We start from the raw sequence: 55,635 nt of genomic DNA on the forward strand, positions 1-55,635 counted from the left end.
TTATCCGACAGGATCAACTCGGCCTTCGGCCGCCCCGTACGTGCCATAGGGCAAGCCTATACATCTGAACAGAATTCCTGACTCAGAAGACTAGCGGGCAGGTCTGGCCATGGAGCATGGATCAGTCGCCGGTGAAGCCCCAGAAACACAGCTCTGTCGGGCGGCCCTCGGCGCCGTAGACGATCGTGCAGCAGCCGGAGCCACGATCGAACGGCGGGAACCATCCATCCCCGGCCCGATTCAGGGCCTGCTCGACGACCTCTCGCACGGGCTGCGCCGTCCCGAACAGTTCGACGGCTTCCGCCGCTTCGACCACTCTTACGTCGCCGGGCTCCTCCATGTCCTCCTCGCAGCGGACCACGCGTTCGACGTCAAGCACCGAATGCGCTGGTTCCTCCTCCAGCCAACCGCTCGCCGTCAGCGCTGCCAGCGTCTCAACGCCCGCTTCCCGGTAGTACTCGGCATCGCGGGCGAAGACCGCCTCGCGAAGATCGTTCAGAGCGACTTGTTCACTCGGCCGGAAAGGCGTGAAGTACGACCATCTACTCGCTCCCATGCGGGCGAACTCTACCGAGGACGTATGACAGGAGTACTCGGCATGCCACATCGCGATGTGATCGCCCGGACAGCTTCCAGGCCGCAGCCGCCGTCTGCCTCCATGAGGTAGCCGTCGTACCCGTCCTGGGCGACTGGGCCGACGACCACAAGAACAACTGCTCCAACGGCAACGTCATCGACCACACGGGCCTGTAGACGTCACACCCGTGACGTGTCGCTCGCGGCACACCAGCCCCCGCACCACAAGAGCGTGCCGCAGCCGTCCACGCCTTCGCTCACCGGCCCGGGCCGGGCCTCGACCACGCCACGTGCGCGTGTCCGCTCGCCGAGACCGCCGCCCAGCAGCTCTCGACGGTGGGCACGCCAGAGACGCAGTTCAGCGGCCTGGACTCAGCCTCCGTTCAGCGGCGACGGACACTTCCGCGACGTTGCGTGCGCTCAGCTGTCGACGCGGACCGTTCCGCTCATGCGCTGGGAGCGTGGCGCAGCATGTCGAGCAGGCGGAATTCGCGGATGAGCACGGCGGTGGCGCGGTGGGGCTTGCTCTGCGCTTCGCGGGTGAAGGCGTCGCGGAGGAAGGGGGTGAGTCCTTCCGCCGGGTGGGTTTCGAGGATCAGGTCGAGGGTGTGTGCCGGGATCTCGTCCAGGCGGAGGCCGAGGACGTCGGCGGCGGAGCCGAGGTGGATGCCGGCGACTTCGGGACGGTGGTCGTCGCCTGTGGCGAGGTCGAGGTGGAGGCGGATCCCGTCGTGGACCAGGTCGGCGAGTCCGGGGGGGCGCGCCGTGCCGGACGAGCGCCTCGTGGGCCACGGCCGCGCCGTGTTCCTCGAAGGGCGTCGAGGGGTGCTCCCAGGCCGGGGTGAGGGCCAGGTCGTGGAGTGCGGCGCCGAGGTAGAGGGCCTCGCGGTCCGGGGGCAGGCCTCGGCGGTGGAGGATCGCCTCGGCGTAGGCGTACGTGCGGTGGCAGTGGGCCACCAGTGCCGACGGCGCGGCGGCGCGCAGCATCCGCTCGGCGAGGTCCGCGAGCGGGGTGTCGGGGCGCCGGGCGAGTGCGGGGGCGGAGCTCATGGGTTCTCGGTCTCCTGAGGGGTGACGGCCGGATCGGGCGCGGCCGTGCTGGTGAAGTGCCGGCGGTACGTCTGCGGCGTGACGGAGGTGTGGCGTTTGAACGCGCGGTGGAAGCTGTGAACGGAGCCGAAGCCGCGGCGTGTGCCGACGGCCGCGAGGGTGAGGTCGGTGTCCTGGAGCATTCGGCGTGCGGCGTGGACGCGCTGGGCGTCGAGATAGGCGGCGGGTGTGCTGCCGGTCTCGCGGACGAAGACCCGGGCGAACTGGCGTTCGCCCAGTCTCATCCGGGCGGCGAGGGCGGGAACCGTCAGCCGTTCGGCGAGATGCGCGTCGATCCAGGCGAGGAGCTCCGCGATGTCGGCACGGGCCGTGCTCTGCCGCTTCAGGGGCGCGCTGAACTGGCTCTGGTCCCCGGGCCGTTGCAGGTACATCACCATCCACTTGGCGGTCGACAGCGCATGCCTGCGACCGTGGTCGTCGGCCACGAGCGCCAGGCTCATGTCGATGCCCGCGCTCACCCCGGCCCCCGTCCACACCGGGTCGGCCCGCACGTAGACGGCGTCGGCGTCCACGGTGACGTCCGCGTGCCGCTCGGCCAGGGCCTCGGCCGTGGCCCAGTGCGTCGTGGCCCGCCTGCCGGCCAGCAGCCCCGCAGCGGCGAGCGTGTGCGCACCGGCGCAGACCGACACCACCCGTCGTACGCGCGGTGCGACGCGTGCGACCCAGGTCAGGACCTCGGGGTCGACGACGGCTTCGACGCCATCGGGACGGATCCGGAGCCCGCCGGGCACGACGAGAGTGTCCACTCCCTCGCCGTCCGAGTCGGCGAAGGCACTGTCGGCCAGCAGACGAACCCCGCCCGCACAGTGCACCGGCGCAGGTCCGGCACCGACGAGCTCGACGGTGTAACCCCGTCCGGACCGGCCCAGCAGACGGCTCGCCGCGGAGAAGACCTGCGCGGGGCCCGTGACGTCCAACGACTCCACTCCGTCGAAGACGGCAAGCACGATCCTGCGCGGCTGACTTATGCGGCCCATCCTCAGCCGGGCCGCAGATGACTGCAATGACACGGATATCGCAGATCCAGACACCCGCCGGGAGAACCGGCCGTCGAAGGCGATCTCGAAGGCGTTCAGGGCGGTCCTCCATCGCGGGGTCCAGCGGGTCGTCCCTCTGGCCGGGGGCCTCACTCGTCTGGCCCTGTTCGATGGCCGGTGCGGCAGCGAGCGGGAAGCGTGGTCCGTACTTCAGGGGCCGGAGGGAGACCTCCAGCCCGGGAACCGGCTGGAAGAGGCTTGTCGTGGCGAATGGCCTGGTGGACTTCGAGGATGGTTTTCCGGTGGCGCAGAGTGCGGCTGCCGCGCGGGGCCGGCGGGATCTGCGGCGGGCGGTCGAGGCGTACCGCTTCTTCTATCCGACGGTCTCGCTGGAGGGGATCTTCAAGGGGACCCGGGACGCGGGCGCGGTCGACAACGAGACGGCGCTGCTGTTCATCGCCCGGCCGCACCACACCGGCTTCACGCTGAACTCCGACACCCCTTACTCCGGTGGCGTCCTCGACCTGCGCAAGAGCGGGCCGATGGTGATCGAGCTGCCGCCGGGACCGCTGATCGGGCTCGTGGACGACCACCACCACAGGTGGATCGTGGACGTGGGGCTGCCCGGCGCGTACGGGGCGAAGGGCGGCAAGCACCTGCTGCTGCCGCCCGGCTACGACGGGGACGTGCCCGAGAGCGGGTACGTCGTGGCGCGCAGCGACACCTGGACGGCGTTCTGCGCGCTGCGGGTGCTGCCGCTGGGCGGGGACGTGGCGACGGCGAACGGACTGCTGTCCTCGGTGCGGTTCTATCCGCTGGACCGGAGCGACGACCCGCCGGCGTACACCTTCACCGACTACAGCGATCGTGCCATCGACTGCACCTGCCTGGCCTGGGAGGACAACCTGGAGTTCTGGCGGGTTCTGCACTCGGTGATCGACTCCGAGCCCGCCGTCGAGGAGATGCGGCCGATGCTCGGGCTCCTCGCCGAGCTGGGCGTCGAGGCGGGCCGCCCGTTCGATCCCGACGAGCGGACGGCGGCCCTGCTGACCGAAGCCGCGCGGATCGGGCGCGACGAGATGCTGGTCTCCGCCTTCGCCTCCGACCGGCCCGACCGGACGGTCTGGCCGGACCGGTCCTGGGAGTGGGCGGGGCTGCGGCCGGAGAACGGCACCTTCGAGAGGGAGGGGTCCCTGGACGTCGAGGCCAAGGACCGGTGGTTCGCCCAGGCGATCGTGGCTTCCCCGGCCATGTTCCGCCGGGCCGTGGGGCAGGGCTCGCTGTACTGGCTCGGCCTGCGGGACGCCACCGGGAACTACCTCGACGGCAGCCGTACGTACCGGCTGACCGTCCCGCTGCCGGTACCGGCCGGCCTGTTCTGGTCCGTGACCGCCTACGACGCGCGGACCCGGTCCGAGGTCGTGGCCGAACAGGGCCAGGCGGCGCTGCGGTCACTCTTCGAGAAGCTTGAGCCGGCGGACGGCGCCGACAGCGTGGACCTGTACTTCGGACCGAGCGAACCTCCGGGTGCGGAGGGACGGTGGATCCAGACCGTCCCCGGCCGTGGCTGGTTCACGTACTTCCGCATCTACGGACCGGAGCAGCCTGCGTTCGACGGGTCGTGGAAGCCGGGTGACTTCGAGCCGCTCGAAACCTGACGGCCGAGCCCTTCCGGAGTGGGGCGTCCGCCTGCGGACGCCGACGCCCCTCTCCGGAACCTGACCAGCCAAAACAGTCGGGGCTCCCTCGGGCTCGCCGTGCTGCTTCTCCATGCCGTCGGTGACGGCGACCACGTCCGCGTCCACACGGGGATCGAGGGTGTGTGGGAAGCGGCGGTCCTGGCTCACGAGCGGGATGCCTTCACCCGGCACGTACTGGACGGCCACGGGCTGCTCGAGGATCGGCTCGTGGCCTGGCGCGACGACGCGATGGAGGGTGAGGCCCGATGACCGACACCGGATTCGCTCAGCGGTCGACGCGGACGACGGCCGGGGGTGCGTAGCGGCCGGTGAGGATGTCGGGGGTGGGCAGGTACTGGCGCAGGATGAGGCGGAACAGGACGCCGGGTTCGGTGGTGGGTAGCCAGTTGGACTCCTTGTCCGGGCCGGGGTTCTCGCGCTGGAGGTAGAGGGTGAGGGAGCCGTCGGGGCCGAAGGCGAGGTCCTTGGTGAGGCTGCCGAGGTGGTAGCGGCCGATGGGGTTCTCGACGAGGAAGCCCTGCGGGTTGAGGTACATGGTCAGCGACCAGAAGGCGTCCACGGGCGGGAAGTCGTCCGGGCCGAAGCGGAGTTCGTAGCGGTGCTCGCCGGAGAGCGGGTCGCCGTCGCCGTCGAGGACGGCGCCGATGTAGTACGCCTCCTTCGCACGGTTGGCGAGCAGGCCGATCTGGGCGATCTCCAGGCGGGAGAAGTAGTCGGTGCCCCAGTCGCCGATGGTGTCGACGTCGACCATGACCCAGCCGTTGTGGGACGGGCCGGCGAACGGCATGTCCGCGTACAGGTCGCGCAGTCCGTCCGCGACGGCCCGCCGCAGGCCGTCGACGGCCGTGGGGTGGAGCCGGGAGGGGTCGAAGGGGCGGTGCGGGGTGATGCCGATGCGGGCGAGCAGGCCGAGGACGCCGGCCTCGGCGGCCGGGGGCGGGCTCGCGCTCAGGCAGTCGGCGAGCATCCGGTGGAAGTCCAGCGGATCGCCGCCCTCGCCCCGCCAGTCACGGGCGGGCGGGTTGGCCGAGGGGTCGGGCTTGGGGGTGGCCGGGTCGGCGGGGCGCAGGGCGATCCGCTTCTGCAGGGCGACGGCGGCGGGGACGTCGTCGTCGAGGATCGTGACGCGGGCCAGGAGGCAGACGAGGGGGGGGGTGGGGGCGGTGATGACCCGGGTGATGCCGTCGGGGACGGTGCCGCGCCAGCCGGGCCTGGCCAGCAGGAAGTCGCCGCCGGTGGTGTCGCCCATGCGGGTGCCGACGTAGGCGAAGCTGTTGGTGTACACGTCCAGGAGCTGCACGGTGAAGTACCGGTCGGTGACGGGCGGGACGGCGAGGACCACCGCGCCGCCGGACAGGTCGACGAAGGCGCGCGAGTACGGGGCGTCGACGATCGGCGTGACGAAGTACGTGTCCCCCGGCTCCGCGCGGCGCGGGGTGTGGTGGATCTCGTTGATCGCGCCGAGGTGCGTCGGGGCAGACGTGTCGACGTGCCACTCCCACAGGCTGCGGTGCATCTCCAGGAGCGGGAAGCCGTAGCGGAAGGCCGCCATGCCGAGCCAGTACCCCTCGTCGGCCCGCGCCTTCTCGTGGGCCGTGGCGATCTGCTGCTTCAACGTCTGCGCGTCCATGCGGACTCCGATCCGTACGCCGAGAGGCGGACGTAAGCCCTCTGACGGTCATCGCATTCCGGGGTGTCCGCAACCGCGCCTCGCGACCGCGGGGTGGCCGGGGAGGCGTCACCCGTTCGGCCCTGCCTCCGTTGCGGCCCCCCGAGCGGACGGAAAGGCTCGTGCACACCGCCTGCCGTGGCGGGGGCGGAGCGGGGCCGGTACGGAGGAGGCAGCGATGGGTGACGCCGTCGGGCAGATGCTGGCGTCGGCGGTGGGCATCGCGATCAGCCCCCTTCCGCTGATCGCAGTGGTGCTGATGCTGGCCACCCCGCGCGGCAAGGTCAACGGCACGGCGTTCACGCTGGGCTGGATGGTCACGCTCGGAGTGATCACCACCGTGGTCGTCCTCGCCGGCTCGGGCGCCGGTGCCGACGACGGAGGCACACCCGCCGACTGGACGTACTGGCTCAAGCTCGCGCTCGGCGTGCTCTTCCTGCTCATGGGCGCCAAGCAGTGGAAGGACCGCCCGAGGGAGGGACAGGAGCACACGCTGCCCGGCTGGATGCGGGCGATCGACCACTTCACCCCGGGCAAGGCGGCCGGACTCGCAGCCCTGCTGTCCGGCGCCAACCCGAAGAACCTGGTCCTCGCGGTCGGCGGCGCGGCCTCCATCGCGAGCAGCCCGGCGAGCGGCGGCGGCAAGGCCGTCGCCGGCGTCCTGTTCGTCCTGATCGGCTCGGCCTGCGTCCTGCTGCCCCTGCTCGTGTACGTCTTCGGCGGCAGCAGGTCGGCCGCGGTGCTCGGCGGCTGGAAGACGTGGATGGGCGAGCACAACAGCGCGATCATGACGGTGGTCCTCGTCGTGCTCGGCGCCAAGTACGTGGGAGACGCGATCAGCGGACTCGCCTCGTGACGTTCGCGCCGGCCCGGGCCCGGCTGCGGGCACTCGGCACGCCGAAGCCCTCCGACGTGTCCGCCGGCCTCGCCACCGGCCTCTTCTCCATCCCGGAAGGCATGGCGTACTCGGCGATCGGCGGCTTCAACCCGGTCGCCGGCATCTACGCCGGCGTCGTCCCCACCCTCCTGGGCTCCCTCTTCGCCCGCACCGTCCTGATGGTCACCACCCTCACCTCCGCCCTCGCCCTGACATCGCAAAGCGTCGTCAAGGAGGCCGGACTCGACACCCTGGACACGGGCAACGTCGCCACCCTGGCCGTCATGGCCGGAGCAATCATGCTGCTCCTCGGCGTGCTGAGGCTCGGGGCGATCATGTCGTTCGTCTCCAACGCCGTCATGACAGGCTTCTCCACCGGCATCGCCCTGCAGATCATCACCGGCTCCCTCAAGGACGCCACCGGCTACAAGCCGGCCGGCCACAACAAGCTCCTCCAACTCGGCGACTGGATCATCCACATCGGCGACTGGAAGCCCGCGGCCGTGTTCACCGCCCTCGCCGCGGTCGCCGTCTGGGCCCTGGTGCGCCTGGTGGAACGGCTGAAGCCGGTGGCCGTCCTGGTCGCCCTGCTCGTGGTCAGCGTGGCCGTCGGCATCCTCGGCACACACGTGGAACTGGCCGGCGACATCGGCCCGATCCCCGGTGCCCTGCCCGCCTTCACCGCCCCCGACCTGACGGCTGCCGGCGCGCTCCTGCCCGGTGCCTTCGCCGTCGCCCTCGTCGGACTCGCCCAGGCCGCCTCCATCGGGCCCAGCGTGCCCAACCCCGACGGCACCAAGTCCTCCGTCAACGGCGATTTCGTCGCCCAGGGCCTCGGCAACATCGGCGGCGGCCTGTTCGGGGCGCTGCCCACCGGCGGCTCGATGTCCCGCACCGGCGTCGCCGTCAGCGCGGGCGCCCGCACCCGATGGACCGGCATCTTCGCCGCGGTGTGGCTCGCGCTGCTCGTCCTCACCCTCGGTTCGCTCGCCGAACGCATCCCGATGCCCGTGATCGGCGGCCTGATCATCGTGATCGGCTGCGAACTGATCGTGGGCCGCCTCCCGGACATCGCCCTCGTCCTGCGCACCTCCCCGCTGTCGTCCACCGCGATGACCGTCACCTTCCTGGCCACCACCCAGCTCCCGCTCCAGCAGGCCATCGTCATCGGAGCGGTCCTCTCGCTCCTCCTCTACTGCGTGCAGGCAGCCCGCCAAAGCCGACTCCACGCGCTGGAGGAGGACGGCGACGGCCGGTGGCGGGTCTCCGACGTCCCGGACCGGATCGAACCCGGCACCCTCACCGTCCTTCACTACGACGGCATCTCGCTGTTCGCCGAGACGCCCCGGATCGACGAACAGTGGCCCAACACCACCAACGCGCGCGGCGCGGCTGTGATCCTAGGTCTGCGCGGCGTCCCCGACGTCCCCTCCTCCGCTGTACTGAAACTGCTGCAACGCTACGCACGCGATCTGCACACCCACGGCGGCCGCCTCTACCTAGCGGGTGTCGAACCCCGTCTCCAAACCGTCCTCCGTCGCACCGGCGTCACAGCGGAACTCGGCGAGGACGCCGTCCTGCCCCCCACAAGCGACATCTTCGGCGCTCAGCAGGAAGCCATTGCCCGCGCCAGGCAGTGGATCGAAGAAACCACACGCAAGACACAGAACAGTTGACGCTCCGGCGCACCCACGCACACGAATGTCCATGTTGGGATCGCCGACAGTCCTCCGCGGTCTAGCTTGATCTTTTAACCTGTACGGCGGGGTCGTGGGGTGGGTGACTTCTTGGTCAGGGACGTGGTGGTGCTCGTCTTGCGGGGTGTGTGGACGTCGTGTCGCGGGGTGGGCCGGGTGTTCTTTCGGCCGGGAGGTCGTCCGGGTCCTGGGCGGGTGGGTTTCGGCGCTCTGGCCGGGCATCCGGCCTTCAAGCGGATGTGCCGGAAGTCGCGGCGAACACGTGCCGGGGTGAGCCTGTCCGCGCGAACGGGCCTCTCACCTCAGCCGTCATCAAGAACGGCTGCGCGACGATGCCCCGTACGGACGGGTCGAAGTCGGCGAAGAAGAGCCTCGCCAGCTCCAGGCGACTCTCGTGGATCACGTGATCGCGCAGTGTGGCCGACCGCGAAATCCTGGACCCTACAGCGCAGATGTGGGCGCCCCTGGGGTTCTGGGATGGACGTCAACGAGATGGTTTGGCTCATGGACGTGCCGGACAAGTGGCCAGTCAAAGCCTGGCTTCGGCAGCACTCGTGGGGCGAGTTACCGTGGGCACCGTGCGACTGGTCCATCGGGCCGGAGCCGAGTCTCTCCCCGGCATCAATGCGAACTCGGGTGGTTTGCCCTGAACCAACTGGCCCGCCCTCACGTATGAGGGCGGGCCGTTGCCGCTGGCCGTGCGTGGGCACGGGGTGCGGGTTTTCTCAGTGATGCCTACTGCCTGGTGGGGCCGAAGGTCAGTGGACGCCGAAGTAGGTGAACTCCTCGCCCTTTTCCCAACCGCTGTCCGAGCAGGAACCGGTGAAGATGGTGCCGTAGACGGACGGAACGCCGGTCGCCGAACAGTGCGAGGTGAAGCCGGCGCCGCCGCCGTCGAAGCCGCCGATTCCGACACCGTCGTGCGCGAGCGCGCCGCCCGCGCCGACCAACACGATGCCCACGGCCAGGACAGACGCGACCAGAGAACGCATAACCACTCCTCAGAATCTTCGAATGACGTGCCGGAATGTGCCCGTCGCGCGGTCAAACGCGACAGCGGGCAACGAGATACGGCATCTCACTCCAATGCCGGACAAGGGATTAGGGGGCCGCTGACGTGCAGAAACGATGCTTTCCAAACGTGCGTTGATAATTTCCCCCGCCTCGGCAAGTCGGCCATTGTCACCCTCGCGCCGCTACGGCCTTCCGCCTGCGCCTCCTTGCACGCGGTGCTCGCGCGTTCCGCGGATTACGCCATTGGCGTGAGCAGCTTGTGCGCATTCGAAGCGCCGTCCTCTACTCCGACCCTCCTGAACGATCGCATCCTCGGACTCTGTCGAACGATGGGCTCCGCTGGCAGGTCATGAGGACGAGGGGGCCGATGGCGCGTCGGTCGTCACGACCGACCAGAGTCGTCGAAGTCGTCATCGCGCTGACCGATGCGGCATGGCCTTCCGGTAGAGGAACCTCCGAGCATCCATTCATCCCTGTGCCCAGGTGGCGACCGTTCTCCTTTGACTGGCCTGGAGCCACGGGCACGCTGAGACGGAGGACCGGCAGTAGTACCGGCGTCATGCGAGCCGGGACTGTTCCAGGAGCGAGGGCCCGGCGGCTAGATGGGCTGCGATGCGGGTGATGGTCCGGGGGTTGTCCTCGAAGAGGTGGGCGTGCATGCCTGTGGATTGGGCGGCGGTGATGTTGACGGCGACGTCGTCGATGAAGAGGCAGTGTTCCGGCTGTACGTCCAGGGTGGCGCAGACGGTTTCGAAGGCCCGGGGGTCGGGCTTTTCGATGCCGATCTCGTGGGAGTAGACGATCTCGTCGACGAGTTCGTCGAAGTGGTACAGCGTTGTTTCCCGTTCTCGGGCGCCGACGAAGCTGTTGCTCAGGATGCCCAGTCGGCAATGGCCGCGGAGTCCGCGCACGTAGTCGATGAGCTCGTCGTTGGGCGTGCCCAGGTACTCCGTCCAGAGGTCGGCCATGAAGGCGTCGGTATCCGCGGTGGAGAGGTCCAGACGAGTTGCCAGCTGTTCGTGTACGTCGCGCTCGCTGATGGTTCCGAGACTGCCGGCGTGCCACACGTCGTGCATTCGCGCGTTCACGGTGCCGGGTGGGAGGTGCAGGCGTTGTTCCCACCGTTGCACCCATCCCGTGTCCGGTGTGAACTCCAGTACGCCCCCGATGTCGAGAATGACGCAGGTCGTCGTCACGTGAACTCCCCCTCTTCGTCCTGGCTGACCCGCGAGCGTGGGCCGCGCGCTGGTGTGGACGTCGGGGGACCCTCTCCTGCCACTCCTCCTCGGCAGCGAGCTCACGGCTGGGCTGAATCGGCGGGAGGTGGCGGTAGTGCCTTGGCAGGGGTGACAGGAGTCGAACCTGCGACATCCGGTTTTGGAGACCGGCGCTCTGGCCATCTGAGCTACACCCCTTCGGTGTGCGGATAGCTTCGCACTCCGGTGGCCTCGCGTGCCAGCCAATATTTCGGTCGGCCGGACGAGGGGCAGGCAGGGGCGTCCTTGTGAGGTGCCTGCCCGCCCGGAACGGGAATGTGCGGGTGGCGTCGAGTGGTGATACTGGTCCGATGATCGACGTACCACTCGCTGTATGGGATTCGCTGAACGGGCTGGCCTTCGGGGACGCGTTCGGTGACCGCTGGTTCGGGATTCTGCGTCGGGAGGGCGTGGAGCGGCTGGAGGCGCGTACGTTGCCGGCGGAGGCGTTGTGGAGGTGGAGCGACGACACGGCGCAGGCTGTCGTTCTCGTGCGGGAGCTCGCCGAGGGCGACGGGATCGTGGACCTGGATCGCCTCGCCGCGGGGCTTGCTGGGGCCTATGCCGAGGACACGCACCGTGGGTACGGGGCGTCGATGCACGACGTGCTGCGGCGGATCGGTGCGGGCGAGCCTTGGCAGGGAGTGGTCGCAGGGCAGTTCGGTGGCCAGGGTTCCTGGGGGAACGGGGCAGCCATGCGTGTGGCGCCGCTGGGTGCGTGGCATGCCGACGACCTCGGCACGGTCGTGGAACAGGCCGCGCGTCAGAGTGCGGTCTCGCATCACCATCCGGAGGCCGTCGCCGGGGCGGTGGCGGTCGCCGTGGGTGCGGCGCTGGCGGCTCGTAGTCGGGGAGGTCCCGCTCCGGCGCGACAGGACTTCCTCCACGCCGTCGCCGAGCAGCTCCCGGTGAGTGATGTCCGGTCGGGAGTGCGGATCGCGGCGCGGATGCCGGACCGCACTTCGGTCCGGCACGCCGCGGAGGTGCTCGGTTCCGGGTACCGCATGTCCGGTCCCGACACCGTCCCGTACGCCCTGTGGTGTGCCGCGGGGCACCTCGACGACCTGCACGAGGGCCTGTGGTTCACCGTCGCCGGACTTGGCGACATCGACACCACGTGCGCCATCGCGGGCGGCGTGATCGCGGCTCGTACGGGTGTGGCCGACCTTCCTCAGGCGTGGCACGCGGCCCGCGAGCCGCTACCGCCGATCGTGTCCGGGCGAGGGCACCTGTCGGGGTGACCCAAGGCCGTACCCGCCGAGGCTCGTCACGTGCCGGGGGCAAGTGCCGGCGGGTGGCCCCGGGCCCTGGGTTCATCGGCGTACGGGAGCTTCCATGGGCGCCGTCCATCCATCGTCCAGGTCGGCGGCCCGTGTCCGCTGCCAGGGTTACGCCTGGCAGGTCAGGTCGCGTGTGGGGAGCTGACCCGTGCGCAGGTAGGCGTTGACGTGGTCGTCGACGCAGGTGTTGCCGTATTCGCCGTACAGGCCGTGCTGACGGGCGCCCTGGACGGTGAGCAGTCGGGAGCTCGGCCATTGGCGGCGCATGGCGGTGGCGCCGGAGTAGAGGGTGCGGGGGTCGCCGGTGGCGTTGACGAGGAGGGCCGGAATGTCGTTGTCGAGCTGGGTCGGTGGCTCGGTGGGGCGGTCCCAGAATTCGCACGGGGTGATGTTGTTGGCCAGGGGCCCGGTGAGGGAGGAGACCTTGCGGGACTTCTCGACGGCGCGCCAGTAGGTGCCGACGCCTCGTCGCTCGGCGACGTCGCCGCAGAGGATCGCGGTCATCTGGCTGGAGGGGGCCGATCCCGCTCCGGTGAGGAGGAACTCCAGTTGGCCGGCGAGTGCTTCGGACGGTTCGACGGGCTTTCGGTCCGCCGCGCGCGCCAGGATGCGGGCGGTGTCGGCGAGGGCGGTGCGGCGCTCGTCGAGGTCGCTGCCGAGGCCGCCTACGAAGAGGGACGGAAGGACGTGCTCGTCGAGCTGGTACGTCGTGCCGATCCTGAGCGGTTCCTGCGCGGCGGCGGCGAGTATGCGGTTCACCGTCGCCAGGACCTCGCCTCGCGTGGCGCCCAGGCCGAAGGTGTCGTGCCGTGCGGCCGCCCATGAAGCCCACGCGCGTAGGGCGGCCTCGTTGGCCGTCTCGGCGCCGCGCAGGAGGGTCTGGTTGTACTGCTCCGGGGTGTTGACGCCGTCGAGCACCATGCGGTCGGTGCGGCCGGGGAAGAGCTGTGTGTAGACCTCGCCGAGATAGCTGCCGTAGGAGTAGCCGAGGTACGAGAGGGCGCCTTCGCCGAGGGCCGCGCGGATGACGTCCATGTCGCGGGCCGTGTTGCGGGTGGTGACGTGCGGCAGGACGTCGCCGTGCGCGCGCTTGCACTGCTTGGCGAGTTCGCGTGCGACGGTGACCTCGTCGCGGTACGCCGCCAGGTTGGACCCCGCAGAGCGGAAGAAGGCGGATCCAAGGTCCCAGCCGCAGTCCAGCGGGGTGCTGCGGCCGACGAAGCGCGGGTCCATGCCGATCAGGTCGTACCGGCCTGCGACATCTCCCATCACCTTCGGCTTGGTGAGGGGCATGTGGAGGCTGGGGCCGGCCGGTCCGCCGTCGTTGAGCAGCAGCGCGCCGACGCGGTGCGCTGCGTCCGTGGCCTTCAGGCGGGATACGGCGACGGTGATGGTGCGGCCGGCAGGGTCGGTGTAGTCGAGCGGGACGGTGACGTCGGCGCATGCGGCGCCGGCGTCGTCCAGTGCCCGGCCGAGTGCGTCGGAGGCGTCGAGGGAGCACGTGTGCCAGTGGAGTCGCTGGCTGTGGAAGCGGGCCAGCGGGTCCTGGTCCGTGCCGGTGGTGCCGTTCGCAGAGGCAGGGGTCAGGGTCGCTGCGGAACTGGTGCCGGTGGAGTCGGTGGCGGTGGTGGTCGTCGTCGCGGACGTGGTGTCGGTGGACGTGGTGGCGCCTGCGGCCGTGGTCGTCGCGGTGGCGGTGAGCACCACCGCGCATGCCGCGAGCAACCGGATGCGTCGGGAAGTTGACATGCCATCACGCTAGGACGGTGGTCACCACTGTTCACTCCGGGAAGTCCCCGAAACGGCTCGGGGCCTCCCCTGAGAAAACCCCGGCCTGGCCGTGCGTCGAACGTGCTTCTTGTGCTGTGGTTGATCACGCTTCATGGGCCGGAGAGATCTCGGCCATCAATGGGTGGCCGCGATCAGCACACCTGCCTACAGCTCGTAGTCCTGGGCCAACTCCTCCCAACGAATGCTGCGAAGCGCAAGATCAGCGTCCTCTCCTGCCGGCACCTCCGGGCCGGGCTGGAACCAGGCGACCACGAGGGTGGAACCGTCCATTGCCCGGTCAAGCGGCGCGGAGTCGAAGACCCCGACGCAGAACACGGAGGGCAGCACCTCGACGGGACCGAAGGCACCGGCGGCCTCGTCCGGGTAGTGGCGGGAGGGCGGAACGAAATGGACCGGCGTGGAGGAGAATGCGCCTTCGGCATGGCGCTGGAGCCAACTGACCTTGAGGTCGTTGATGCGCTTGCACGGGTAGCCCTCCAGCATCCCCGCGTAGGTCGAAGACATGCGTAGCTCGGTGAGCCGGATCGAACGACCGGACGAGAGGACTATGTGACCCAGTGACATGCCGCCACCCTATGCACAAGATTCACTTCCGACACACCGCCCGGGTGGGACCGAAGTTGACCACCAGGGGGCAGGCGGCGGAGGAAGGGTGAGGTGGTCCGCACATCTGCGGACGCGGCATCAACACAGCGTCGACCGAGCGCCGCTGACTCGTGTGTGCGTCGGGGATTGCCCCGGCCGGCGGGGCGTTCTTGTTGATCATGTTCTGGCTGATGGGCAAAGTCAGAGGTGCTGCCCTGAGTCGGGGTGGGGGCAGGGGTCGAACTCATCGATCAGGAGGGGTCGGAGTGCCGGGGCAGCCTGAACGGCACGCTGGGGGTGGCGATCGGAGTGAAGGGGCGGATCACCTGGACAAGCGAGACGGACTTCGACACTCCGCTCGGTCTGTCGATGGGCCGCGGGACCGTGCTGTGCGCTGAGGTGGACGGCTGGGAGCAGCACTTGTGCACGACCCATGTCGCCAATTTCGGCGAGGACGTCAAGGCGGGGAGGCTGGCGGCCGCGACAGCCGACCAGTACTACAAGGAGCAGATCGACACGGTCGCCGCGGTGGCAGGGAGCTTTCCGTCGGTGGTTCTCGGTGGGGACTTCAACACGAGTGTCCAGGACCGGCTCCAGAAGCTCTACAGCATGATGTCGGAGTGCGATCAGCGGTCGTATCTCCCGGGTGACGCGGCCAACGAGATCACCAAGGTCACGCGCGCGATGGAGGTGAACGACGGCAATCCGGCGGGTGAGCCTGTGGATTACGCGATCACTTCGCAGGGCGAGTTCCTGACGTCGAAGATCGACTATCTGTTCTCCACGGACGGGTTCACCGGCTGTGACTCGTGGACGAGTCTGGGCGACTGGACGGACTACTCGGACTCGGTGCAGCCCGACTGCAGGCTCAAGCCGGGTGACAAGTCGTGGCTGCCGAAGTGCACGCCCGGTGCTGAGGCGTACTCCGATCACACCCCTGTCTACGGCCGGACCCAGGGTGGGCCGAAGCTGTCGTGGGGGCTGGACTCCGCCGGTGGGCTCATGGGTGGTTCTGGTGGGTACACCGGTCGCTGACCGGAGGCGGTTCCTGGAGCGCGGAGCACGGTGGTTCGCTCGCGCTGAACGGCTCGGACGGTGCTGTCACCGCGGGCGGGCCCGTGATCGATACCCGGCGGAGTTTCACCGTTTCAGCGTGGGCGAAGGTCGACGTGGACGCCGGGACTTCGGTGGTGCTCGCGCAGGACGGGCAGATCATCAGCGGAATGATGCTGTGGTTCGACAAGCCCGACAGTACGTGGCGGTTCGGCATGCCGAAGACGGACAGTCCGACCTGGAACGTCGACCAGGCGCGCGCCCCCGCGACGGTGGGCGTGTGGACGAGGCTCACGGGAACGTACGACGCGGCCGCCGAGACGGTCACTCTCTACGTCGACGGTGAGAAGAAGGGCACGGCCACGCACACCGCTCCTTGGGCTGCGGCCGGGCCGTTCGTCGTCGGCCGGGACAAGGTCAACGGTGTGAACAACGCCTACTTCAAGGGGTCGGTACAGCGTGTCGAGGCCTTCGACTACGCCATGCGGGACGCACAGGCCTCCTCTCATGCCCGCACGATGACCGCCCCCACCGGCAAGGGCACCGCGATGAAGGACGCTCCCTACGTCTCGCTGTCACAGGGCTGCCACGGTCCGGTCGAGCAGTTCCAACTTGACTTCGGCACCGCGACCAGCCTCACCCCGACGCTGAAGAGCTACGTCGTGCACCCCGATCCGTCCCGGCAGATCTGGGCCGAGTTCTCGATCTGGGACACGACCGACCCGAGCCGGCCGCAGCCCATCGTGTTGGGCGGGTCCGGGTCGGCGAGCGGCAAGGTGACGGGGCGCGGCGCCGTCTCCGTCACGGCCCCGCAGCTCGTCCCCGGGCACAGCTACGGGTGGCGGGTGCGTGCCAACGACGGCACCACCACGTCGCCTGTCTCCGCGGACTGCCACTTCACGGCCCCCGCGAGCTGACCTGCGGAGGATCTCCGATCCGGCGTCGCCCCGGGGCACACGGTGTGCTCCGGGGCGACCCCGGTGGGGGTGCCCGAGTGTCCGGGGTGCCCCGGTTCCCCGGGTGCCACGGCGGGATGACGGAACGCCGCATGGTGACCGCCCGTTCGGGGTGTGCGGCGAGGGGGGTGGGCTGCGCGATGTGGTGGGTGCTGCGGCGGTGGGTAGTGAAGGACTCGGTGCTGTCCGACGGGCGAGGGCGCCGTGAGCGGGTGATCGAGGGGTGGGGGTTCGTGCCGGATCAGGGGGCGGGGGTCGGTTACACCGAGGTTCCGGATCAGGAGGTGCGCAGTCTGCGGGTGCGGCACTGTCGGCTGCACACCGCGGCGGGCGAGCCGGTCGCCGAGTTGGAGGCGGTGTCGTTCCGGATGCGGTTCGGGGCCGTGGACGTGGCTGCGGAGGGGATCGGCGGGGTGGAGACGCGGCCCGCGTTCCGGCGTCGTGGGCACATGGGGCGGTTGATGCGTCGGGCGTTGGCCGGCATGGCGCAGAGGGTGGACGTCGCTTTCGTGTCCGACGGTATCGAGGGGGTGTATGAGCGGTTCGGTTTCGTCGGGGCCGTCGCCGAAGGGCATTTGGTCGTCCCCGTGCGCAATGTGGAGGGGGCGGTGGGCGACGGTTCGGGGGCTGCCGCTCCCGGCGTGCATGGTTCGTCCGCGGAGGACCTTCCGGCGATGGTCCGTCTGTTCAACGCCGCGCACGCCCAGCGGCCCTGGACGCACGTACGGCACGAGGGGTGGAAGCGGCTCGTGCCCCAGACGACGTGGAAACCGGGGTCGCGGACCCTGGTCGTGCGGTCCGGCGGTGCCACCGTCGGCTACGCCGTCTTGGAGGGACGGGCGTTCGGCGACCCCCTGGGCACGCTGACCGTGGAGGAACTGGTGGCCGCGGACGCCGACGCGACACGCCGCCTGCTTCTGGCCGTCGCCCGGCTGTGCTGGGAACGACGACTGGGCCAGTTCACGGTCAGGGAGCCGGCGGACGGTCTCACGGGACGGGTCGCGCGCCACATGGGCTGCACGTATCAGCAGGGGTTCGCGGCGAGCGGCGGGATGATGGCCGCCGTTCTGAATCGCTCTTCCCTGGTACGGAGCCTCGAGCCGGAACTGCGGCGCAGGGCGGGCGTGCGAGAGCCGGACAAGGCCTATCTTCAGGCGTTCGACGCGCTGCGTACCGGCGGTCTGCTCGCCGACGACCGGGTGTTGATCCGGCTGCTGCTCGGCCATTGGTCGGTGGAGGAGGCGTACGTGCACGGCTCGGTGGTCGCCGACCGGTACCGGGATCTGTGCACGGCTTGGTTTCCGGGCGGTGGTACCCCGAGCCTGCCGACCCCCTACGCGCATCGTCTGGACCGGTTTTGAACAGCGCGGAGGTGCTGCTCATCGGGGGGCGGGCCGGTGTCGGCAAGACGACGGTGGGGTGGGAGGTGTCGGCGTTGCTGCGTGCTTCGGCGGTCGCCCATGCGGTCGTCGAGGGTGACTTCATGGGGCAGGTGCATCCGGCGCCGGCGGGTGATCCGCATCGGGAGGAGATCACCGAGAGCAATCTGACGGCCGTGTGGGGGAACTTCGCCCAGCGTGGTTACCGGCGCCTGATCTATACGAACACGGTGAGCGTGCTGCCCGAGGCGACGGGCATGTTCGAGCGTGCCATGGGGGCCGAGGTGCGGATCGTGCGTGTTCTGCTCACCGCTTCCGACGCGACCGCTCGGGCGCGGCTGAGGGGCCGGGAGCTCGGGTCGGAGCTGGAGCAGGAGCTGGTGGGCAGCCTGCGTAAGGCGCGGTTGTTGGACCGGCGTGCGCCGGTGGACACGGTGCGCGTGGGGACGGACGGGCGGTCCGTCGGGGACATCGCGCGGGAGGTGGTGGCCGCCACCGGTTGGACGGCGGCCGGGGTGGACGGCGTCGGCCGGTCGTGAGTGGTCCGTCGACCCGCGGCGTCGGTCGCCGGGGTTGACCGCCGGGTGGTGGTGCTGTCCGTGGTGGTGCTGTCCGTGGTGGGCCGAGCCGCGGGCTTCGCGGATGTGGTCGAGGCGATCCCCGCGCGAAGGTCGGGCTTCACGGGTGCTGTCGGGGCGATCCCCGCGCGCGGAGCCGCGGAAGTTACGGGACTCCGACGACGGTCTCGCACTGCGTCGCCGAGTCGAAGGGGCCTGTCTGGCCGTCGCAGTGGTCGGTGGCGGCGCCGCCGTCGAGGCGGTCGTTGCCGGGGCCGGCGAGGATCCGATCGTCGGCTTCGCCGCCGCGGAGGACGTCGTGTCCGCCGGCGGAGCCGACGATGGTGTCGGCGTCGAAGTTGACGTTGTCGCCGAAGAGAGTGTCGGCGCCGCCGCGGCCTTCGAGGGTGTCGTGGCCGGCGGCGGTCACGGAGGTGCTGCCGACCGAGCTGTCGCCGACGAGGAGCTCGTCCCCTGTGCCGCCGAGGATGCGGTCGTGGCCGGCGCCGGTGGCGGGGCCGCCGGCCGGGTCGTTGATGTTGTGGTCGCCGAGGGCGAAGAAGCCGCCGTCGGTGCCGAGGTCGATGAGGTCGTCGCCGCCGGCGCCGTGTGCCGCCGTCACGCCCTCGCTGTCGCCGATGGCGATGTCCCCGGCGCCCGCGCCGGGGAGGAGGACGTCGTCGCCGGCGCCGGTCGCCGAGCCCTCGATGGGGGCGACCGAGTCGCCGATGAGGCCGTCGTCGCCGGTGCCGCCCTCGATGCGGTCGTTGCCGCCGCCGCTCGCGTTGCCGCCGCCCAGGGTGAGGCTGTCGCCGTCGAGGTGGAGGTCGTCGCCGGGGCCGCCGTAGAGCCGGTCGTTACCGCCGCCGGTCGCGTCGCCGTTGTCGGACTGGGAGTCGCCGAGCAGGTTGTCGGCACCGTTGCCGCCGTACAGGATGTCGTGTCCGCCGCCGACCGCCGGGCCGTTCTCGACGTACACGTCGCCGTTCACGTCGTCGTCGCCGTCGCCACCGTCCAGGCGGTCGTTGCCGAGGCCGCCGGAGACCAGGTCGTTGCCGCCGAGGGCGCAGACGGTGTCGTTGCCGCCGAGGCCGTCGATCGTGTCGGCGCCGGTGGAGCCGACGATGACGTCGCTGCCCGGGGTGCCGGTGATCGTGCCGGAGCCGGTGATCGTCGCCGGCAGGCCGAAGCAGGTGGGCGGGGCGGCTGCGACGGCGGTCACGGGGGTGCCGAGGAGCAGCAGGGCCGCGGTCGCCAGACCGGTGGTGAGCGGACGGGCCATGGACGACCTCCGTGCGTCTCTTCGGTGTCGGCGCCGGGCGGCGCCCGTTCCGGACACTAGGTGTGCCGCGCCGCCGCGGCGACCGTGGCCCTGGCAACCGAGTGAGGGCCCGGGGCCGTATGAGTGGCGCCTGGGTCGTGCGAGGCACCGCCGGCACCGCTCGTCGTCGCAGCCGCCGGCGAGCCCGTACGCGGTGTCGCCGGCGGCCGCGGCAGGTCGGGCGTGGCGTGGGGTGGGTGGGTCAGCGTTCCTCGCGCAGGCCCCAGGGGGACCCGTACACGTCGAGGAGGTCGAGGAACGGCCGGGGCGGGAGGGCCTCGGGGCCGAGGACGCCGCTCGCCTTCCAGGCGCCGGTGGCGATCAGCTCCAGGGCGACCACGGGGTTGAGGGCGGTCTGCCAGACCACGGCCTGGGAACCGTACTCGCGCATCGTCCACTCGTTGTCGACGACGTGGTACAGGTACACCTCGCGCGGCGATCCGTCCTTGGTGCCCTTGACCCAGGTGCCCGCGCAGGTCTTGCCCTTCATGCGGTCGCCCAGGGTGGCGGGGTCGGGCAGGCAGGCGGCGACCACGTCGCGCGGGGAGACCTGGACCGGCCCGTCCGCGCCGGGGACGGTGACCTTGGCCGTGGAGTCGAGGCCCAGTTCGTGGAGGGTCTTGAGCTTGGTGATGAAGTCGTCGCCGAGGCCGTACTTGAACGTCACCCGGCGGGCGTCGAGCCACCGGGGCATGAGGAGGACCTCCTCGTGCTCGACGTTCACGCATTCCACCGGGCCGATGCCCTCGGGGAACACGAACACCTCCGGTTCGCTGAAGGGTGCCGTGGTGAACCAGCCGCGGCCCTCCTCGTAGACGACGGGCGGGTTGAGGCACTCCTCGATGGTGGTCCAGATGTTGAAGGACGGCGCGAAGTCGTAGCCGTCGACGGTGAGGTCGGCGCCGTCGCGGACGCCGAGCTCCTCGATCTCGTCGAAGAGTTCGTCGGCGGCGTACCGGGCGAAGACGTCCGAAAGGCCCGGCTCCACGCCCATGCCGACCAGAGCGAGGCGGTCGGCGCTCTCCCAGGCCTCGGCCAGGGCGAACTGCTCGTCGCCGAGCTTGACGCCGCACTGTTCGTACGGAGCGGTCGGGTGCGGCACGGACAGCGACATCGCCATGTCGAGGTAGTGCACGCCGGCGGCGAGCGCGCTGTTGAACAGCGGCATCACGAACCTGGGGTCGGTCGCGTTCAGCAGGACGTCACAGCCCTCCTCGACGAGCAGGCGTCGGACCGCCGCCTCGTCGGAGGCGTCCACACGACGGGCGCTGAACCGCTCCTCACCGTCGCCGAGCGCCGCCACGGCGGCCTCCGCGCGGGCCAGGTCGTAGTCGGCGACGACCATGCTGGTCAGGAAGTCACGCCGGGCCGCGATACGGGTGACGGCCGTTCCCACGCCGCCCGCACCCACCAGAAGCACACGCATGTCACACACCCTTTCGTCGAGGCGGCCCCGGCGGCGGCCGGGGATGTCTCGATGCAACACGACGTCCTGCTTTAAGGTCTACGGCGTTGGCATAAGGATCGGAGAGGCGGTGGCGCGATGCCGAAGAAGGTCGTCACGGAGGCGGAACGGCGCAGGCGGCGCCCCACCCGACAGGGCACCGTGCTGTCGGAGCGGCTGATCGTCCAGACGGCGCTGCGCATGCTGCGCGAGCACGGCGCCGCCGGTCTCAGCGCCCGCCGGCTCGGCACCGCGCTCGGCGCCGACCCCAGCACCGTCTACCGGTACTTCGCCGGCCTGGACGGCCTCACCCGGGCCATCGGCGAAGAGCTGATGGGCCGCGCCCTGGACAGCTGGACCGCCACCGGCACCTGGCGCACCGATCTCCGCTCCCTGGGCCTCGCCATCCACGCCTCCTACCTCGCCCACCCCCAGGCCGCCGTCCTGACCGCCAGCCGCGTCACCGGCCGCCCCCGCGAGATCGAAGTCGACGAGACCATCCTCGGCATCCTCCGCGACGCCGGCTTCACCGACACCGACGCCGTCGGGATCTACCACGCCTTCATCGACCTCGCCCTGGCCTTCGCCGCCCTGGACGCCGGCGCCCTCGCCATCAAGGACGAGGTCCGCGAGGCCGACGAACACATGTGGACCTCCACCTACGCCCACCTTCCCCCCACCACCCACCCCCACATCGCCGCCACCGCCCACCTCCTCGCCGACCGCATGAACCACAGCGCCTACCCGGTCCTCCTGGACACCCTCCTGAACGGAGCGGACGCCCGACTGACCTCGACGCGCGGCCAGGACGTGTGATCCTTCGGCGTGCCGACGTGGGTACGTCCCTGGTCGGGCCGCATTGTCGGGTACGCCCGGGCGCGCCCGGGGATCCGGCCCTCAGAGCCGCGTCATGGCGTGTCGGGCCCGCGACCCGCGACGGTCACGCGAAGGACGGCCACCGGTCGGCTGCCCACGCCCGCCAGTCCGCCCAGCCAGGGGGCGGGCCGGCCGCCTCGCCGCCTCCCAGCTCCGACGCGTCGGGCTCCTCGAAGTGCGACCGCCCGTACATGATGTCCGCCTCGGTCATCGGGAGCGTCTCCGCACGAGCGGTGGCCCAGCGATGGGCGATCCGCGCGCGTTGGGTCTCCTCGTCCACCGCCAGATAGACGATGCGGAAGCACGCGCCTTCGGCCTCGACGAGCCAGCGGATCGCGGACCGTTCGTCCCGGGACCAACAACCGAAGTCCACCACCATGTTGGTCCCCGCCTTCACCGCCTCCAAGGCGAGCCAGAGCATGCGCCCCTCCAGCACGTCGCGCTTGCCGTCCGCCTCCGCCTCGCCGAACAGGGGAATCATCCACTCGTCAGGCGTCAACCGCAGCGCGCGGTGCTCCTCGGCGAGCTGCCGGGCTCTCGTGGTCTTTCCGGCCCCGGGGAGGCCGACCATCAGGAACAACGTGGTCACGTCGGGATCGTGTCAGGGTCCGAGGCGTACGACGACCGATTTCTCCACCGGATCACGGGCGGGTCGAGGGCACGGTGTCAGCGCCGGTGCCGTGCGCACGCCGGTGCGCTTAGGGTCGCGGGATGCATTCTCATCCGACTTTCGAGAACCCTCCCGCGCTCCCCCACGAAGTCGTGGCTGGGGCATGCCGCTCGGCGCTTCGGGCACCTGAGTGATGAAGCCGTGGCGCTGGCCCGGTCGTTGGCGGCACGGGCGGAGGCGGACCCGACGGATGTGGACGGCCGGGCCGGGGACGGTTACGACGATGTGCGGAGCTTTCTGCGGCTGTGGTGAGGGCCGGTCAGGAGACGTCGAGGGCGCCGACGAGGCCGGCGGTGGTGAACTGCGCCGCGTCGTCGAGGACGAGGAGCAGCACGGCGGCGGTGCCGGCCGCGACGGTCAGGCTCAGCGCACCCCGGGGACGCTCGGAGAGCCAGGAACGGACCAGGGACACGAGGGGGCACCTCTCGCCTCGGGAAGGACCACGAACAGGCACGACGTATGACATTCCAGACCTCGGCTCGGGCAGGTGACCCGCTCGTCGTGGCCGCCGGATTCCCGGCCCGTGCATGCGCCGATCCGGGCCTCTGCGGGCCCCGCAGCCGGGTCGCGTCGCGCGAGGCCGTGTGCTGTGCTGGAAGCAGCCGCAGGAAGGCACGCCGATGCGTCGCAGCCGGATCTCCGCCTTCGTCACCGCCCGGCCGCCCGCCCCTACCGGAGTCGGCGGAGGGCTGTTGCCCGCGCGGGATCTGGCGGGCGCCTGGATTCTGGTGGTCCTCATCGCGGTGCCCGCGTGGGTGCTGACGGTCGGGCAGGCCCGGGACATGGGGATCGAACCCGGCACGATGGGGATGGCGCTGCCCCTGTTCCTGCTGCTCTGGGTGACGATGATGGCGGCCATGATGCTGCCCTCCATGGCGCCGGTGGCGATCACGTGGGTACGCGGGATCGGCCGGCAGTCGTCGGGCTGGACCCGGGCCCTGCGCACCGCCGAGTTCGTGGGCGGTTACCTGCTGGTGTGGACCGCGTTCGGACTGCTCGCCTACGCGGCCCTGGCGTTCACCGGCGGCCTGGTGGACGACCACCCCACGGCCGGTCGCTGGATCGGCGCCATCGCCTTCCTGCTCGCGGGCCTGTACCAGCTGGGTCCCCTCAAGCACGTCTGCCTGCGGCACTGCCGGGACCCGCTGAGTCATCTGGTCCGGTACGCCGGCTTCCGCAGACCGGCCCGTGACCTGCGGGTGGGCGTCCATCACGGTGCGTACTGCGTCGGCTGCTGTGCGGGGCTGATGGTCGTCTTCGTTCCGCTCGGCATGATGAACGTGGCGGCCATGGCGGGACTGGCGCTGGTGATCTTCGTGGAGAAGCTGTGGTCCCGTGGCGTGCTGCTCAGCACGGTGGTGGGCGTCGTCTTCCTCGTCCTGGCGGCGCTGGCACCGTTCCAGGACTGGATGCTGCCGGGGCTGCAGGGGTCGATGCCGTCCATGGACGGCATGTGAGCCGACGGCATGCGAGCCGCCTGGGACGTGTCCCTGCGGGTCCGTGGGTGCCTGTGCGTGCTCGTGAGTTGCCTGCGAGTTCCTGTACGTGTCCGTAAGTGCCTGTGCGTATCAGTTCATGCCTGTACGTATCTTTTGGTACCCGTTCATGTCTCGTGACGATTCCGGTCCCTCCGCGGTGCTGCCACGCCGTGCCGTGGGGTGCAAGCTGGAAGGGAGGCCGTCTTCCGATCCGGGAACGGGCTCGGGACACGCGGTCTCGCCACTCCGAGTGAGCTCCTCCGAGTTCGGCTGGAGGGAAGCGAGATGACAGAGCAGGCCACCAGCGGCACGCGCTGGCACCTGGCCGGCGACTGGTTCGACGTGTGCAAGTGCGCCATCCCGTGCCCGTGCACGTTCGCGCAGCCCCCGACCTACGGCGATTGCGAGGGCGTCCTGGTGTGGCACATCCGGGAGGGCAACTTCGGCGAGGTACGGCTCGACGACCTCAATGTCCTGATGCTCGGCTCCTTCGAAGGCAACCCGTGGGCCGGTACGCATACCGACCCGTACGCCGCGGTGTTCCTCGACGAACGCGCCGACGATCGGCAGCGAGCGGCGCTCGGGGCGGTCTTCGGCGGTGAGGCGGGCGGCTGGCCGGCGGAGTTCGGGCAGATGTTCCACCCGGAGATGCGGGGCATGGACGTCGTACCCATCCACGTGGAGATCGACGAGGACCTCGCCACCTGGCGCGCCGAGATCCCCGGCCGCGTCACCGCGACCGCCGAGGCGCTCACCGGGCCGACCACCCCGGACGGCGCTCGCGTCCAGGTCCACAACGCCCCGGGCGCCGAGGTCGGGCCGGGCCAGGTAGCCACGTGGGGACGGGCCACCGTCGACCGCGCGGACGCGTTCGGCTTCTCCTGGGACCGCACCGGGAAGTCGAGCAAGTACTTCCCGTTCGACTGGAGCGGTTCTGACTGAAACGGCCGGGACTGAAACGGCCGGGACTGAAGCGGCCGTGGCTGAAGCGGCGGCCGCCCGGCTCGGCTCGGCTCGGGATGGGCGATGCCCCCGTTCAAGTCACTCGTCCTCTGGCGCCCGCATGCCTCGGGCTCGGGCGGTCTTCGTCGACGTGTCGGAGGCGAGGAGGTCAAGGACCTCGAGGGCTCGGGTCGGCTGGGTGGAGGAGGTGAGGACGCCAGCGCTGAAAAGGGAGCTGATGGCGGTGTCTCCGGGGAGGGGGCCGATGACCGCGACGCCCGGGAGGTCCATCAGTTCGCTGTGCTGCTGGAAGGCGAGGTCGGCCTGTCCGGAGGACAGCAGGTTGCCGGCGGGCACACCCGGCGGCGCCTGGACGAGGCGGCCTGCGAGCGTGTCGGTGAGGTCGAAACGGCTGATCAGGTCGATGAGGGCGGTTCCGCTGGGGCCTGTGGAGTAGGCGATGCTCCGCGCGGAGAGCAGGGCGGTACGCAGGTCGGACGCGGAGCCGAGGGCCGGGATCGGGGCCCCCTCCGGCACGGCGGCGACGACCTGGGAGATCCACAGGGGGCGCACGGTGTCCGGCAGGAGGTGTCCTTCCTTCGCCAGCGCGGACAGGGCCCCGTCGGCGAGGACGAGGAGGTCGGCCTCGGCGCCCTCGCGTACGCGCCGCGCGGTCTCGACGCCGCCGGCGGCCTCGAATCGAACGGGGATGCCGTGCGCGTTGCGGATGTGCTCGGACAGCTCGGCCAGGATCGGCCGGGTCGCCATCGAGGAGAGTCCGGAGATCTCTCGGTTCACAGAAGCCTCCATGGAGTGCGGCGGGCGGTACGGCGGGCAGTCGGGGCTGCTCGGCGCCGGTCTGCGAGACTGGCCGCGTGAGCGCGACCCAGATCTCGGCGGCAGGAAAAGTCCTCAAGGTCCTCTCGGCCTTCGACCGTGAGCATCCCTCGCAGACCCTGTCGGAGGTCGCTCAGCGTACGGGTCTCGCTCTGAGCACGACGCACAGGGTGGTGGCGGAGCTCGCGAGCTGGGGCGTGCTGGAGCGCGGTGAGGAAGGGGCCTGGCATGTCGGGCTGCGTCTCTGGGAGATCGCCTCGGGGTGCCCGCGCACGCAGATCCTGCGCGATGTGGCGCTGCCTTTCATGCAGGACCTCTACGAGGTGACCCACGAGAACATCCAGCTCGCGGTGCGCGAGGGCACGGAGCTGGTGTTCGTCGAACGGATCGCCGGGCACCGGTCGGTGGAGCTGCTGACCATGGTCGGGACCCGTTTTCCGATCGCCTCCACCGGGATGGGCCGGGTGTTGCTGGCGCACGCGCCGCGGGAGATCCAGGAGGAGGTTCTCGACTCGCCGCTGAGGGCCTGGACTCCCCACACCGTCGTCGACCCGAAGGCGCTGCGCACGCAGCTGGACCGGATCCGCCGCGAACAGGTCTTCGTCAGCGACCGTCAGCTCTCGGAGAGCACGGTCGCGGTGGCCACGCCTGTGCGGATCGGCCGGACGGGGCCGGTCAGCGCCTCGTTGGGGATCGTGATCACGGCGGACGGCGCGAGCCGCGCGCGCAGCCTGCGGGAGCCGCTCCTGAGGGCCGCGCACGGAATCTCCGACGAGCTGGGCCGCCGTACGCGCACGACTGCCTGAAGTGCCGGGGTACGCGTGCCACTCCCTGACCCGCCGGCGTCCGCGTACGACTTCCTGACCTGATGGCGTACGCGTACGACTGCCTGACGTACCGGCGCACGCGTGCCACTCCCTGACCCGCCGGCGTCCGCGCACGACCGGCCGGCTTGCGGGTCGGCTTCCGCCTGACGGAAACGCGGGCGACCGGTCGTGGCCCTTGCTGTCAACGTTCGACGTGTTCGGACCGTTCACAGTTGCTCAGGAGATGCCATGGCTGATGCCGTCGTCGACACCGTCGCCTCGGTTCCCGTCGCCGTCGTCGGTGCCGGCCCAGCGGGGCTGATGCTGGCGCACCGGCTGGGGCTCGCGGGAGTCGACACGATCGTGATCGACACCCGCACCCGGCGGGAGATCGAGACGACGCAGCGGGCGGGCATCCTGGAGGCCGACGCGGCGCGGGACCTGGTCGAGACGGGTGTATCCGACCGGATTCTGCGCGAGGGGCACGAACACGAAGGCACGGAACTGCGGTTCGGTGGGCGGGCGTACCGGATCCACTTCAAGGCGCTGGTCGGCGAGTCGGTGTGGCTGTACCCGCAGACCGACGTCTTCATCGATCTGGCGGACGCGCGGGAACGGGACGGCGGTGCGGTCCATTTCGGTGTCAGGGACACCGAGGTCCTCGATGTCACGACCGCTGCTCCGCGAGTGCGTTACACGGCGTCGGACGGGTCCCGGCACGAGATCCGCGCGCGGTACGTGGTCGGTGCGGACGGCTCGCGCAGCATGTGCCGCAACCTGGTGCCGGAGGACCGGCGGGTGCGCTACGGCAAGGACTACCCGTTCGCGTGGTTCGGCATCATGGCCGAGGCGCCGATGAGCGCGCCCGAGCTGGTGTACGCCCACTCGGAGCACGGGTTCGCGCTGATCAGCCAGCGTACCGAGCGCGTGCAGCGGATGTACTTCCAGTGCTCTCCCGACGAGTCCGTCGACGCCTGGCCGGACGAGCGCGTGTGGGAGACGCTGCAGGCGCGGGTCGCCGGCGATGACGGATTCCGCCTCAAGGAGGGCGCGATCCTCGAGAAGTCGGTGCTGCGGTTCCGGTCGTTCGTGCAGGAGCCGATGCGCTGGGGTTCGATGGCGCTCGCCGGGGACGCCGCGCACACGGTGCCGCCGACGGGTGCGCGCGGGCTCAACCTCGCGCTGCACGACGTGAAGGTCCTGGCCGACGTGCTGGTCCGGGCGCTCGGCGGCGAGGGCGAGGCGGCGCTCGACGACTACCAGCCGCGCGCGTTGCAGCGGGTGTGGCGGGCGCAGAACTTCTCCCACTGGATGACCCAGTTGCTGCACACGGCGCCCGGCGGCTCGGCGTTCGACCTGCGCCGCCAGCTCGGCGAGCTCGACAACGTCGTCGGCACCCGCGCCGGACGCGCCTATCTTGCCGAGCAGTACACCGGCTGGCCCGTCAGCGCGCGGGCCTGACCTCGACGACCTCAGGAGACAACTCATGATCATCGACTGCCACGGTCACTTCACGACGGCGCCGCCGCAGCTGGCGCAGTGGCGGGACCGGCAGGTGGCGGCCGTCGGGTCGCCCGCGGACGCGCCGGACCCCGACGACCTGGTCATCGGCGACGACGACCTGCGCCGGGCGATCGAGGACAACCAGCTGCGTCTCATGGACGAGCGCGGCAGCGACCTGACAATCTTTTCGCCCCGGGCCAGCTTCATGGCCCACCACATCGGCGACTTCCAGGTCTCCTCGACCTGGGCGCGGATCTGCAACGACCTGGTCCACCGGGTCAGCACGCTGTACCCCGACCGCTTCGCGATGGGTGCGATGCTGCCGCAGTCCCCCGGTGTCGACCCCGCGACCTGCGTGCCCGAGCTGCGCCGCGCCGTCGAGGAGCTCGGTGCGGTGACGATCAACCTCAACCCCGACCCGTCGGGGGGCGGTTGGACCGCGCCGCCGCTCACCGACCGCAGCTGGTATCCGGTCTACGAGGCGATGGTCGAGTACGACATCCCCGCCATGATCCACGTCAGCACCTCGTGCAATCCCGCCTTCCACACCACCGGCGCCCACTACCTCAACGCCGACACGACGGCGTTCATGCAGTTGGTCCAGGGCGACCTGTTCGCCGACTTCCCGACGCTGCGGTTCGTCATCCCGCACGGTGGCGGCGCGGTGCCGTACCACTGGGGCCGGTTCCGCGGCCTGGCGATGGCGCTGGGCAAGCCGGATCCCGAGGCGCTGCTCGACAACGTCTTCTTCGACACCTGCGTCTACCACCAGCCCGGTGTCGACCTGCTGACCCGGGTGATCCCCAGCCGGTCCGTCCTGTTCGCCAGCGAGATGATCGGCGCGGTCCGCGACGTCGACCCGCGCACCGGCCACCACTTCGACGACACGAAGCGGTACGTCGACGCCACCCCGCACCTGACGGACGAGGAGCGTGCCGCCGTCTACTCCGGCAACGCCCTGCGCGTCTACCCCCGTCTCGCCGCCCGCCTCGCCGCGGCCGGCCGCTGAACCCAGGAGAAGTACGCATGCAACACACCGAGCTCGGCATCGTCCACACCAGGACCGAACGGGCCGATCCGGAGGCCGTCGCCGCACTGTCGAAGTTCGGCGTCGCCACGATCCACGAGGCCATGGGCCGGGTCGGACTGATGCGCCCCTACCTGCGGCCCGTCTACCCGAAGGCCCGGATGTGCGGCACGGCCGTGACCGTACTGCTCCAGCCCGGCGACAACTGGATGCTCCACGTCGCCGCCGAGCAGATACAGGACGGGGACGTCGTCGTGGCGGCCTGCACCACGGAGAGCGAGGACGGTTTCTTCGGCGAGCTGCTCGCCACCTCGTTCCGCGCCCGCGGCTGCCGGGGCCTCGTCATCGACGGCGGTGTCCGCGACGTCGCCGACCTGGAGGGGATGGACTTCCCGGTCTTCTCCCGCGCGGTCAACGCCAAGGGCACGGTCAAGGCCACCCTCGGTTCCGTCAACGTGCCCGTGGTCTGCGGCAACGCCCTCGTACGGCCCGGTGACGTGGTCGTCGCGGACGCCGACGGCATCGTCGTGGTGCCGCGCGAGCGGGCCGCCGAGGTGGCGGCCGCCTCCGCCGCGCGCGAGGCCAAGGAGGAGGACAAACGCGCGCAGTTCCGGGCGGGCACGCTCGGCCTGGACATCTACGGGATGCGCGGCCCGCTGGCCGAGCTCGGACTGCGGTACGAGGACTGACGATGACGACGAGTTCCGAGAAGACCCCCGGCTGGCTGGACTGGTACGCGGATCCGAGCAGGCCGCGGTTCCGGCTCCCCGAGGGCGCCGTCGACGCGCACTGCCACGTCTTCGGGCCCGGCGCCGAGTTCCCGTACGCGCCCGAGCGCAAGTACACGCCGTGCGACGCGTCCAAGGAGCAGCTCTTCGCGCTCCGCGACCACCTCGGCTTCGCCCGCAACGTCGTGGTGCAGGCCACGTGCCACGGCGCGGACAACTCCGCCATGGTCGACGCCCTGCGGGCGTCCGGGGGACTTGCGCGGGGTGTGGCGACGGTACGGCCCGACGTCTCGGACGCCGAGCTGCGGGAGCTGCACGAGGCCGGTGTACGCGGCGTGCGGTTCAACTTCGTCAAGCGGCTCGTCGACGCCGCGCCGCGGCAGGACCTGCTGGACGTCGTGGAGCGGATCGCGCCCCACGGGTGGCACGTCGTCGTCTACTTCGAAGCGGCCGATCTGGCCGACCTGCGTGACTTCTTCCTGTCGATCCCGGTCCCGGTGGTCGTCGACCACATGGGGCGCCCCGACGTCGCCGAGGATCCGGACGGCCCGGAGTTCGAGGCGTTCCTCGACTTCATGCGGGCGAGGCCGGACATCTGGTGCAAGGTGAGCTGCCCTGAACGGCTGTCGGTGAGCGGGCCGCCGGCCCTCGACGGTGAGCGGTCGGCGTACCGCGACGTCGTCCCGTTCGCCCGGCGCGTGGTCGAGGAGTTTCCCGACCGGGTGCTGTGGGGCACCGACTGGCCGCACCCCAACCTCACCGGTCACATGCCGGACGACGGGCTGCTCGTCGACTTCGTCCCGTGCATCGCGCCGACGCCGGAGCTCCGGCACAAGCTGCTCGTCGACAACCCGATGCGCCTGTACTGGCCGGACGCCGGCTGACCTTCCTCACGATGGGAACCTGACCATGTCACTGGACAAGACCTACCGGCTGGTCCCGGGGACGACCGTCTTCGACGCCGAGCAGTCCGCCAAGGGCTACCACCTCAACCAGTTCTGCATGTCGCTGATGACCGCGGAGAACCGTGCGGCCTACCTCGCGGACGAGCGCGGCTACCTGGACGCGTGGCCGTTGCGGGAGGAGCAGAAGCAGGCGCTGCTCGACCGCGACCTCAACGCCGCGATGCGCGAGGGCGGGAACATCTACTTCCTCGCCAAGTGGGGTGCGACGCTGGGGTTCTCCTTCCAGCAGATGGCGGGCTCGATGACCGGGATGACCGAGCAGGAGTACCGCGACATGATGGTCGGCGGCGGCCGCCCGGTCGAGGGGAACAGGATCGACCACGCCGTGCTCGACGCGGCCTACGCGGACCGGAAGGCCCCTGCCGAGCACGCCACGATCACCGGCGCCGTCTTCACCTCGCACGTGCCGGCGATCGGTGCGGCGATGGACCACGACAAGACGGACGAGCCGTACTGGAAGCCGCTGTTCGAGGGGTACGACCTCTCCAAGGATTGGGAGAAGGAGAACCTCCCCGACGTGGTCTTCCTGGTCTACAACGACCACGCCTCCTCGTTCGACCTGTCCCTGATACCCACGTTCGTGCTCGGTACCGGTGCGGCGTATCCGACGGCGGACGAGGGGTACGGGCCCCGGCCCGTTCCCGGCATCGAGGGCGACCCCGACCTCGCCGCGCACATCGCGCACTCGCTCATCAGGGACGACTTCGACCTGACGCTCGCCAACGAGATGACCGTCGACCACGGCCTGACGGTCCCGCTGTCGTTGATGTTCGGCGACGTCGAGAAGTGGCCGTGCAAGGTGATCCCGTTCCATGTCAACGTGGTCCAGTACCCGGTGCCGTCGGGCGCCCGCTGCTTCGCCCTCGGTCAGGCACTGCGGAAGGCGATCGAGTCGTACGACCGGCCGCTGAAGGTCCAGGTGTGGGGCACCGGCGGCATGAGCCACCAGCTGCAGGGATCGCGCGCGGGCCTGATCAACCGCGAGTGGGACAACGCGTTTCTCGACCGGCTGGTCGAGGACCCGGCCGGTCTCGCGCGGGTGCCGCACCTGGAGTACGTCGAGGAGGCCGGCTCGGAGGGCATCGAGCTGGTCATGTGGCTGATCGCCCGCGGCGCCCTGAGCGACGTCGACGGCTCCGGCCGGGTCGAGGTCAAGCACCGCTTCTACCATGTGCCCGCGTCCAACACGGCCGTCGGCCACCTGATCCTCGAAAACCACCCGCGGGCCGAGCAGCCCGCCGAAGGAGTGAACTGACATGACCGACGACCGAACCCTGCGGGTGGCCCTGGCCGGCGGAGGAGCCTTCGGCGCCAAGCACGCGGCCGCGCTCCGGCGGATCGACGGCGTCGAGGTGACCGCCGTCGTGAGCAGCACCCTCGAAAGGGCGCAGAAGTTCGCCGCGGAGCAGGGCGTCGGCCGCGGCGTGGCGTCCCTGGACGAGGTGCTGGCGATGGACGACATCGACGCCGTCATCCTCGCCACCCCGACGCAGATGCACGCCGCGCAGACGCTCGCCTGTCTCGACGCGGGCAAGCACGTCCAGGTCGAGATCCCGCTGGCCGACTCCCTCGCCGACGCGGAGGCCTGCCAGGCCGCGCAGGAGCGCACCGGGCTGGTCGCGATGGTGGGGCACACACGGCGCTTCAACCCGAGCCACCAGTGGGTGCGGCGCCGGATCCAGGCCGGTGAGTACGGCATCCAGCAGATGGACGTGCAGACGTACTTCTTCCGCCGCACCAACCTCAACGCGCTGGGTCAGCCTCGCTCGTGGACGGACCACCTGCTGTGGCACCACGCGGCGCACACCGTCGACCTGTTCGCGTACCAGACGGGCTCGCCGATCGTGCAGGCCAACGCGATCCAGGGCCCGATCCACCCCGAGCTCGGCATCGCGATGGACATGTCGATCCAGCTGCGCGCGGAGAGCGGCGCCCTGTGCACGCTGTCGCTGTCGTTCAACAACGACGGGCCGCTCGGCACGTTCTTCCGCTACATCGGCGACACCGGCACGTACATCGCCCGCTACGACGACCTGTTCACGGGCAAGGACGAGCCGATCGACGTCAGCGGTGTCGACGTCTCGATGGACGGCATCGAGCTCCAGGACCGCGAGTTCGTCGCCGCGATCCGCGAGGGGCGCGAGCCGAACTCCTCGATCGCCCAGGTGCTTCCCTGCTACCGGACGCTGGCGGCCCTGGAGGCACAGCTCGCCGCCGCCTCGGGCTCGTGAGCACGCCGCCGACGGCCGGGCCGGGCCGTACACCGCGCCGGATCGGGCCCTTCGAGGTCCCGTCGATCGGCCTGGGCTGCATGAACGTCAGCCACGCCTACGGCGTCCCCGCGACGCCGGAGGCCGCCGAGCGCCTCCTCCGGACGGCACTGGAGGAGGGCGTCACCCACTTCGACACGGCCGCGCTCTACGGCTTCGGCGCCAACGAGGAGCTGGTCGGCCGGGTGCTCGCCGCCCACCGCGAGCGGATCGTGCTGGCCAGCAAATGCGGCATGACAGGTGTCGACGGCCGGCGCGTCATCGACGGGCGACCGGAGACCATCCGACGTACCGCCGACGAGGCGCTGGCCCGGCTGCGCACCGACGTCATCGACCTCTACTACCTCCACCGCCTCGACCGGGCGGTCCCGGTGGAGGAGAGCGTCGGGGCGATGGCCGAACTCGTCACGGCCGGCAAGGTACGCGCGCTCGGCCTCTCCGAGGTGTCCGCACCGACGCTGCGCCGGGCGCACGCGGTGCATCCCATCGCCGCGCTGCAGAACGAGTACAGCCTCTGGTCGCGCAACCCCGAGCAGGGCACCCTGGCCACCGCCCACGAGCTGGGCGTAGCCCTGGTGGCCTTCAGCCCGTTGGCCCGCGGGTTCCTCACCTCGGCGCCGCCGGACCTCGGCGGGCTTCCCGCCGGCGACATCCGGCGGGGCATGCCCCGTTTCGACGACCGCCACTACCCCGGCAACCTGCTCCTGCGGCGCGAGCTGGAGCGGATCGCCGGGGAGGCCGGCGTCACCCTCGCACAGTTGGCCCTGGCGTGGGTCGTCTCGCGGGGTCCGCACGTCGTCGCCATCCCCGGTACCCGATCGGTGTCCCACCTCCGGGAGAACCTGGCGGTACTCGACGCCGTCGTACCCTCCGAGGTCCTCGACGCGGCGGGCCGCGTGCTGAACGCCTCGACCGTCCACGGGCCCCGCTACAACGAGGCCGCCCTCGCCGAGATCGACACCGAACGCTGCGGACGCGCGGGCTGAGCCAGGTCCGGGGCACCGGGCCGACCTCCGGGTCGGTACCGTGCCCCGGGCCTCGTCGGCACGGGCCTCTTCGGCCCGGGGCACGGGGCGCGGGGCGCGGGGCCCCAGGATGTCCCTCGACGAACCGCCGTCGGGACCGATCGTCGTGATCGACGCCGAGCGGATCGTCCACACCGAGCGCTGGCTGCCTCGCGAGGGCTTCGCACCGCGTCGGTTCTGGACCCGGTCGGACGGCCGGCAGGGATCCGGTCGCCGCCCGCGTCGGATCCGTGACCCGCATCCGGGGCCTATCCGCGGCCCGTCGTCGTCGGTCGCCAGCCGCAGCGGCCGGTTCCGTCCCTGCCGCTCCTCGGCCAGGATCCCGCCGCTCACCAGGCGGTCGAGGTGCGCGCTGGCCGTGGACCGCGCGACGCCGGCGGTGCGGGCCGGCTCCGACGCGGTCCAGGCCCGGCCGTCCAGCAGCGCCAGGAAGAACGCTGCGCGGGTGCGGTCCGCGAGGAGCCCCGCGAACTCGGCGAGGTCGGGACCGGCGGCGTGGGTTCCGTGGAAGTCGGTCACCCGTAGAGTCTCGTGCGGTGACAGTTCGGCCGTCGACGAAGGGTCCCGACTCTAGGGTCACGGTCATGACGACAGCGACTCACACGCCCTCGCACACGGTGATCACCCCGAGCATTCTCTACTTCGGCACTCCGGTCGCCCTGCTGACCACGGAGAACGAGGACGGCTCCGCCAACCTGGCGCCGGTCTCCTCCGCGTGGGCGCTCGGGCAGACAGTGGTGCTCGGCCTCGGCGCCGACGGCCGGACCGCGGCGAACCTCGCCACTCGGCCGGACCTCGTGATCAACCTTCCCTCGCCCGATCTCTGGGAGGCCGTGGAGCGGCTCGCCCCGCTCACCGGCTCCTTCCCCGTGCCCGAGGCCAAGCGGGTACGGGGCTACCGCTACGAGCCCGACAAGTTCACGGCGGCCGGCCTCACCCCCGTACCGTCCGAAACGGTGCGCGTGCCGCGCGTCGCCGAGTGCCCGCTCCAGCTGGAGGCCCGGGTCCGGCACAGCTCACCGGACGCCGAGGGTCACTTCCTGATCGTGGAGTGCGGGGTCGTACGCGTGCACGCCGACCGGCGGATCGTCGTGCCGGGCACCCAGCACGTCGACCCCGCGCTCTGGAGCCCGCTCATCTTCAACTTCCGCCACTACCAGGGCCTCGCTCCCGAACTCGGCCACTGCTTCACCTCCGAGACCCCCACCGGGCGATGACGGGCGCGAGGCGCGAGCGCGTACGGCTCGCACCGGTCGCCGCGGGGGTGGTCGTCACCGTCTTGGACGGCCTCACGCATCGTCGGCAGCAGGTCCACCATGGCGAGCAACTCGTCCAGGTCGACCATGCCGTCACCGTCCGTGTCGACGTGGGCCGCGAGGAGGTCCCACCAGCCGAGCATGACCGAGTCCACGCGCGCGGCCAGTTCGGATCCCGGTCGCACGCGGGGCAGGCCTCTCCAACGTTCGGCGAGGGCCTCGAAGTCGCTCCGGTCCAGGTAGCCGTTTCCGTCGGCGTCGAACGCCCGGAACATGTTCACGAGTTTGTCGCGCTGGAACTCACTGGCCATGGTCGGTCCTCCTGTCGGGGTCACCGTCGATCCTGCCCGTGCCGACTCCCGCCCCAACGGCGCCTGACGGCACGAAAGGGCGCGCCCGCCGCCCACTCGCGCACCCGACACCTCGCGCGCTCCCGTTTACCGGCTCCGGTCCACCCGGGGGACTGCCGAATGCCGGACCGAGAGAGACGGAGAAGTGTCTTGCGTCCCGCCGTCCTCCTGCAGTGGGCTGTCCGCCATGAAGAAGCGAAGTGTTGCGGCACTGACTGCGGCCCTGGCCGTGGCACCCCTTCTGGCAGCCGGAGTACCGGGTCAGCGCGCGATGGCCGCCGAATCCGGCGCCGACGGTTCCTCGTCCCGCGCCGGATCGACGGTCCTGCGCGGGATCGACCTGGATACGGTGACGATCCCCGAGCTCCAGGCACGCATGAGGCGCGGTGACCTGACCTCGTCGCAGCTGACCCTCGCGTACCTCCAGCGCGTCAAGACCGTCGACCCGAAGATCAACGCGGTCCTGCGCACCAGCCCCACGGCGCTGAGCCAGGCGCTCGCCAGCGATGTCCGACACCGCCTCGGAAAGGTCCGCGGCCCGCTCGACGGCATTCCCGTCCTGCTGAAGGACAATGTGAACACCCGCGACATGCCGACGACCGCCGGCTCGCTGGCTCTGGCCGGCAGCCCACCCACCACGGACGCCGACCTCGTCACGAGGCTGCGTGCGGCCGGGGCCGTGATCCTCGGCAAGGCCAACATGTCGGAATGGGCCAACTTCCGCGCGGCCAAGCCGACATCAGGCTGGTCCGCGGTCGGAGGGCAGACCCACAACCCGTACGTCCTCGACCGCAACCCCTGCGGCTCGTCCTCCGGATCGGCCGCCGCGCTCGCCGCGTCGCTCGCGCAGGTGGCGATCGGCACCGAGACGGACGGTTCCATCGTGTGCCCGGCCGGAATGAACGGCGTCGTCGGCCACAAGCCGAGCCTCGGACTCGTCAGCCAGTCCGGCGTCGTCCCGATCTCCGCCGAGCAGGACACCGCCGGCCCCATGGCCCGCAACGTCATCGACACCGCCCTCACCCTCTCGGTGATCAGCGGGGCCGACACCGCGGGCACCGACGCCGCCTTCGGCCTCACGGCGGCCACGCAGCCCGCGGGCCTGCGCGGCAAGCGCATCGGCCTGTGGCGACTCCCCTCCCTCGGCCCCGACGTCGACGCCCTGATGACCCGCACCGCCTCCCGGCTCCGTGCGGCCGGCGCCCAGGTCATCGAGGTCACCCCGCCCTACCAGGCCAGGCTCGCCGAGCTCGAGTTCCCGGCACTCCTCAGCGAGTTCCACCGGGACATCGACACCTACCTCTCCTCCCGCAACGGCCCCCGCGACCTCGCCGCGCTCATCGAGTTCAACCGCACCCACCCCGCCGAACAGACCTGTTTCTCCGGCCAGGAACTCTTCGAACTGGCCCTTGCCGCGCCCTCCACCACAGACCCGCGCTACCAGGCCATGCGCGCCGAACTCGACGACCTCTCCCGCCGTTCCATCGACGAGACCATGGCCGCCCACCACCTCGACGCCATCGCCTCCCCCACCAACCCTCCCGCCTGGACCACCGACTGCTCCCGCGGCGACAACGACGTCATCCCCTCCTCCACGCCTGCCGCCGTCTCCGGCTACCCCTCCCTCTCCGTCCCCGCCGGCTTCGTCGGCGAACTCCCCGTCGGCCTCCTCCTCATGTCCGGCAACCACCAAGACGCCCGGCTCCTCGCCCTGGGCGCGGCAGTGGAACAACGCCTCGACGCGTGGCGCGCCCCGCGTTACCTGCCGTCGCTCCCGTCCGGCACCGCCGGCTGAACGAACGGCGTGCTGAGGGCAGGGGCCGGGCGCGGGCCCGATCGCGGGGCGGGACTCGACTGCGGAAGGGTCGTGAGCCACGCCGGGACATGTCAGAGGCCTCTGCCACCATCACGTTCATGACCGACACCGACGACCTCCTCCGACGCATCGCCACACGCGCCGCCGCCGACAGCGAGGACCTCCCCGCACCCGTCAGCGCAGAGAACCTCATCCAGGCCGAGGCCCGACTGGGCTTCGCCCTCCACCCCCTCCTCGCCCGCCTGTACCGCGAGATCGCCGATGGCGGCTTCGGTCCGGACTACCAGCTCCTGCCGCTCCTCGGACCAGGCGAATCCGTCGTCACCGAATTCCTCGCCCGCCGCGCGGCCTCCGCGACCACGGAACACCCCGAATGGCCGGACGGCGTCGTCCCCGTCCTCTCCTGGGGCTGCGGCATGTACGCCGGCGTCGACTGCCTCGACGAGGACGGCCAAGTCCTGCTCTTCGAGCCGAATCCGTACAGCGGCGGCTCGTGGGCCCCCTGCTGGTTCCTCGACTCCGCCAGTCTCGCGACCTGGCTGGACACCTGGCTCGCGGGAACGGGCTGGTTCGAGGAGGACGCCGCCGACCGGGACGACGTCCCCGAACCGCAACCCTGGCCCCAGGCGACGGACCGCCTGGCTTCCGCCGCGTAGGACGTGCCCGCCTTCGCACCGAGGAGGAAGAGGAGACGACGACGGACCTCGGTACCGCTTACGGCGCGGACCCCGACGCGCTCGACGGCCCCTTCACAGCCCGGGGACCCCGATTCGCCGCATGTGCATTTCGGAACGGACGAGTTCGAGGAGACGGCCGGTCCAGTTGCGGCCGCGGCCGCCGTTGTCGCCCCAGTAGGTCGAGTTCAGGTCGTCGTGGACCAGGGTGGCGCCGTCCGTGGCCAGCAGGATCTCGGCCAGCTCGGGATGCTGGTCGTACTTGGCGCGGAGCAGCCTCGTCATGACGGCGATGCGGACGTCCTCCCAGCCCTCACGGCGAGTCGCCGCGGCCGCGAGCTCGCATGCTGCGGCGGCGGTTTCCGCTGCCGTGATCGCGCTGCGGACGTCCGGCTGAGTGACCGACAGGGCCCAGTAGGCGTGGGTGACGGAGGGGTAGACGACCTCCCCGACGGTGATGGGGGCGGGGTAGCCGTTGCGCAGACCGAGGCGGCCGGGATCGGCCACCGGCCTCTTCGGATCCGAGTGATGAAGGTGCACCGCCGGGGCGTACGAGGCCTCCGGTCCGTCTACGGGGATGCGGGCCTCGTACTTCGCAGTCCAGCGGGCCCGGTCCTCGAAGTACGCAAGGGCCCTGGCGTAGTTCTCCTGCGAGACCGGCGGGTCACCCGGCAGGTACGTCTGGCCCCCTGGCCCTGCCACCAAGACCCGCAGCGGCCAGTCCTTGCTGTCCATGTCGCCCAGCGCGTAGCGGCGCCGCGAGATCGGGATGGCCAGGAACGCGGTGTGCGCCGCCGCCCGGTTCTCCTCCGTCCGATCGGCGAGGAAGGCGTCGACCGCGGCCAGACAACGGCCGGTCGAGTCCGGCCGCTTGTTCAGCTGGTCGATGGTGTCGCGGACTTCCGCGACCACCAGTTCGGGCGTCAACCGACTCCGCGACCCGCTGAACTTCCAACGCGCCAGATCATGCGCGGACGCCTCGGCCCCGTCCGGGAAGCTGGTGGCCACCCACCCCGCCCGGAGCTTCTCCTCGAACTCCTCGACGGTGACCAGGCCCCAGCAGTCGATCAGCCCGTCGGCGTAGATGAAGAGGTCGGTGAGGAAGTAGCGGCCGTTGCGGATGAAGGCGTGCCGCCAGGTGCCGGGTATTTGGACGCCGTCCACGGTGCGATAGGTGATCCGTTTGCCGATCATCCCGTGATTGTGCCGCAGTGACCGCCGAGTGGACCTTGATTTCCCCGGGGGGCGATCACCGAACGGTCCGCACCGACCGGGACGGCTGCCGCCGGACCCCTGCCGGCCGCACCACAGGCTGCCCCCTCCCCTCGGCCAGAGGACGCCACGGCACGACAGGGCACTACGACGCCTCGTGCAGGCCCCTGACGTACCAGACCGACTTCGTGCCACTGCCGCCGGGCAGCGGCTTGCGGGCGGTGAACCCCGCCCGCCGTGCGACAGCGGCGGACGCGAGGTTCTCCGGATCGACCTGGATGACCGCTTCCCTGCCGCCCTCCCCGGCCGCGTACCGGCACGCCAGAAGGACCGCCCGGGTAGCCAGGCCGCTCCCCCGCCAGGACGGGTAGAGGCCGTAGGCGACGTTCACCTGGCCGGCAGCCAAGCCCTCGGCCGCGAAGCGCAGGTCGATCGTCCCCGCGAGCGTCTCTGCCTCGCCCACCCGGATGCCGAAAGCGCGCAGCGGCCCGGCCACCTCCCACTGTTCCCGGCAGTGGCGGACGTAGGCGTCGACGCCTGCGCGCGTTCCGGGGCCGCCGTTGAGCCAGCGGACCAGCAGGTGGTCCTCGCCCGCGAGATGCGCCTCCACGTCGTCCGGGTGCAGGGGCGACAGCGTGACGACCCCGTCGGACAGCTTCACTTCATGCATGCTGAGGGACTCGTCCTTCCCGGGTCGCCACACATACCGGACGTCCGGCTCGCGTTCCTCGTTACGGTGACCGTCGGTGCGCTCGACAGCTACGAAGCCGTGGCTCTCGTAGAAGCGGCGTGCCGGCTCGTTGACCTGGAACGTCCATAGCGCCAGCCCAGCCGGCCGATGCTGCTTCGCCAGGTCCACGAGTCGGCTGCCGATGCCCTGGCCGTGCCAGGCCGGATCGAGATAGAGCTGGTCCAGGTGTTCGCCGTCCAACACCATCATCCCGACCGCCGAGCCCCCGACCGTCGCCACCCAGGTCTCCTGGCCAGGCACGACCACCTTCCGGAACCAGGACCGGACCTGGTCGTCCGTGTGCGCCCGGCGCACGTTCGGAAGCGCCGCCGCGAAGGAACGCAGCCATACGTCGGCCACCGCGGCGGCGTCGGTGTCGACCGCACGGCGGACGACGAAGTTCTCGATCTCCACAGCGACGCATGCTCGCAGACACACGACGTGGCCGCATGCGAGTTCCGGGCCGTGCCGTCGTGGCTGACATCCTGGGGGCATGAGAGCTGAGGACCAGCCCCCGCGTCCCCTTCTGGTGGTCGACGGGGCGAATGTCGTGGGATCGGTGCCGGACGGTTGGTGGCGGGATCGGCGCGGGGCGGCGGAGCGGCTGCGGGATCGGCTTGCCGTGACCGGAGGGCCGGTGGTGGGTCCGGTTGCGGGGCCGTACGAGATCGTCCTGGTCGTCGAGGGGCGTGCTCGTGGTGTGGGTTCTGTGCCCGGTGTGCGGGTCGAGGAGGCTCCCGGCAGCGGTGACGACACGATCGTCGAACTGGCGCGGGGCGCGTACGGTCGTCCCTGTCTGGTCGTCACGGCTGATCGCGAGCTGCGCGAGCGGGTGGAGGAGGCGGGTGCGCACTGTCTCGGCCCTCGTAGTCTCCCTCCGGCACCCGCCTAGGTATCGGTCGTCGGGCCACTGTTGTCCGCCGCCCCCGGAGGCGGGGGTCGGAGGCCGTCTGTGGGTGCGTCCGTGGGGCAGCGGCGACGGAGGGGATCGCATAGCCTGTTGATCTTTCGCCGGTCGAGCCAGGGGGTGGGATCGCATGGCGGTACGGACAGGCGGTGCGGGCAGTGTTCGCGCTAGGAGGTTGCCCGGCTGGGCGGTGAGTCTCGGGCAGTGGCTCGCGGGTGTCCTCGTGCTCGCCGTCGTCGTCGGTGGCATCGCCGCTTTCGTCATGCCGGGGTACATCCCCACCAACGGCATGTCCACCGTCTGGCACGCCCCCGGCGAGAGCGAGGCCCCGGAAGGCGGGGCGGCCACCTGGCTCGTGGGCGACAGTGTGGTCCGCAGCCGCTTCGACGGTGTGACCGCCTTCGACGTCAGGTCGGGGAAGAAGCGGTGGGAGTACCTCGTGCCCGCGCGGGCGGAGACGTGCGGGGCGAGCGCCGACACCGCCGCGGGGGTCGCGCTGATCGCCTACCGTCAGGCACGGCCGACGAAGGACGAGAGCTGTGCCGCTGTCGCGGCGGTCGACCTCACGGACGGTCGGGAACTGTGGCGCGCCACCGGTGTCTCGGGAGAGCTTCAGAGCAAGGTCGTCACCAGCGGAGGCGGGCTCGGTGTCCTCGTCGTCGGCGGTCGTCTGCGTGGCGTCGACCTGAAGTCCGGCGCCCCGCGCTGGACGACCCCGCTGGGCAAGGGCTGCGCGCCGCACGGCCTGGGCGTCGCCCCGAAGCAGGTGGTCGCCGCGCTGATGTGTGGAACCGAAGCCACGCTCGCCTCGTTCGACCCGGCGAGCGGCACCACGCGGTGGACCGTGCCCGTCGACGCTCGCCGCGGTGTGGACGCGGACGGGCTCCTGAGTGTGTTGTCCGCGGATCCGCCGACCGTGCGGGTCGACGGGCCGAACGGGACGGGCCTGAGCGCCGTCCTCGCCTTCGGACCGGACGGGCGTGACCAGGGCCGGGTCGACGGCGCCGGCGACTTCGGCGGGATCTCCACGACGCTCGTGAAGGACGGACGGCTGTACGCGATCGCAGCGACGAAGGGCGTCGTGCCGGCCTTCTCGGGGGTCGTCGCCTTCGACCTGGCGAACGGCGCCCAGTTGTGGCGGAAGGGCGGCGGGGCCTCCGCGCTGGACGTGTCGGACGGCCGCGTGACGATCGTGCGGCCCAGCTACAAGCACGGTGACCTGATGTTCGTCGTCGACGCGGCCACGGGCGACGAGGAGGACGAGCGGGACTTCCAGGACGGTGTGCCCTCCGCCGGGGACGTGCTCACGTTCCAGGACCTGGTGGTCGTGGTCCACGGCGGCAAGGAGCGCCCCTTCACGGTGTACGACCGCTGGTGACGGGATGGCCACGGAGGGGGCAGGTGGGCGGTGCTCCCCCGGGTCAGCCGGGCCGTACGCCCTGGGGCGAGGTGGTGTGCCTCGGAGAGCGGGCCGCCGGTAAGTTGGTGATCTTCGGGGGCGTGAGCCGCCGGAGTCCCGAAGGCGAATGTCCATGATGAACACCGAACTGTCCCTTGCCCGATGCCGGTTGGAAGCGGCGCTGGACGGTTTGGCCGTCACGTTCCGTGGGATGACGGCTGATCCTGACGAGACCAACTGCGTGTGTCATTGGGGGAGCGCGGAGGAGCTCGCGCAGCTGAAGGTGGCGGACGCAGAGCTGGGGCCTGATCTGTTGCGGCGGACGTGGCAGGCGGTCGACTGGAGTGATCACGGGGCGGTGCTGCGCCGGATCCTGCCTCAGTTCGCGTCGGCACTCGTCGGGGGGCTGGTCGAGCCCGTCGTCGGGATGGAGGAGGTCGGGCTGGCGTTCGCTCGGGGGAGCTGGCGGGGGTGGCCGGCCGAGCAGGCGGGAGCGGTGGAGGAGTTCTTGGGGGCCTGGTGGGCGTACGTGCTCGTCGATCCTCATCCTGCTGTGCGTGCGTATGACGTGTTCGTGCTGTGTGTCGAGGCGACGGGCATGGTGGGGCCGTGGCTCGGTGCCTGGGAGGCGGTGCGCGGACGGGCGGCCGATGGGCACCTGGCGGAGGCGGTGGCGCACTGGGAGTACGAACTGCTCGGCGACCGGCTTCCCTGGCGTCCTTGGGACGCGGAGGAGGAGGGGGTGCGCGGCGAGTTGACGGCGTGGCTCGGGCGTCACGCGTCCGCGCGGTTGCGCGCGTACGGGGCGTCCGAGGATCTGCTGCACCGGATACGGCTGCTCGGCCTCACCGGACCGGACCGGTGGGACGATCCGTACTGGCCTGGTCATCGGTACTGATCGGTCGGGCGGCGGCTCGGTGATGCGCCCCGGTTCGTCGGGGCGGTCGTCGGGTTGTCGTCGGCGGCCTCGGGATCACGTGGCCGCGGGGCGGGCAGGGGCGGGACCGCCGGACGTTCCGGGGTTCGTCACGGTCCCGCCGGCCGCACGGGTGGTGGGCGGCGGGACCGTGACGGAGGGGGTCAGCCGGCGGCGCGGAAGGCGTCGGTCAGCTTGGAGACGGCGGCCGTGGGGTCACCGCTGAGGAGGAGGTGGTCCGCTTCGGCGAAGGGCTTCGCCGTGTTCTGTGTGATGTTCGGGCCGATGCGGTCCTGGACGATGAGCCGGGCCCGGCCGACGAGTCGCCGGGATGCGGCGGAGTCGCCGAGTCCGGCTTGTTGGAGGGCGCGGGCGGCGAGGCCGATCGCGCGCAGGGCGGGCTCGCCGCCCTGGGGGGTGGTGCGGAGTGTGGTGAGGCCCCAGCCGTACGGGAACTGGGGGTCGTAGCGGGTGTCGCCCACGTTCAGGGGGAGCTGGTCCTGGGACTTGGGCCAGGTCACCGGGAGTTGGCCGGTGAAGGGGCGGCGTCCGTAGAGGACGTCGGCGACGCCGTCGCCTTCCGTGCCGGGGAGCCATGAGGCCACGAGGGCGTCGATGGCGGGCAGTCGGTCGCCGATGAGCTGGGGGCGGCCGGAGACGACGAGAACGGCGCAGGGCATGGCGGCGCAGACGCGGTCGACGGCGGTCTTGTCGGCGGCGGTCAGTTCCAGGTCGTGGCCGTTGCCGACGTCGCCGATGCCTTCGGCGTACGGCTTCTCGCCGACCACGACGACGCCGACGTCGTGTCCGGTGGTGGGTGTGGAGGCGTCCTGGGAGTAGGTGAGCGTGGTGCCGGGGTCGGCGGACTTCCGCATGGCTTCCAGGATGGTGGTGCCGGTGGTCGTGCGGCCCGAGGCTCCCTGCCAGGTGACGGTCCAGCCGCCGGCCTGGTTGCCGAGGTCGTCCGCGTTGGAGCCGGCCACGTACACGTTCTGGGTGGGCTTGAGGGGCAGTACGGCGCCGTCGTTCTTGAGCAGCACCTGGGAGGCGGCGGCGGCTTCGCGGGCGACGGCGCGGTGTTCCGGTGAGCCGACGGAGGCGAGGTGGGTGGGGTCCGCGTAGGGCTCCTCGAAGAGGCCCAGGCGGAACTTCTGGGTGAGGATGCGGGCGACGGCGTCGTCGACGCGGGCGGTCGGGACGCGGCCGGCCTCCGCTTCGGCGACGAGCGTGCGGGTGAAGCCCTGGTAGTCGGTGGGCACCATGATCATGTCGAGGCCGGCGTTGACGGAGGTCCGTACGTCGCTCGGGTAGTCGCCGGGGATCTGGTCGATGGCCTGCCAGTCGCTGATGACGAAGCCTTCGAAGCCCATGCGGTCCTTGAGCACACCGTTGATCATCTCGGCGTTCGCGTGCATCTTCACGGGGCCCTGGTCGTCGCCGAGGACGTCGAGCGAGGAGTACGAGGGCATGACCGTTCCGACGCCCTGCTCGACGGCTTCGGTGAAGGGTGCGAGGTGGACGGCTTCCAGTTCGTCGCGGGTGACGCGGGTGACGCCCTGGTCGATGGTGTACGAGCCGGTCGTGGAGGAGCCGAAGGCGGTGCCGCCGTCGCCGACGAAGTGCTTGGCGGTGGTGAGGACCTTGTCGTTCCGGTCGAGGTCCCGGCCGTCGCGGGCGCCCTGCATTCCGGTGATCACGGTCTCCATGGCGGTGACGAGTGCGGGGTCCTCGCCGAAGGACTCGTACGAGCGGCCCCAGCGTTCGTCCCGGGTCACGCACAGGCAGGGCGCGAAGTCCCAGGGGACGCCGGTGGCGCGGACCTCCTTGGCGGTGACGGCGCCGGTCCGGGCGGCGAGGCCGGGGTCGCGTCCGGCGCCGATCCCGATGTTGTGGGGCATGATCGTCGAACCGATGACGTTGTTGTGTCCGTGCACGGCGTCCACGCCGTAGATCAGGGGGATCTGCAGCCGGGTGGCCCGGGCGCGCAGCTGGTAGGCGTCGACCATGCGGGCCCACGCCTCCGGGGTGTTGGGGGTGGGGACCGAGCCGCCGCCGGAGAGCAGGGAGCCCAGGGCGTAGCCCGCGATGTCCCCGGGTGAGCGCAGGGCGTTGCGCTCGGCCTGGGTCATCTGGCCGGCCTTCTCGCGGAGCGTCATGCGGGAGAGGAGGTCGGCGACCCGCTTCTTCACGGGCAGGCGCGGGTCGAGGTAGGGCAGTCCGTGCGCGTTGACGACGACGGCCGGTGTCTCGGAGGGTGCCTTCGCGCCGTCGACGGTCAGTTTCACCGGGATCGTCTCGGCCTCCTCGCCCGTCCGGTCCTTCAGGGTCGGCACGGTGATCGAGCGGGTCGTTCCGGACGGCGTGCCGGCCGGGAACTCCAGGCTCCCGGACACCGGGGAGTAGTCCTTCCCGGGCTCGGCGGGGCCGTTGTCGTCCGTCGTGTACGTGACGGTGACGGGCTCGCCGGTCGGTGCGGAACCGGTGGTCGTCACCGAGACGTCGATGCGGGCGGTGCCGCCCTCGTCGACGGGGTGGACCACAGCGCCGGTGACGACCCGGGTGTTCAGTGCGGGTTCCGCCTTGCCGTACAGCTCGACGCCGTCGAGGGCGAAGCGTCCGGGTGCGCCGGTCGGCAGCGTGAGCGCGTACCCCCACATGCGGTCGAGGCCGAGGACCTGGTCGATCCCGCCGACCGGCTGGTAGTCGGCGCGGTAGTGGAATTCGGAGAAGGGGATCTCGACGAGGTGCCAGCCCTCCCAGTCGTCGGTGAAGGAGGTCGTCCAGAGTTCGGAGGCCTCGCCGTTCGCTCCGCCGTCCTTGAGCTCGAAGTTGACGCGCTTGCCGGAGCCGGGTGGCAGCGGGGCGGTGTTCTGGCCGTACCACCAGAAGCGGATGCCCTTGTGGGCGGTCCAGTCCTGGGCGGGCCGGTCGAAGGCGAAGTCGTGGGTGAATCCGCCCCAGCCGCTGATGTCGTAGCGGCCTTCGAGGACCTTCGTGCCCTCGGGGGCGTCGGCGCGCTCGGCGAGGCTGAGCGCGGGGTGGTCGTCGGTGTCGCTGCCCCAGGTGAAGAGGCCTTCGGCGGGCGGCCCGGCGAAGGGGACCTCTCCCTCGAAGCGGTCGACGGGCCGGGGCGCCGGGTCTCCTTCGGCCCCGGGGGCGGCGGCGCTGGGCACCGCTCCGGCGATCAGTCCGGCGAGGACTGCGGTGGCGGCGAGCACGGCGGCGCTCGCCCTTCTTCGGTGGCGCGGGTGCGGCATGCGGGCTCCTCGGAGGAGGGTACGGGCGGGTGGTCGGTTCAGGACGGCTGGTGGGTCCACTTCTGGTTGGCGCCGCCCGTGCAGGTCCAGATCTGGGTGCGGGTGCCGTCGGCCGAGGAGTTGCCGGTGACGTCCAGGCACTTGTTCGCGGCCGTGTTCACCACGTCGTGCGTTCCCGGGGCGTACGACCAACGTTGCGCGCCCGTCCCGTTGCAGGTGTAGAGCTGGACCTTCGTGCCGTCGGCGGTTCCGGCCGCGGTGACGTCGAGGCACTTGCCGAGGGCCCGGACGGTGCCGTCGGCGGCGAGCGTCCAGCGCTGCGCCGCGGTCCCGTTGCAGGTGTGGAGCTGGACCGGGGTGCCGTCGGCGGTGGCCGCGCCGGCCACGTCGAGGCACTTGCCGGCCAGCCCGGTCAGCGGGCCGGTGGGGGCGGTGCCGCTCGTCGTGCCCGACCAGGTGAAGGTGGCGGTGGTACGGGCGGGCAGCGTGTACGTGAAGGACTGGCCGCCCCAGTCGACGCGGACGGACTGGGCCGACGCGCCGCCGTTGTGGGCGATGAGGGCCTTGGAGCCGTCGGGGTTGCGCCAGGCGACGTTCGGGAGGCCGGCGTCGTCGGTCGAGGCGATGCGGTACGCGCCGGGCCGGACGAACTTCGTGAGGTGCCCGGTCGTGTAGTACTCGATCGTGTAGTCGACCTGACCGGCGCGCGCGCCGCCCTCCTGGACGGTGATCAGACCCGTACAGGTGCCGCAGCCGCCGTTGTGCGGGCCCATGTCCTGGTTGAGGGCCAGGCTCCACTTCACCAGGCTGCTGCTCCAGTTGCGGGCGTACCCGACGATGTCCTTCAGGTCCTCGTCGTGCTGGTTGCCGATCCACGTGCCGCCGGAGTGCTCGGTGCTGAACTGCCGGACCGACGGGTACTGGGTGTGGACCTGGCTGCCGACGGCCGGGTCACCGAAGTAGCCGTGCCAGGCGATCCCGCCGAAGAGGGGGTCGTTCCGCACACCGGCGTCGTCGAGGACGGCCGCGCCGAAGTTCGCGTAGTCGCCGTAGTTCCAGTCGTGCACGAGGACCTTGGTGGTGATGCCGGCCGCCCGGAACGCGGGGTACACGTGGTTCTTGGTGAACTCGACCAGGCCGGAGGGGTTCCAGCTCATCCCCGGGTAGTTCATGGCGGTGGGGTTGCTCGCCTGGCAGCAGTTCGGCTCGTTCTGGACGGACAGGTAGTCGACCTTCACCCCGGCCGCCTGGTAGCTCTGGACGTACTTGACCAGATACTGGGCGTAGAGCGGGTAGTACTCCCACTTCAGCCAGCCCATCTGGTCCATCCGGCCGTTGTCCTTCATCCATCCGGGCGCGCTCCACGGCACCCCCTTCACCCGCAGTGCCGGGTTGAGCTGCTTGGCCTGGGCCGTGAGCAGCCGTACGTTCGCGTCGTAGCCGTTCGTTCCGAAGTCGGAGAGGTCGCAACACGTGTCGTCGAGGGATACGTTCCCGGGCCTGGACAGGTCGGAGGCGCCGATCGGGTTGCGGACGAACGACAGTCCGATGCCCTCCGTGGGCGAGAACAGCTTGCGCATGACCTCGTCGCGGGTGGCGGCGCTGACCGCCCCACCCCGCAGGAGGTGAGCGGTCGTGTCCGTGATGGACGCCCCACCTCCTTCGAACTGCTGGTAGGTGGTGCCCTCGTCGACCGTGACGGTGTGGCTCGCGTTGCCCCCGGCGGCCCCGAAGGCGGTCGCCGGCTGCGGGGCGAGGCCCCTGGTCACGGTCCGCCCTCCGGCATCGGACGTGGTCGTCAGCCAGACGTCGACCCGCTCCCCCGCGGCCTGCGCGACGCCAGGACCGGTCATCACCAGCCCGCTCGCCATCAGAACGCCGCTCACGAGCGCGGCGAGGCGTCGCTGTCGCGACCGACCCCGACGCGCGGCCGACCAAGATTTGTAGTGCACCTGACAGACCCTTCATCAGAGGACGCCGCCACACCGACACTTCGGACCGCCGAACCCGGACCGCCGTACGCACCGCAGGACGGCAAGGCTTACATCAAGGTGTGAAGTTATGGAGGCGGAAGACGCCCGTCAACCCCTCTCGCGCTTCAACTCCTGAACACGGTCTACGGATTCGGGACCTCGGGCCGTTCACCGGCGGGCCCTCGGGAGCGCCCTCAAGAAGACTTGGGGCAGCACCGCCCCGAAGGCGCGCAGGGGCGCCGTCCGGAAAGTCGGGGAGCGCGCTTCAGGAAAGCGGGAGGATCGCCGCCCGTCCGCACCACGGCGTGCGCGCCCAACCCGTCCCGCGGTGAGCGACAACCTCCCGGCGCGGCACCCGAAGCCGCCCTGACGATCTTTTCTTCACACCACGCCCACTGTCACCATGTGCCGCATGACGCACATCACCAAAGGCGCCAACGCCCCTGTCCCCACCGCCCCCCTACGCATCGCCGTAGGCCGGCACCTGGCCCCAGGGGCTCCCGTCGTGGACGCCTCCGCCATGCTCCTCGACGCCACCGGCCAGGTCCGCGGCGACGCCGACATCGTCTTCCACGGCCAGCCCGCCCACCCGTCCGGCGCCGTGCGCCACGTCGGCACAGGTGAAGGCGCCGGGCAACTCGCCGAGTGGCTTGAACTGGACCTCCTCCGCCTCGAACCCTCCGTCCAACGCGTCCTGATCGCCGGGTCCTGCGACGACGGCGCCTTCGGCCAGGTCCCCGGCCTGTACGTGCAGGTCACCTCCGTCGACGGCACCATCGTCACGCACTACGACATCACCGACGCCTCCAGCGAAACGGCCTTCGTCCTCGGGGAGTTCTACCGCCGCGACGCCGCATGGAAGTTCCGAGCCGTGGGCCAGGGCTACGAGTCGGGGCTGGCGGGGCTGGCGACGGACTTCGGGGTTGTGGTGGCGGAGGGCGGGGAAGCCACGGCTCCGGTGGCTCCGGTGAGTCTGCCGGCGTCGGGGCCTCAGGCGCTGACGGGTGTGGCCAAGACGGGCCAGGTGCCTGGGGACGCGACCGCACCTCCGGCGCGAGGGCCCGCCGTGGCGGCGGCTCCTCCGGCTGGGCCCGGCGTGGCCGTGGGCGTACCCGGCCCCTTGGGCGTGCCCCTGCCCGGAGGCGTATCCGTGCCAGTGGCTGCTTCGCCGCTCGCCGGCGCACCGGGCGTCGTCACCCCCGCGGCGTCCCTCTCCTGGGGAGCCGGGCTCTTCGCCTTCGAACCGCTCACCTACAGCGGCAAGGGTGCGAAGACGATCACCGTGGACCTGCCGTTCCCCCAGGACTCGGCACCGGTGATCCTGGAAGCACGCGTCGACCAGTACCACTTCCTCCACGTGGCCATCCCCGGGCGCTCCGAGGACGTCTTCTGCACCGACCTGCCCGAGTTCTACGGCCGCGCGCTCCTCGTACCGCCGCGCAAGGGCGGCCCGCTGAAGCTGAGGGTGCGCCAGTCCGGGAAGTGGGAACTCACCGTCCTGCCCCTGACGGCGGCCCGTCCGATCGGCCCGGGCACGATCGAGGGCAGCGGCCGCGAGATCTTCATCCACACGGGCGCCGCGGCCGACCTGAAGGTCCGGGCGACGGACCGTCACAGCGGCTGGTTCCAGCTCAACCAGTACCGCGGCGAAACCCCCGACGAACTCCGACGCCCCGACGAACAGCTCGTCCACGCCTGGAACGGCCGTCGCGTCAAGGAGAAGGTCCGCATCCCGGACGGCCCCGTCCTCCTCGTCATCGACAAGGGCCGACACCACTGGGAGTTCACCCTGGACCCGCTCCCCCTTCGCTGACCGCCGCGGGGCGGGGCAGGACGGGCTGACAGGCAGGCAACGATCCGACGGGCGGCGGATTCGCGGTCCGCCACGAGGTGACCGTCCCCATCCCGCCGGTCACCGGGCGGCTGAGAGCGGACCTTCGAGCGACGCCCGCGCTACTCCAGCCACTCCCCCTCGCGCATCACGACCCTGCCCCGCAGTTCCGGTGTTCCGCGCCAGGCGCGTACTGTGCGCGGCACCACGCGCAGGTAGACGAAGGGGGCCTCTTCCTCGCGCGGGTCCCAGCCGAACTTGCCTGCGAACGCGTCTGCGGCGTCCGGGGGGACTTCTGGTGCGGGATAGCAGTTCGCCTCGCCTTGCAGCAGCACGACGTCGAAGGTGTCCGGCAGTGCCAGGCGTACGCGTGGTTCGCTGAGTGCGTTGCGCGCGGTCGCGGAGTTCGCGTCGGTACACGTCCACGCTGCCTGTCCGTCCCAGAGGAACCACAGGGGCACCTGATGCGGGCCGTGGTCGGGGTGGGCCGTCGACACCCAGATGTCGCGCTCTGACGCGAGACGGGCCAGGGTGTCCCTCCGGCGCTCGGCCGTGTTGCGGCGAATGATCTTCGTAGCGTGCATGGTGGCCGACCTTAGCCAGGGGGTTCACGGTGCGCATGGGGCACAGGTCCTAGGCCTGGAGGCGGACCGTTGCTCAGACGCCCGCCGGCCGCTTCCTGATGGATGCCCGGTGCCCGGGTGGTCCTCAGCGGCGGTGTGAGCGGTTGGAAGGCCCCGCTGTAGTCGGCCGTCGTCGTGGAGTCGGCGGCATCCCGGGCTCAGCCGCGCACGTGCAGGCCGAAGCCCGCGCGGCCCGTGGGCTCGAGTCCTTCCTTCAGGTGGAGGGAGGGGATCTCGTAGTCGCCGAAGTTCTGGCGCCGGAAGGCGATCGGTTCGGTCGACTCCAGGGTGAGCAGGCGCTGTTCCCAGGCCTTGGCGGCGTCCGCGTGTTCCTCGCCGGTCATGCGGTCGGTGGCGTACAGGACGAACGGGGGCAGTACGTCCAGGCCGGGGTAGTAGAGGATGCCGTGCTGGATCGGGAACAGCAGGTCGTCGATGGGGCCGTTGATCCCGCGGACGGCGTAGTGCGACTCGGGACCGCCGGTGGTGACCGAAAGCAGCGCCCTCCGGCCTGCGAGGGTGCCTTCGCCGAAGCGCTCGCCGTACTTGGTGTCGCTGTGCTCGCCGACGCCGTATGCGAAGCGGTAGGTGAACACCCGGTCCACCCAGCCCTTGAGGATGGCGGGCATCGTGTACCACCACAGCGGGAACTGGAAGACGACGGTGTCGGCCCACAGCAGCTTCTCCTGCTCGGCGCGGACGTCCGGGGTGAGCGTGCCGGCGTCGAAGGCCCGGCCCGAGTCGAGGGCGACCTTCAGCGGGCTCGAAGCGTCGGGGCCGTAGTCGGCGGCGTCCACCACCGCCTTCCAGTTCATCGCGTACAGATCGCTGACCCGCACCTCGTGCCCGGCGCCCTCAAGCGTCGACACCGCGAGGTCCTTCAGAGATCCGTTGAGCGAATCGGGCTCGGGGTGGGCGTAGACGATCAGCGTCTTCATGGGGACTCCTGGGGATCGGGTGCTGCCGATGGCGCATCGGACGCCTTCGATCCTGCGTGCCGCGCCCCGCGTTGTTCAGGGGCGCCGCTTCCGTAGGACGGGACTTCCTGGTACTGACAGGGCCAGGTTCACGGGCGCCGCCGAGGTGATACTGGGGGCATGGACGATCTTGCTGGCTTCCTGCGAACCCGGCGTTCCCGTGTCGACCCCGCGGTCGCCGGCATCCCCACCGGCAGCCGCCGAAGGGTCGCGGGGCTGCGCCGCGAAGAGGTCGCGCATCTGTCCGGAGTCAGCGTCGACTACTACGTACGCCTGGAACAGGGCCGCGCGACCCAGCCCTCCGAGCAGGTCCTCGACGCGCTCGCCCGCGTCCTCGGCCTCGACGACACGGAACGCGGCCACCTCTACCGCCTCGCCCGGCAGCACCGCCGCCTCGCGAAGGCCCCGGCCGGGCGCGTCCGGCCCGAGCTGAGACGCGTCCTCGACCTGGTCACCGACGCACCCGCGCTGATCATGGACCACCGCCTCGGCGTGCTCGCCGGCAACCACCTCGCCGCGCTCCTGTACGGCCGGCCCCTCTCCGGCCTCAACACCGCCCGGCACATCTTCCTCGAGGAAGCGGAGCGCGGCCTCTACGCGGACTGGGAGAAGTGCGCCCTCGACGTCGTCGGCCACCTCCGCCTCGCCGCCGGCAAATACCCCGACGACCCCCGCCTCGCCTCCCTCATCGGCGAACTCGCCATGGGCGACGTGAACACCGCCTCCGCCGAGGCCGTGTTCACGCTCGCTCATCCCGGGAGGTCACCTCGCGGGCGCTCCGGACGTCAGCGCCACCACTGTCGGCTGTCCCAGTAGTTCAGCGGGTCGACACCGATCTGAAGACCACGGTCGTAGTCCGTGATGCACCACCCCGTCGCCGCGTGCTTGAGACGCCAGACACCATGGTCACCGTCCCACTCCTCGGACCAGCGCTGCCAGACGCTGCCGGAGCAGTGCTCCGTGTACACGTCGTGGTCGCTGTAGGCCGTCAGGCAGAAGTCCTGGTCGGACGTCGTCCTCATCAGCCACGTTCCGTCACCGAGATCCTGCTCGTGCCACGTGGTCCGGCGTTTCCGCAACCTCGCGTAAGGATCACGGACCTGTGCGTCGACGGGTAGGGGCGGTGGGGTGCCGCGGGGTGAGTAGGGTCTGGGTGCAGCGGCGGGTTCAGCAGAGGAGAGAGAAGTGTTCGTCAAGGTGTGCGGGCTCGGTACGGCCGCCGATGTCGATGTGGCGGTCGCGGCAGGCGCGGACGCCGTCGGTCTGGTGATCAGCCGGACCAGCGTGCGCGGGCTCGAACGGGATCGGGCCGCGCGGCTCGCGGCCCACGTGCCGCAGGGTGTCCTGTCCGTTCTGGTGGTGAACGACACGCCGGCCGCCGATGCCGCCCGTATCGCCGGCGAGCTCGGTTTCGGTGCCCTTCAGCTGCACGGAACGGCCTACCAGGAGGACGACTTCGCCGTCGCGGCCGGGATCTTCCCGCGGCTGTGGAGGGCCACGTCGCTGAGCGACGGGCCCGACACGCGCGTCGGCGCCTACGGCGAGGAGGTCCTCCTCCTCGACTCGCCGCAGGCGGGTTCCGGCGAACCGTGGGACCTGTCGCTTCTCGAGTCGGGCCGCCCCCAGGGCACATGGCTCCTCGCCGGCGGGCTCACGCCGGCGAACGTCGCCGAGGCCATCGGCCGGGCGTGCCCCTGGGGGGTCGACGTCTCCAGCGGCGTCGAGTCCTCCCGGGGCGTCAAGGACCATCAGCGGATTCGCGCGTTCGTCGCCGCCGCGAAGGAAGCCGCCGTGGAGCAGGCCGCCTCGTAGGGATCCTCCCTCGATGCGATGGGGGTACGGGGTCGCGGCCGCGCCGCTCCGTCCGCGTCAGGCGGTCGGGGCGGGCCAGGCGACGTCGCTTTCGACGGCGGCCGTGTAGTCGATGCCGGGGACGGAGAAGCCGTACAGGCGGCGGACCTCGTCGCTGAACCAGTCGAGGTCGGCGAGGCCGGTGATGGAGTCGCTGGTGGCGGTGGACCAGCGTTCGGCGACGGCGTTCTGGACGGTGGGGTCGAGTTCCCAGGTGTCGAGGCGGACGCGGCCCTCGTCGTCGAGGTCGAGGGGGCGGGCGCCGGTGAGCTGGTCCCACAGCTGTACCAGCTGGCCGATCGGGGCGATCATGCTGTCGCCGAGGACGCCACGCAGCAGTCCGACGTAGAGGGCGATGCCGGGGATGGCGGTGGAGGACTGGGTGACGGCCGCGGCGTTGACGGAGGTGACGGCCCGGCCGCCCAGGGTCTTGCCGAGGCGCTCGTCCAGCGTGCGCGCGGTGGCCTCCAGGTGGGACTTGGCCGCGCCGATGGTGCCCTGCCGGTAGATCGCCGCGGTGAGGGGCGAGCCGATGTACGACAGGGCCGCGGTGGTGAAGCCTTCGGCGAGGAGGGAGCGGTCGGCCAGGAAGGTGACCCAGCGTTCCCAGTCGGTGCCGCCCATCACGGCCACGGTCTGCTCGATGTCGTCCCCTTCGGCGGGTGCGGTGGTGACCTCCTTGACCTCGGGGGCGCCGTCCTGGTCGAAGACGAGGGTCTTGGTGGTGTACGGCGACCCGACCGGCTTGAGGACGGAGGCGTAGACCTCGCCGGTGTCCGGGTCGGTGCGGCGAGGCGCGGCCACGGAGTAGATCAGGTAGTCGAGCCGTCCGCCGAACCGTTCGGCGAGGAGGTCGGCGACCTCCTCCTTCATCGCGTCGCCGAAGGCGTCGCCGTTGAGGAACACCATGTCCCGCCCGTGCTGCCGGGCGAGCCGGGCGGTGGCGGCCGTCCGGTACCAGCCGGCCGTCCCGGTGCGCCGCGCGGGCGCCTTCTCGAAGCACACGCCGATGCCCCGGATGCCGATACGGGCCAGGCCCGCGATCGTGGCGGCCAGGCCGTAGCCCGCGGACGAGCCGATGACCAGCGCGACGGGCCCTTCGCCGCCGGGCGCGACCGGTGCGGGTACGGCCTGCCACATGTCGTCCACCACCTGCCGGCAGCCGCCGGGGTGGGAGTCGAGGAAGAGGAAGCCCCGGCTCTTGGGCGCAATGACGCGTTCGCTCACGGTGTGGTGTCCCAGCTGTCGTCACGTACAGGATGCGGCGGCCTCTTGGGCCACCTCGTCTTGCAAGTCTGCTGTCGCACGGACGAGCTCGGTGATCTTGACCGGCACAACGATGACCTGCCGGGCTTGGAGGGTTCCCACTAGGGCCTGTCCGGCCCTGATCCGCCGGACAGGCCCTAGGTGTATTGACCCGCGGCGTTGTTGACACGGCTGATCGGCGGGTGTCCGTCGAGTGCGGTGTGGCAGCGGTGGTGGTTGTAGGTGTGG

General features: G+C 70.9%; 50 protein-coding genes, 1 tRNA gene and 4 pseudogenes. 30 read left to right on the top strand and 25 right to left on the bottom strand.

All coding sequences use genetic code 11. The features are described from left to right. Positions 1–121: 121 nt before the first annotated feature. A complete protein-coding gene (locus OO54_RS29915) occupies positions 122–556 on the bottom strand; it encodes a hypothetical protein (protein ID WP_157856529.1) in 435 nt (144 codons plus the stop codon). Between the two features lie 481 nt (positions 557–1,037). Here OO54_RS29915 and OO54_RS29920 point away from each other — a divergent pair, with 481 nt between their 5' ends. Beyond that, on the top strand, positions 1,038–1,421 hold the full coding sequence (locus OO54_RS29920) for a hypothetical protein (protein ID WP_033208577.1): 384 nt from the start codon (positions 1,038–1,040) through the stop codon (positions 1,419–1,421). Between the two features lie 201 nt (positions 1,422–1,622). On the opposite strand, the gene OO54_RS29925 is transcribed toward OO54_RS29920, so the two are convergent. After that, complete coding sequence (locus tag OO54_RS29925) at positions 1,623–2,633, bottom strand: GlxA family transcriptional regulator (RefSeq protein ID WP_324611694.1); 1,011 nt, start codon at positions 2,631–2,633, stop codon at positions 1,623–1,625. A 332-nt stretch (positions 2,634–2,965) separates the two neighbouring features. Here OO54_RS29925 and OO54_RS29930 point away from each other — a divergent pair, with 332 nt between their 5' ends. Then, positions 2,966–4,321: a DUF1254 domain-containing protein gene (locus OO54_RS29930; protein ID WP_200146723.1), complete on the top strand. Its 1,356-nt coding sequence runs from the start codon at positions 2,966–2,968 to the stop codon at positions 4,319–4,321. A 99-nt stretch (positions 4,322–4,420) separates the two neighbouring features. After that, positions 4,421–4,612 (top strand): hypothetical protein, encoded by a 192-nt coding sequence (locus OO54_RS29935; RefSeq protein ID WP_234439489.1) that lies wholly within the window; start codon positions 4,421–4,423, stop codon positions 4,610–4,612. 16 nt (positions 4,613–4,628) lie between these two features. Here OO54_RS29935 and OO54_RS29940 read toward each other — a convergent pair whose 3' ends face one another. Next, entirely contained in the window at positions 4,629–5,993 is a 1,365-nt protein-coding gene (locus tag OO54_RS29940; protein WP_033208580.1) for a DUF1254 domain-containing protein, read from the bottom strand. Between the two features lie 217 nt (positions 5,994–6,210). Between OO54_RS29940 and OO54_RS29945 the strand changes: the two genes are divergently transcribed. Further along, positions 6,211–6,888 carry a GAP family protein gene (locus tag OO54_RS29945; protein ID WP_033208582.1) on the top strand — a complete coding sequence of 226 codons (678 nt, stop codon included), beginning with the start codon at positions 6,211–6,213 and terminating at the stop codon, positions 6,886–6,888. Further along, the gene (locus tag OO54_RS29950) at positions 6,885–8,585 is read left to right on the top strand and encodes a SulP family inorganic anion transporter (RefSeq protein ID WP_200146724.1); all 1,701 of its coding nucleotides are present in this window, start codon (positions 6,885–6,887) and stop codon (positions 8,583–8,585) included. The genes OO54_RS29945 and OO54_RS29950 overlap by 4 nt, the downstream gene beginning before the upstream one ends. Before the next feature lie 74 nt (positions 8,586–8,659). On the opposite strand, the pseudogene OO54_RS48600 reads toward OO54_RS29950, so the two are convergent. The 4 genes and pseudogenes from OO54_RS48600 to OO54_RS29965 all read right to left on the bottom strand — a co-directional run. Next, positions 8,660–8,905, bottom strand: a pseudogene (locus tag OO54_RS48600) (NF041680 family putative transposase); the annotation flags it as partial. Positions 8,906–9,364: 459 nt separating this feature from the next. Then, on the bottom strand, positions 9,365–9,598 hold the full coding sequence (locus OO54_RS29955; protein WP_033208584.1) for a hypothetical protein: 234 nt from the start codon (positions 9,596–9,598) through the stop codon (positions 9,365–9,367). A gap of 579 nt (positions 9,599–10,177) precedes the next feature. Next, on the bottom strand, positions 10,178–10,816 hold the full coding sequence (locus OO54_RS29960; RefSeq protein ID WP_033208586.1) for an HAD family hydrolase: 639 nt from the start codon (positions 10,814–10,816) through the stop codon (positions 10,178–10,180). Between the two features lie 142 nt (positions 10,817–10,958). After that, positions 10,959–11,035 (bottom strand) — tRNA-Trp (locus tag OO54_RS29965). Positions 11,036–11,187: 152 nt separating this feature from the next. On the opposite strand from OO54_RS29965, the gene OO54_RS29970 reads away from it, so the two are divergent. Continuing rightward, positions 11,188–12,117 carry an ADP-ribosylglycohydrolase family protein gene (locus OO54_RS29970; RefSeq protein WP_033208588.1) on the top strand — a complete coding sequence of 310 codons (930 nt, stop codon included), beginning with the start codon at positions 11,188–11,190 and terminating at the stop codon, positions 12,115–12,117. Between the two features lie 147 nt (positions 12,118–12,264). Here OO54_RS29970 and OO54_RS29975 read toward each other — a convergent pair whose 3' ends face one another. Beyond that, positions 12,265–13,905, bottom strand: coding sequence for an alpha/beta hydrolase (locus tag OO54_RS29975; protein ID WP_234439490.1), 1,641 nt, complete (start codon positions 13,903–13,905; stop codon positions 12,265–12,267). Positions 13,906–14,091: 186 nt separating this feature from the next. Then, positions 14,092–14,511: a hypothetical protein gene (locus tag OO54_RS29980; RefSeq protein ID WP_033208594.1), complete on the bottom strand. Its 420-nt coding sequence runs from the start codon at positions 14,509–14,511 to the stop codon at positions 14,092–14,094. A 246-nt stretch (positions 14,512–14,757) separates the two neighbouring features. Here OO54_RS29980 and OO54_RS29985 point away from each other — a divergent pair, with 246 nt between their 5' ends. The 4 genes from OO54_RS29985 (at position 14,758) to OO54_RS30000 (ending at position 18,459) form a co-directional block, all read left to right on the top strand. After that, on the top strand, positions 14,758–15,567 hold the full coding sequence (locus OO54_RS29985; RefSeq protein WP_033208596.1) for a hypothetical protein: 810 nt from the start codon (positions 14,758–14,760) through the stop codon (positions 15,565–15,567). Then, positions 15,507–16,502, top strand: a complete 996-nt coding sequence (locus OO54_RS29990; protein ID WP_078905403.1) for a LamG domain-containing protein — start codon at positions 15,507–15,509, stop codon at positions 16,500–16,502. The genes OO54_RS29985 and OO54_RS29990 overlap by 61 nt, the downstream gene beginning before the upstream one ends. A gap of 131 nt (positions 16,503–16,633) precedes the next feature. After that, entirely contained in the window at positions 16,634–17,902 is a 1,269-nt protein-coding gene (locus OO54_RS29995; RefSeq protein ID WP_234439491.1) for a GNAT family N-acetyltransferase, read from the top strand. Next, on the top strand, positions 17,899–18,459 hold the full coding sequence (locus OO54_RS30000) for an AAA family ATPase (RefSeq protein WP_200146725.1): 561 nt from the start codon (positions 17,899–17,901) through the stop codon (positions 18,457–18,459). The genes OO54_RS29995 and OO54_RS30000 overlap by 4 nt, the downstream gene beginning before the upstream one ends. A 184-nt stretch (positions 18,460–18,643) precedes the next feature. Here OO54_RS30000 and OO54_RS30005 read toward each other — a convergent pair whose 3' ends face one another. Next, positions 18,644–19,759, bottom strand: coding sequence for a calcium-binding protein (locus OO54_RS30005; RefSeq protein WP_051787276.1), 1,116 nt, complete (start codon positions 19,757–19,759; stop codon positions 18,644–18,646). A 241-nt stretch (positions 19,760–20,000) separates the two neighbouring features. Next, the gene (locus OO54_RS30010; protein WP_033208601.1) at positions 20,001–21,224 is read right to left on the bottom strand and encodes a saccharopine dehydrogenase family protein; all 1,224 of its coding nucleotides are present in this window, start codon (positions 21,222–21,224) and stop codon (positions 20,001–20,003) included. A 117-nt stretch (positions 21,225–21,341) separates the two neighbouring features. Here OO54_RS30010 and OO54_RS30015 point away from each other — a divergent pair, with 117 nt between their 5' ends. After that, positions 21,342–22,058, top strand: a complete 717-nt coding sequence (locus OO54_RS30015) for a TetR/AcrR family transcriptional regulator (protein WP_033208604.1) — start codon at positions 21,342–21,344, stop codon at positions 22,056–22,058. Between the two features lie 124 nt (positions 22,059–22,182). Here the strand turns inward: OO54_RS30015 and OO54_RS30020 are convergent, their stop codons facing one another. Together OO54_RS30020 and OO54_RS46020 are read right to left on the bottom strand one after the other, a co-directional pair. Beyond that, positions 22,183–22,707: a P-loop nucleotide/nucleoside kinase family protein gene (locus OO54_RS30020; protein ID WP_033208607.1), complete on the bottom strand. Its 525-nt coding sequence runs from the start codon at positions 22,705–22,707 to the stop codon at positions 22,183–22,185. A 340-nt stretch (positions 22,708–23,047) separates the two neighbouring features. Next, positions 23,048–23,200: a hypothetical protein gene (locus tag OO54_RS46020; protein WP_157856530.1), complete on the bottom strand. Its 153-nt coding sequence runs from the start codon at positions 23,198–23,200 to the stop codon at positions 23,048–23,050. A gap of 208 nt (positions 23,201–23,408) precedes the next feature. Here OO54_RS46020 and OO54_RS30030 point away from each other — a divergent pair, with 208 nt between their 5' ends. Together OO54_RS30030 and OO54_RS30035 are read left to right on the top strand one after the other, a co-directional pair. After that, on the top strand, positions 23,409–24,245 hold the full coding sequence (locus tag OO54_RS30030) for a DUF2182 domain-containing protein (protein WP_033208613.1): 837 nt from the start codon (positions 23,409–23,411) through the stop codon (positions 24,243–24,245). A 306-nt stretch (positions 24,246–24,551) separates the two neighbouring features. Beyond that, a complete protein-coding gene (locus OO54_RS30035) occupies positions 24,552–25,208 on the top strand; it encodes a DUF1326 domain-containing protein (RefSeq protein WP_033208616.1) in 657 nt (218 codons plus the stop codon). Positions 25,209–25,307: 99 nt separating this feature from the next. Here OO54_RS30035 and OO54_RS30040 read toward each other — a convergent pair whose 3' ends face one another. Further along, a complete protein-coding gene (locus OO54_RS30040) occupies positions 25,308–26,006 on the bottom strand; it encodes a substrate-binding domain-containing protein (RefSeq protein WP_051787277.1) in 699 nt (232 codons plus the stop codon). 77 nt (positions 26,007–26,083) lie between these two features. Between OO54_RS30040 and OO54_RS30045 the strand changes: the two genes are divergently transcribed. The 8 genes from OO54_RS30045 (at position 26,084) to OO54_RS30080 (ending at position 34,330) form a co-directional block, all read left to right on the top strand. Continuing rightward, the gene (locus tag OO54_RS30045) at positions 26,084–26,851 is read left to right on the top strand and encodes an IclR family transcriptional regulator (protein ID WP_033208618.1); all 768 of its coding nucleotides are present in this window, start codon (positions 26,084–26,086) and stop codon (positions 26,849–26,851) included. A 249-nt stretch (positions 26,852–27,100) separates the two neighbouring features. Continuing rightward, complete coding sequence (locus tag OO54_RS30050) at positions 27,101–28,312, top strand: 4-hydroxybenzoate 3-monooxygenase (protein ID WP_033208621.1); 1,212 nt, start codon at positions 27,101–27,103, stop codon at positions 28,310–28,312. 25 nt (positions 28,313–28,337) lie between these two features. Continuing rightward, complete coding sequence (locus OO54_RS30055) at positions 28,338–29,363, top strand: amidohydrolase family protein (protein ID WP_033208624.1); 1,026 nt, start codon at positions 28,338–28,340, stop codon at positions 29,361–29,363. Between the two features lie 17 nt (positions 29,364–29,380). Beyond that, on the top strand, positions 29,381–30,070 hold the full coding sequence (gene ligK, locus OO54_RS30060; protein ID WP_033208626.1) for a 4-carboxy-4-hydroxy-2-oxoadipate aldolase/oxaloacetate decarboxylase: 690 nt from the start codon (positions 29,381–29,383) through the stop codon (positions 30,068–30,070). Positions 30,071–30,072: 2 nt separating this feature from the next. Beyond that, a complete protein-coding gene (locus tag OO54_RS30065) occupies positions 30,073–30,993 on the top strand; it encodes an amidohydrolase family protein (RefSeq protein WP_033208629.1) in 921 nt (306 codons plus the stop codon). Positions 30,994–31,018: 25 nt separating this feature from the next. Beyond that, positions 31,019–32,329 carry a protocatechuate 4,5-dioxygenase subunit alpha gene (ligA, locus tag OO54_RS44040; RefSeq protein WP_078905404.1) on the top strand — a complete coding sequence of 437 codons (1,311 nt, stop codon included), beginning with the start codon at positions 31,019–31,021 and terminating at the stop codon, positions 32,327–32,329. A 1-nt stretch (position 32,330) separates the two neighbouring features. Beyond that, positions 32,331–33,305, top strand: a complete 975-nt coding sequence (locus tag OO54_RS30075; protein WP_033208633.1) for a Gfo/Idh/MocA family oxidoreductase — start codon at positions 32,331–32,333, stop codon at positions 33,303–33,305. Next, on the top strand, positions 33,302–34,330 hold the full coding sequence (locus OO54_RS30080) for an aldo/keto reductase (protein WP_051787278.1): 1,029 nt from the start codon (positions 33,302–33,304) through the stop codon (positions 34,328–34,330). The genes OO54_RS30075 and OO54_RS30080 overlap by 4 nt, the downstream gene beginning before the upstream one ends. 305 nt (positions 34,331–34,635) lie before the next feature. Here the strand turns inward: OO54_RS30080 and OO54_RS44050 are convergent. Beyond that, positions 34,636–34,888 (bottom strand): annotated as a pseudogene (locus OO54_RS44050) (ArsR/SmtB family transcription factor); the annotation flags it as partial. A 65-nt stretch (positions 34,889–34,953) separates the two neighbouring features. On the opposite strand from OO54_RS44050, the gene OO54_RS30085 reads away from it, so the two are divergent. Beyond that, on the top strand, positions 34,954–35,586 hold the full coding sequence (locus OO54_RS30085; RefSeq protein ID WP_033208636.1) for a flavin reductase family protein: 633 nt from the start codon (positions 34,954–34,956) through the stop codon (positions 35,584–35,586). Between the two features lie 65 nt (positions 35,587–35,651). Here the strand turns inward: OO54_RS30085 and OO54_RS30090 are convergent. Further along, positions 35,652–35,936, bottom strand: a pseudogene (locus OO54_RS30090) (EF-hand domain-containing protein); the annotation flags it as partial. A 226-nt stretch (positions 35,937–36,162) separates the two neighbouring features. On the opposite strand from OO54_RS30090, the gene OO54_RS30095 reads away from it, so the two are divergent. Further along, a complete protein-coding gene (locus OO54_RS30095; protein WP_033208639.1) occupies positions 36,163–37,770 on the top strand; it encodes an amidase in 1,608 nt (535 codons plus the stop codon). Positions 37,771–37,889: 119 nt separating this feature from the next. Then, positions 37,890–38,447, top strand: coding sequence for an SMI1/KNR4 family protein (locus OO54_RS30100; RefSeq protein WP_078905408.1), 558 nt, complete (start codon positions 37,890–37,892; stop codon positions 38,445–38,447). A 93-nt stretch (positions 38,448–38,540) separates the two neighbouring features. Here the strand turns inward: OO54_RS30100 and OO54_RS30105 are convergent, their stop codons facing one another. From OO54_RS30105 to OO54_RS46845, 3 genes and pseudogenes are all read right to left on the bottom strand, one after another. After that, complete coding sequence (locus OO54_RS30105; RefSeq protein ID WP_033208643.1) at positions 38,541–39,659, bottom strand: NADAR family protein; 1,119 nt, start codon at positions 39,657–39,659, stop codon at positions 38,541–38,543. Positions 39,660–39,822: 163 nt separating this feature from the next. Then, positions 39,823–40,347 carry a GNAT family N-acetyltransferase gene (locus OO54_RS46840; protein ID WP_033208681.1) on the bottom strand — a complete coding sequence of 175 codons (525 nt, stop codon included), beginning with the start codon at positions 40,345–40,347 and terminating at the stop codon, positions 39,823–39,825. A 21-nt stretch (positions 40,348–40,368) separates the two neighbouring features. Then, positions 40,369–40,821, bottom strand: a pseudogene (locus tag OO54_RS46845) (N-acetyltransferase family protein); the annotation flags it as partial. Positions 40,822–40,900: 79 nt separating this feature from the next. On the opposite strand from OO54_RS46845, the gene OO54_RS44060 reads away from it, so the two are divergent. The 3 genes from OO54_RS44060 (at position 40,901) to OO54_RS30125 (ending at position 43,611) form a co-directional block, all read left to right on the top strand. Then, the gene (locus OO54_RS44060; protein ID WP_078905406.1) at positions 40,901–41,299 is read left to right on the top strand and encodes a PIN domain-containing protein; all 399 of its coding nucleotides are present in this window, start codon (positions 40,901–40,903) and stop codon (positions 41,297–41,299) included. Between the two features lie 205 nt (positions 41,300–41,504). Then, positions 41,505–42,692 (top strand): outer membrane protein assembly factor BamB family protein, encoded by a 1,188-nt coding sequence (locus tag OO54_RS30120; RefSeq protein ID WP_033208644.1) that lies wholly within the window; start codon positions 41,505–41,507, stop codon positions 42,690–42,692. 154 nt (positions 42,693–42,846) lie between these two features. Further along, on the top strand, positions 42,847–43,611 hold the full coding sequence (locus OO54_RS30125; protein ID WP_033208684.1) for a hypothetical protein: 765 nt from the start codon (positions 42,847–42,849) through the stop codon (positions 43,609–43,611). A 182-nt stretch (positions 43,612–43,793) separates the two neighbouring features. Here OO54_RS30125 and OO54_RS30130 read toward each other — a convergent pair whose 3' ends face one another. Together OO54_RS30130 and OO54_RS30135 are read right to left on the bottom strand one after the other, a co-directional pair. Then, on the bottom strand, positions 43,794–46,886 hold the full coding sequence (locus OO54_RS30130; RefSeq protein WP_033208645.1) for a glycoside hydrolase family 3 protein: 3,093 nt from the start codon (positions 46,884–46,886) through the stop codon (positions 43,794–43,796). Between the two features lie 38 nt (positions 46,887–46,924). Further along, positions 46,925–48,757 carry a ricin-type beta-trefoil lectin domain protein gene (locus OO54_RS30135; RefSeq protein WP_234439493.1) on the bottom strand — a complete coding sequence of 611 codons (1,833 nt, stop codon included), beginning with the start codon at positions 48,755–48,757 and terminating at the stop codon, positions 46,925–46,927. 514 nt (positions 48,758–49,271) lie between these two features. Here OO54_RS30135 and OO54_RS30140 point away from each other — a divergent pair. After that, positions 49,272–50,672 carry a TerD family protein gene (locus OO54_RS30140; RefSeq protein ID WP_234439492.1) on the top strand — a complete coding sequence of 467 codons (1,401 nt, stop codon included), beginning with the start codon at positions 49,272–49,274 and terminating at the stop codon, positions 50,670–50,672. A 140-nt stretch (positions 50,673–50,812) separates the two neighbouring features. Here OO54_RS30140 and OO54_RS30145 read toward each other — a convergent pair whose 3' ends face one another. Further along, positions 50,813–51,274, bottom strand: a complete 462-nt coding sequence (locus tag OO54_RS30145) for a pyridoxamine 5'-phosphate oxidase family protein (protein WP_033208647.1) — start codon at positions 51,272–51,274, stop codon at positions 50,813–50,815. Between the two features lie 197 nt (positions 51,275–51,471). Beyond that, entirely contained in the window at positions 51,472–52,251 is a 780-nt protein-coding gene (locus tag OO54_RS30150) for an NAD(P)H-dependent oxidoreductase (RefSeq protein WP_033208648.1), read from the bottom strand. A gap of 159 nt (positions 52,252–52,410) precedes the next feature. Here OO54_RS30150 and OO54_RS30155 point away from each other — a divergent pair, with 159 nt between their 5' ends. After that, positions 52,411–53,106 (top strand): helix-turn-helix transcriptional regulator, encoded by a 696-nt coding sequence (locus OO54_RS30155; RefSeq protein WP_324611695.1) that lies wholly within the window; start codon positions 52,411–52,413, stop codon positions 53,104–53,106. On the opposite strand, the gene OO54_RS30160 is transcribed toward OO54_RS30155, so the two are convergent. Then, positions 53,076–53,312 (bottom strand): hypothetical protein, encoded by a 237-nt coding sequence (locus OO54_RS30160; protein WP_033208650.1) that lies wholly within the window; start codon positions 53,310–53,312, stop codon positions 53,076–53,078. The two genes, OO54_RS30155 and OO54_RS30160, sit on opposite strands and share 31 nt — an antisense overlap. A 163-nt stretch (positions 53,313–53,475) precedes the next feature. Between OO54_RS30160 and OO54_RS30165 the strand changes: the two genes are divergently transcribed. After that, positions 53,476–54,102, top strand: coding sequence for a phosphoribosylanthranilate isomerase (locus OO54_RS30165; protein ID WP_033208652.1), 627 nt, complete (start codon positions 53,476–53,478; stop codon positions 54,100–54,102). 57 nt (positions 54,103–54,159) lie between these two features. Here OO54_RS30165 and fabV read toward each other — a convergent pair whose 3' ends face one another. Beyond that, the gene (gene fabV / locus OO54_RS30170; RefSeq protein WP_033208655.1) at positions 54,160–55,368 is read right to left on the bottom strand and encodes an enoyl-[acyl-carrier-protein] reductase FabV; all 1,209 of its coding nucleotides are present in this window, start codon (positions 55,366–55,368) and stop codon (positions 54,160–54,162) included. Between the last annotated feature and the right edge of the window lie 267 nt (positions 55,369–55,635).

The organism is Streptomyces wedmorensis, from assembly GCF_000716445.1.
Lineage (GTDB): Bacteria > Actinomycetota > Actinomycetes > Streptomycetales > Streptomycetaceae > Streptomyces > Streptomyces wedmorensis.

Coding starts and splice junctions, on each gene's coding strand:
- OO54_RS29970 (WP_033208588.1), top strand. CDS start 11,188: ATGATCGACGTACCACTCGCTGTATGGGATTCGCTGAACGGGCTGGCC.
- OO54_RS30015 (WP_033208604.1), top strand. CDS start 21,342: ATGCCGAAGAAGGTCGTCACGGAGGCGGAACGGCGCAGGCGGCGCCCC.
- OO54_RS30035 (WP_033208616.1), top strand. CDS start 24,552: ATGACAGAGCAGGCCACCAGCGGCACGCGCTGGCACCTGGCCGGCGAC.
- OO54_RS29940 (WP_033208580.1), bottom strand. CDS start 5,993: ATGGACGCGCAGACGTTGAAGCAGCAGATCGCCACGGCCCACGAGAAG.
- OO54_RS30145 (WP_033208647.1), bottom strand. CDS start 51,274: ATGCACGCTACGAAGATCATTCGCCGCAACACGGCCGAGCGCCGGAGG.
- OO54_RS30160 (WP_033208650.1), bottom strand. CDS start 53,312: ATGAGGACGACGTCCGACCAGGACTTCTGCCTGACGGCCTACAGCGAC.
- OO54_RS29995 (WP_234439491.1), top strand. CDS start 16,634: ATGGTGACCGCCCGTTCGGGGTGTGCGGCGAGGGGGGTGGGCTGCGCG.
- OO54_RS30105 (WP_033208643.1), bottom strand. CDS start 39,659: ATGATCGGCAAACGGATCACCTATCGCACCGTGGACGGCGTCCAAATA.
- OO54_RS30140 (WP_234439492.1), top strand. CDS start 49,272: ATGACGCACATCACCAAAGGCGCCAACGCCCCTGTCCCCACCGCCCCC.
- OO54_RS30085 (WP_033208636.1), top strand. CDS start 34,954: ATGACGACAGCGACTCACACGCCCTCGCACACGGTGATCACCCCGAGC.
- ligK (WP_033208626.1), top strand. CDS start 29,381: ATGCAACACACCGAGCTCGGCATCGTCCACACCAGGACCGAACGGGCC.
- ligA (WP_078905404.1), top strand. CDS start 31,019: ATGTCACTGGACAAGACCTACCGGCTGGTCCCGGGGACGACCGTCTTC.
- OO54_RS30135 (WP_234439493.1), bottom strand. CDS start 48,757: ATGGCGAGCGGGCTGGTGATGACCGGTCCTGGCGTCGCGCAGGCCGCG.
- OO54_RS30150 (WP_033208648.1), bottom strand. CDS start 52,251: ATGAAGACGCTGATCGTCTACGCCCACCCCGAGCCCGATTCGCTCAAC.
- OO54_RS30050 (WP_033208621.1), top strand. CDS start 27,101: ATGGCTGATGCCGTCGTCGACACCGTCGCCTCGGTTCCCGTCGCCGTC.
- OO54_RS30055 (WP_033208624.1), top strand. CDS start 28,338: ATGATCATCGACTGCCACGGTCACTTCACGACGGCGCCGCCGCAGCTG.
- OO54_RS30030 (WP_033208613.1), top strand. CDS start 23,409: ATGCGTCGCAGCCGGATCTCCGCCTTCGTCACCGCCCGGCCGCCCGCC.
- OO54_RS30010 (WP_033208601.1), bottom strand. CDS start 21,224: ATGCGTGTGCTTCTGGTGGGTGCGGGCGGCGTGGGAACGGCCGTCACC.
- OO54_RS30005 (WP_051787276.1), bottom strand. CDS start 19,759: ATGGCCCGTCCGCTCACCACCGGTCTGGCGACCGCGGCCCTGCTGCTC.
- OO54_RS30125 (WP_033208684.1), top strand. CDS start 42,847: ATGATGAACACCGAACTGTCCCTTGCCCGATGCCGGTTGGAAGCGGCG.
- OO54_RS44060 (WP_078905406.1), top strand. CDS start 40,901: ATGAGAGCTGAGGACCAGCCCCCGCGTCCCCTTCTGGTGGTCGACGGG.
- OO54_RS29915 (WP_157856529.1), bottom strand. CDS start 556: ATGGGAGCGAGTAGATGGTCGTACTTCACGCCTTTCCGGCCGAGTGAA.
- OO54_RS46840 (WP_033208681.1), bottom strand. CDS start 40,347: ATGCATGAAGTGAAGCTGTCCGACGGGGTCGTCACGCTGTCGCCCCTG.
- OO54_RS29945 (WP_033208582.1), top strand. CDS start 6,211: ATGGGTGACGCCGTCGGGCAGATGCTGGCGTCGGCGGTGGGCATCGCG.
- OO54_RS29980 (WP_033208594.1), bottom strand. CDS start 14,511: ATGTCACTGGGTCACATAGTCCTCTCGTCCGGTCGTTCGATCCGGCTC.
- OO54_RS30100 (WP_078905408.1), top strand. CDS start 37,890: ATGACCGACACCGACGACCTCCTCCGACGCATCGCCACACGCGCCGCC.
- OO54_RS30130 (WP_033208645.1), bottom strand. CDS start 46,886: ATGCCGCACCCGCGCCACCGAAGAAGGGCGAGCGCCGCCGTGCTCGCC.
- OO54_RS30065 (WP_033208629.1), top strand. CDS start 30,073: ATGACGACGAGTTCCGAGAAGACCCCCGGCTGGCTGGACTGGTACGCG.
- OO54_RS30075 (WP_033208633.1), top strand. CDS start 32,331: ATGACCGACGACCGAACCCTGCGGGTGGCCCTGGCCGGCGGAGGAGCC.
- OO54_RS29975 (WP_234439490.1), bottom strand. CDS start 13,905: ATGTCAACTTCCCGACGCATCCGGTTGCTCGCGGCATGCGCGGTGGTG.
- OO54_RS30155 (WP_324611695.1), top strand. CDS start 52,411: ATGGACGATCTTGCTGGCTTCCTGCGAACCCGGCGTTCCCGTGTCGAC.
- OO54_RS29955 (WP_033208584.1), bottom strand. CDS start 9,598: ATGCGTTCTCTGGTCGCGTCTGTCCTGGCCGTGGGCATCGTGTTGGTC.
- OO54_RS30095 (WP_033208639.1), top strand. CDS start 36,163: ATGAAGAAGCGAAGTGTTGCGGCACTGACTGCGGCCCTGGCCGTGGCA.